General features: G+C 57.6%; 52 protein-coding genes and 1 pseudogene (2 of these 53 running past the window's edge). 32 read left to right on the top strand and 21 right to left on the bottom strand.

Translation table 11 applies throughout. The features are described 5' to 3' along the window. From icmH to ACM6IV_RS13910, 20 genes are all read left to right on the top strand, one after another. A protein-coding gene (icmH, locus tag ACM6IV_RS13815) for a type IVB secretion system protein IcmH/DotU (protein WP_007920301.1) crosses the window boundary here: on the top strand, position 1 shows a 1-nt sliver of it. Its footprint begins 875 nt before the window's first position; only 1 of the gene's 876 nt is visible here; its start codon lies off the left edge, out of view; its stop codon straddles the left edge of the window (only 1 of its three bases is visible, at position 1). A gap of 13 nt (positions 2-14) precedes the next feature. Beyond that, a complete protein-coding gene (tssM, locus tag ACM6IV_RS13820) occupies positions 15-3,554 on the top strand; it encodes a type VI secretion system membrane subunit TssM (protein WP_414870412.1) in 3,540 nt (1,179 codons plus the stop codon). Further along, positions 3,554-4,282, top strand: a complete 729-nt coding sequence (locus ACM6IV_RS13825; protein WP_414870413.1) for a PP2C family protein-serine/threonine phosphatase — start codon at positions 3,554-3,556, stop codon at positions 4,280-4,282. The genes tssM and ACM6IV_RS13825 overlap by 1 nt, the downstream gene beginning before the upstream one ends. Then, entirely contained in the window at positions 4,279-5,280 is a 1,002-nt protein-coding gene (locus ACM6IV_RS13830) for a serine/threonine-protein kinase (RefSeq protein WP_414870414.1), read from the top strand. The genes ACM6IV_RS13825 and ACM6IV_RS13830 overlap by 4 nt, the downstream gene beginning before the upstream one ends. 28 nt (positions 5,281-5,308) lie before the next feature. Next, positions 5,309-7,345, top strand: a complete 2,037-nt coding sequence (locus ACM6IV_RS13835) for a type VI secretion system tip protein VgrG (protein ID WP_414870415.1) — start codon at positions 5,309-5,311, stop codon at positions 7,343-7,345. A gap of 11 nt (positions 7,346-7,356) precedes the next feature. Continuing rightward, on the top strand, positions 7,357-8,385 hold the full coding sequence (locus ACM6IV_RS13840; protein WP_414870416.1) for a sel1 repeat family protein: 1,029 nt from the start codon (positions 7,357-7,359) through the stop codon (positions 8,383-8,385). Next, entirely contained in the window at positions 8,385-11,531 is a 3,147-nt protein-coding gene (locus tag ACM6IV_RS13845) for a hypothetical protein (protein WP_414870417.1), read from the top strand. The genes ACM6IV_RS13840 and ACM6IV_RS13845 overlap by 1 nt, the downstream gene beginning before the upstream one ends. Continuing rightward, complete coding sequence (locus tag ACM6IV_RS13850) at positions 11,528-12,634, top strand: tetratricopeptide repeat protein (RefSeq protein ID WP_414870418.1); 1,107 nt, start codon at positions 11,528-11,530, stop codon at positions 12,632-12,634. The genes ACM6IV_RS13845 and ACM6IV_RS13850 overlap by 4 nt, the downstream gene beginning before the upstream one ends. A gap of 183 nt (positions 12,635-12,817) precedes the next feature. Beyond that, on the top strand, positions 12,818-13,747 hold the full coding sequence (locus ACM6IV_RS13855) for a tetratricopeptide repeat protein (RefSeq protein WP_414870419.1): 930 nt from the start codon (positions 12,818-12,820) through the stop codon (positions 13,745-13,747). Positions 13,748-13,785: 38 nt separating this feature from the next. Then, positions 13,786-14,247: an XAC2610-related protein gene (locus tag ACM6IV_RS13860; protein ID WP_414870420.1), complete on the top strand. Its 462-nt coding sequence runs from the start codon at positions 13,786-13,788 to the stop codon at positions 14,245-14,247. A 20-nt stretch (positions 14,248-14,267) separates the two neighbouring features. After that, positions 14,268-15,635, top strand: coding sequence for a lysozyme inhibitor LprI family protein (locus ACM6IV_RS13865; RefSeq protein ID WP_414870421.1), 1,368 nt, complete (start codon positions 14,268-14,270; stop codon positions 15,633-15,635). Positions 15,636-15,702: 67 nt separating this feature from the next. Beyond that, on the top strand, positions 15,703-17,097 hold the full coding sequence (locus tag ACM6IV_RS13870; RefSeq protein ID WP_414870422.1) for a TIGR01777 family oxidoreductase: 1,395 nt from the start codon (positions 15,703-15,705) through the stop codon (positions 17,095-17,097). A 9-nt stretch (positions 17,098-17,106) separates the two neighbouring features. After that, on the top strand, positions 17,107-19,557 hold the full coding sequence (locus tag ACM6IV_RS13875) for an alpha/beta hydrolase (RefSeq protein WP_414870423.1): 2,451 nt from the start codon (positions 17,107-17,109) through the stop codon (positions 19,555-19,557). Further along, positions 19,554-20,282: a hypothetical protein gene (locus tag ACM6IV_RS13880; protein WP_414870424.1), complete on the top strand. Its 729-nt coding sequence runs from the start codon at positions 19,554-19,556 to the stop codon at positions 20,280-20,282. The genes ACM6IV_RS13875 and ACM6IV_RS13880 overlap by 4 nt, the downstream gene beginning before the upstream one ends. 88 nt (positions 20,283-20,370) lie before the next feature. Beyond that, the gene (locus ACM6IV_RS13885) at positions 20,371-20,826 is read left to right on the top strand and encodes a hypothetical protein (RefSeq protein ID WP_414870756.1); all 456 of its coding nucleotides are present in this window, start codon (positions 20,371-20,373) and stop codon (positions 20,824-20,826) included. A 4-nt stretch (positions 20,827-20,830) separates the two neighbouring features. Next, the gene (locus ACM6IV_RS13890) at positions 20,831-21,376 is read left to right on the top strand and encodes a hypothetical protein (RefSeq protein ID WP_414870425.1); all 546 of its coding nucleotides are present in this window, start codon (positions 20,831-20,833) and stop codon (positions 21,374-21,376) included. Then, positions 21,363-22,211, top strand: a complete 849-nt coding sequence (locus ACM6IV_RS13895; RefSeq protein ID WP_414870426.1) for a tetratricopeptide repeat protein — start codon at positions 21,363-21,365, stop codon at positions 22,209-22,211. Before ACM6IV_RS13890 ends, ACM6IV_RS13895 begins: the two co-directional genes overlap by 14 nt. Beyond that, on the top strand, positions 22,208-22,963 hold the full coding sequence (locus ACM6IV_RS13900) for a lysozyme inhibitor LprI family protein (protein ID WP_414870427.1): 756 nt from the start codon (positions 22,208-22,210) through the stop codon (positions 22,961-22,963). The genes ACM6IV_RS13895 and ACM6IV_RS13900 overlap by 4 nt, the downstream gene beginning before the upstream one ends. A 71-nt stretch (positions 22,964-23,034) precedes the next feature. Next, entirely contained in the window at positions 23,035-24,006 is a 972-nt protein-coding gene (locus ACM6IV_RS13905) for a hypothetical protein (protein ID WP_414870428.1), read from the top strand. Between the two features lie 78 nt (positions 24,007-24,084). After that, positions 24,085-25,173, top strand: a complete 1,089-nt coding sequence (locus tag ACM6IV_RS13910) for a hypothetical protein (protein ID WP_414870429.1) — start codon at positions 24,085-24,087, stop codon at positions 25,171-25,173. A gap of 62 nt (positions 25,174-25,235) precedes the next feature. Here ACM6IV_RS13910 and ACM6IV_RS13915 read toward each other — a convergent pair whose 3' ends face one another. Then, positions 25,236-25,607: a DUF6124 family protein gene (locus tag ACM6IV_RS13915; protein WP_016985802.1), complete on the bottom strand. Its 372-nt coding sequence runs from the start codon at positions 25,605-25,607 to the stop codon at positions 25,236-25,238. Between the two features lie 515 nt (positions 25,608-26,122). Between ACM6IV_RS13915 and ACM6IV_RS13920 the strand changes: the two genes are divergently transcribed. Continuing rightward, the gene (locus tag ACM6IV_RS13920) at positions 26,123-26,506 is read left to right on the top strand and encodes a helicase (protein ID WP_414870430.1); all 384 of its coding nucleotides are present in this window, start codon (positions 26,123-26,125) and stop codon (positions 26,504-26,506) included. Between the two features lie 190 nt (positions 26,507-26,696). After that, entirely contained in the window at positions 26,697-28,058 is a 1,362-nt protein-coding gene (locus tag ACM6IV_RS13925) for a hypothetical protein (RefSeq protein WP_414870431.1), read from the top strand. An 89-nt stretch (positions 28,059-28,147) separates the two neighbouring features. Here ACM6IV_RS13925 and ACM6IV_RS13930 read toward each other — a convergent pair whose 3' ends face one another. From ACM6IV_RS13930 to exbB, 6 genes are all read right to left on the bottom strand, one after another. Further along, positions 28,148-29,548 (bottom strand): aminoacyl-tRNA deacylase and HDOD domain-containing protein, encoded by a 1,401-nt coding sequence (locus tag ACM6IV_RS13930; RefSeq protein WP_414870432.1) that lies wholly within the window; start codon positions 29,546-29,548, stop codon positions 28,148-28,150. 79 nt (positions 29,549-29,627) lie between these two features. Then, positions 29,628-31,703: an ATP-dependent DNA helicase RecG gene (gene recG, locus ACM6IV_RS13935; protein WP_414870433.1), complete on the bottom strand. Its 2,076-nt coding sequence runs from the start codon at positions 31,701-31,703 to the stop codon at positions 29,628-29,630. A gap of 9 nt (positions 31,704-31,712) precedes the next feature. Then, positions 31,713-32,642, bottom strand: coding sequence for a LysR substrate-binding domain-containing protein (locus tag ACM6IV_RS13940; protein WP_414870434.1), 930 nt, complete (start codon positions 32,640-32,642; stop codon positions 31,713-31,715). 264 nt (positions 32,643-32,906) lie between these two features. Next, positions 32,907-33,656: a TonB family protein gene (locus tag ACM6IV_RS13945; protein ID WP_414870435.1), complete on the bottom strand. Its 750-nt coding sequence runs from the start codon at positions 33,654-33,656 to the stop codon at positions 32,907-32,909. Further along, on the bottom strand, positions 33,653-34,081 hold the full coding sequence (exbD, locus tag ACM6IV_RS13950; RefSeq protein WP_007920333.1) for a TonB system transport protein ExbD: 429 nt from the start codon (positions 34,079-34,081) through the stop codon (positions 33,653-33,655). The genes ACM6IV_RS13945 and exbD overlap by 4 nt, the downstream gene beginning before the upstream one ends. A 6-nt stretch (positions 34,082-34,087) precedes the next feature. Then, a complete protein-coding gene (exbB, locus tag ACM6IV_RS13955) occupies positions 34,088-35,047 on the bottom strand; it encodes a tonB-system energizer ExbB (RefSeq protein WP_414870436.1) in 960 nt (319 codons plus the stop codon). 188 nt (positions 35,048-35,235) lie between these two features. Between exbB and ACM6IV_RS13960 the strand changes: the two genes are divergently transcribed. After that, positions 35,236-36,093, top strand: coding sequence for an SDR family oxidoreductase (locus ACM6IV_RS13960; protein WP_414870437.1), 858 nt, complete (start codon positions 35,236-35,238; stop codon positions 36,091-36,093). Positions 36,094-36,233: 140 nt separating this feature from the next. Here ACM6IV_RS13960 and ACM6IV_RS13965 read toward each other — a convergent pair whose 3' ends face one another. The 6 genes from ACM6IV_RS13965 to ACM6IV_RS13990 form a co-directional block, all read right to left on the bottom strand. Next, on the bottom strand, positions 36,234-36,974 hold the full coding sequence (locus ACM6IV_RS13965; protein WP_405122657.1) for a hypothetical protein: 741 nt from the start codon (positions 36,972-36,974) through the stop codon (positions 36,234-36,236). A 69-nt stretch (positions 36,975-37,043) separates the two neighbouring features. After that, positions 37,044-37,424 (bottom strand): RidA family protein, encoded by a 381-nt coding sequence (locus tag ACM6IV_RS13970; protein ID WP_014340863.1) that lies wholly within the window; start codon positions 37,422-37,424, stop codon positions 37,044-37,046. Between the two features lie 24 nt (positions 37,425-37,448). Continuing rightward, positions 37,449-39,554, bottom strand: coding sequence for a bifunctional GTP diphosphokinase/guanosine-3',5'-bis pyrophosphate 3'-pyrophosphohydrolase (spoT, locus tag ACM6IV_RS13975; RefSeq protein ID WP_064589822.1), 2,106 nt, complete (start codon positions 39,552-39,554; stop codon positions 37,449-37,451). A 57-nt stretch (positions 39,555-39,611) separates the two neighbouring features. Continuing rightward, entirely contained in the window at positions 39,612-39,875 is a 264-nt protein-coding gene (rpoZ, locus tag ACM6IV_RS13980; RefSeq protein WP_008030604.1) for a DNA-directed RNA polymerase subunit omega, read from the bottom strand. A gap of 167 nt (positions 39,876-40,042) precedes the next feature. Then, positions 40,043-40,663: a guanylate kinase gene (gmk, locus tag ACM6IV_RS13985; protein WP_008078609.1), complete on the bottom strand. Its 621-nt coding sequence runs from the start codon at positions 40,661-40,663 to the stop codon at positions 40,043-40,045. 13 nt (positions 40,664-40,676) lie between these two features. Continuing rightward, positions 40,677-41,540: a YicC/YloC family endoribonuclease gene (locus ACM6IV_RS13990; protein WP_414870438.1), complete on the bottom strand. Its 864-nt coding sequence runs from the start codon at positions 41,538-41,540 to the stop codon at positions 40,677-40,679. A 270-nt stretch (positions 41,541-41,810) separates the two neighbouring features. Here ACM6IV_RS13990 and rph point away from each other — a divergent pair, with 270 nt between their 5' ends. The 3 genes from rph (at position 41,811) to gltS (ending at position 44,502) form a co-directional block, all read left to right on the top strand. Beyond that, positions 41,811-42,533, top strand: a complete 723-nt coding sequence (gene rph, locus ACM6IV_RS13995; protein ID WP_414870439.1) for a ribonuclease PH — start codon at positions 41,811-41,813, stop codon at positions 42,531-42,533. A 28-nt stretch (positions 42,534-42,561) separates the two neighbouring features. After that, the gene (locus ACM6IV_RS14000; RefSeq protein WP_414870440.1) at positions 42,562-42,930 is read left to right on the top strand and encodes a DUF4870 domain-containing protein; all 369 of its coding nucleotides are present in this window, start codon (positions 42,562-42,564) and stop codon (positions 42,928-42,930) included. Positions 42,931-43,293: 363 nt separating this feature from the next. Beyond that, positions 43,294-44,502: a sodium/glutamate symporter gene (gene gltS, locus ACM6IV_RS14005; RefSeq protein ID WP_414870441.1), complete on the top strand. Its 1,209-nt coding sequence runs from the start codon at positions 43,294-43,296 to the stop codon at positions 44,500-44,502. 80 nt (positions 44,503-44,582) lie between these two features. Here gltS and ACM6IV_RS14010 read toward each other — a convergent pair whose 3' ends face one another. Further along, entirely contained in the window at positions 44,583-45,362 is a 780-nt protein-coding gene (locus ACM6IV_RS14010; protein WP_007920349.1) for an exodeoxyribonuclease III, read from the bottom strand. An 82-nt stretch (positions 45,363-45,444) separates the two neighbouring features. Between ACM6IV_RS14010 and pyrE the strand changes: the two genes are divergently transcribed. After that, positions 45,445-46,089: an orotate phosphoribosyltransferase gene (gene pyrE / locus ACM6IV_RS14015; RefSeq protein ID WP_414870442.1), complete on the top strand. Its 645-nt coding sequence runs from the start codon at positions 45,445-45,447 to the stop codon at positions 46,087-46,089. 168 nt (positions 46,090-46,257) lie between these two features. Here pyrE and argB read toward each other — a convergent pair whose 3' ends face one another. The 4 genes and pseudogenes from argB to coaBC all read right to left on the bottom strand — a co-directional run bounded on the left by argB (position 46,258) and on the right by coaBC (position 50,549). Beyond that, complete coding sequence (argB, locus tag ACM6IV_RS14020; protein WP_007954443.1) at positions 46,258-47,163, bottom strand: acetylglutamate kinase; 906 nt, start codon at positions 47,161-47,163, stop codon at positions 46,258-46,260. A 17-nt stretch (positions 47,164-47,180) separates the two neighbouring features. Next, positions 47,181-48,584: pseudogene (locus tag ACM6IV_RS14025) on the bottom strand (phosphomannomutase/phosphoglucomutase); the annotation flags it as partial. A gap of 295 nt (positions 48,585-48,879) precedes the next feature. Then, entirely contained in the window at positions 48,880-49,335 is a 456-nt protein-coding gene (gene dut / locus ACM6IV_RS14030) for a dUTP diphosphatase (RefSeq protein ID WP_414870443.1), read from the bottom strand. Positions 49,336-49,340: 5 nt separating this feature from the next. Then, the gene (coaBC, locus tag ACM6IV_RS14035) at positions 49,341-50,549 is read right to left on the bottom strand and encodes a bifunctional phosphopantothenoylcysteine decarboxylase/phosphopantothenate--cysteine ligase CoaBC (RefSeq protein WP_414870757.1); all 1,209 of its coding nucleotides are present in this window, start codon (positions 50,547-50,549) and stop codon (positions 49,341-49,343) included. 135 nt (positions 50,550-50,684) lie between these two features. On the opposite strand from coaBC, the gene radC reads away from it, so the two are divergent. Next, positions 50,685-51,359, top strand: coding sequence for a RadC family protein (radC, locus tag ACM6IV_RS14040; protein WP_414870444.1), 675 nt, complete (start codon positions 50,685-50,687; stop codon positions 51,357-51,359). Between the two features lie 133 nt (positions 51,360-51,492). Here the strand turns inward: radC and ACM6IV_RS14045 are convergent, their stop codons facing one another. Then, complete coding sequence (locus ACM6IV_RS14045) at positions 51,493-53,079, bottom strand: ABC transporter substrate-binding protein (protein WP_414870445.1); 1,587 nt, start codon at positions 53,077-53,079, stop codon at positions 51,493-51,495. Positions 53,080-53,527: 448 nt separating this feature from the next. Between ACM6IV_RS14045 and rpmB the strand changes: the two genes are divergently transcribed. Next, the gene (gene rpmB, locus ACM6IV_RS14050) at positions 53,528-53,761 is read left to right on the top strand and encodes a 50S ribosomal protein L28 (RefSeq protein WP_007920377.1); all 234 of its coding nucleotides are present in this window, start codon (positions 53,528-53,530) and stop codon (positions 53,759-53,761) included. An 11-nt stretch (positions 53,762-53,772) separates the two neighbouring features. Continuing rightward, on the top strand, positions 53,773-53,928 hold the full coding sequence (gene rpmG, locus ACM6IV_RS14055; protein ID WP_003177274.1) for a 50S ribosomal protein L33: 156 nt from the start codon (positions 53,773-53,775) through the stop codon (positions 53,926-53,928). Between the two features lie 76 nt (positions 53,929-54,004). On the opposite strand, the gene ACM6IV_RS14060 is transcribed toward rpmG, so the two are convergent. Both ACM6IV_RS14060 and ACM6IV_RS14065 read right to left on the bottom strand, forming a co-directional pair. Then, the gene (locus ACM6IV_RS14060; protein ID WP_414870446.1) at positions 54,005-54,214 is read right to left on the bottom strand and encodes a hypothetical protein; all 210 of its coding nucleotides are present in this window, start codon (positions 54,212-54,214) and stop codon (positions 54,005-54,007) included. Positions 54,215-54,373: 159 nt separating this feature from the next. Next, on the bottom strand, positions 54,374-54,736 hold the full coding sequence (locus ACM6IV_RS14065) for a cupin domain-containing protein (RefSeq protein WP_414870447.1): 363 nt from the start codon (positions 54,734-54,736) through the stop codon (positions 54,374-54,376). A gap of 237 nt (positions 54,737-54,973) precedes the next feature. Here ACM6IV_RS14065 and ACM6IV_RS14070 point away from each other — a divergent pair, with 237 nt between their 5' ends. Together ACM6IV_RS14070 and ACM6IV_RS14075 are read left to right on the top strand one after the other, a co-directional pair. Next, positions 54,974-56,467 carry an aldehyde dehydrogenase gene (locus ACM6IV_RS14070; RefSeq protein ID WP_122596715.1) on the top strand — a complete coding sequence of 498 codons (1,494 nt, stop codon included), beginning with the start codon at positions 54,974-54,976 and terminating at the stop codon, positions 56,465-56,467. Positions 56,468-56,655: 188 nt separating this feature from the next. After that, positions 56,656-57,671, top strand: the 5' portion of a protein-coding gene (locus ACM6IV_RS14075; RefSeq protein WP_414870448.1) for an MFS transporter. It continues 130 nt past the right edge of the window; the window shows 1,016 of its 1,146 coding nt (coding positions 1-1,016); its start codon is at positions 56,656-56,658; the stop codon falls past the right edge of the window.

A 57,671-nucleotide genomic window follows, 5' to 3' on the forward strand; every position in this document is an offset into this window, starting at 1 on the left:
AACAGGGACGTGTGATGAAAAAGTTTTTCAAGAAAGTCGGCGCCTTCCTGCGCCAGACCTGGGTCTGGACCTTGCTGCTGGTGCTGTTCGTGGCGCTGCTGGTGTGGTTCGTCGGCCCGTTGTTGGCGGTCGATGATTACAAGTTCTGGGAGAGTCCGACCTCGCGCTTGCTGACCATCGCCGTGCTGTTCCTGATCTGGGGCCTGACCATGGTCTTCGTCAGCTGGCGCGCGGGTATCCGCAAGAAAGCCGAGGAAGAAAGCGAGGACGGTCAGGACCGCATTCGCCGCGAAGAGCTGATCGACGAAGAACAGAAGGAGTTGAAGGCGCGCTTCAAAGACGCGCTGAAAACCCTGAAGACGTCGAGCCTGTATCGCGGCCGCAGCGAGCGCTGGCGCAGCGACTTGCCGTGGTACCTGCTGATCGGTCCGCAGGCCTCGGGCAAAACCAGCCTGCTGGACTTCTCCGGTCTGGAATTCCCGATCAACAAGATCGACCGCAAACTGACCCGCGACACCCTCGGCACCCGTCACTGCGACTGGTACTTCGCCGACCACGGTGTGCTGATCGACACCGCCGGGCGCTATCTGACCCAGCCTGACGCGGAAGTTGACGGCAGCGCCTGGACCACTTTGCTGGAGCTGCTGCGCAAGCGTCGTCGCGGGCGTCCGTTGAACGGTGTGCTGGTGACCATTCCGGTGGAAACCCTGCTCGGCGGCAGTGAGCAGGACATCGATACCTTGGCGCGCCAAGTGCGTGGTCGTTTGCAGGATGTGCATCAGAAACTGCACGTCGACGTGCCGGTGTATCTGGTTCTGAGCAAGGCTGACAAACTGCTCGGCTTCGACGAGTTCTTCGATCAACTGACCCGCGAAGAAAGCGATCAAGTGCTCGGCACCAGTTTCCGCAAGGATCAGGTCGGCACCGACGTCGCTGTGCTGCGCAACGAGTTCGAAGAACTGCTGCGGCGCCTCAACAGCCAAGTGATCATGCGCATGCACTCCGAGCGCGACACTCAGCGCCGTGGCCGCATCCTCGACTTCCCGCATCAACTGGGGTTGATCGGCGAGCGCCTGTGCCTGTTCGTCGACATGGCGTTCACTGGCAACCGTTATCAGCGTGCCACGCAATTGCGCGGTTTCTACCTGACCAGCGCGCCGCACCTGACCCAGGAAATGGACGCGACCACCGCCGGCATCGGCGCCAGCCTCGGCATGAGCGCCGGCGTGCTGCCGACCTTGCGCAGCGGTCGTTCGCGGTTCATTCATCACTTACTCAGCCAGGTGATTTTCCCCGAGGCCGATCTGGCCGGTCTGGACAAGCGCGAACGCAGCCGCATCCACTGGGGCCAACGTGCGCTGTATGTGGGTGCACTGGCGGCACTGGCACTGTTCGGCATGCTCTGGGCCGGCGGTTTCTCGGCCAACTACGAGCGTCTGGAAAACCTGCGCACACTGGCACAGAACTGGACCCAGCAACGCTCGGCCGTGTCGCCGCGCGATGACGCCATGGGTGTGCTGAAAGTGCTCGACACCAGCTACGCCGCGACCCAGGTGTTCCCGAACAAGGGCGACGTGTCGTACCACGAACGTGGCGGCCTGTATCAGGGCGAAGAGATCAACCCAGTGGTGAAGACCGCCTACGAGCGTGAGCTTGAAGCGCAGTTGCTGCCACGGGTGGCGACCATGCTGGAAGGGCAGATCCGCGCCAACATGAAGGATCGCGACCGCCTGCTCAACAGCCTGCGCGCGTACCTGATGCTGAACATGAAGGACCGTCGCGATGCGGCGTGGCTCAAGGACTGGGTCGCCACTGACTGGTCGACGCGCTACACCGGCAACACCGCGGTGCAGAATGGTCTGAACACCCACCTCGAGCGTTTGCTCAAGCAGCCGTTCATTTATCCGCTGAACGATCAACTGGTGACGCAGGCGCGTCAGGTCCTGCGCAGCGAATCGTTGGCCAACGTGGTGTACCGCATGCTCCGCGAGCAGGCGCGCAACCTGCCGGACTACCGCTTCAGCCAGCACCTCGGCCCGCAAGGCTCGCTGTTTATCGGCACCGAATACGTGATCCCGGGTTTTTACACGCAAACCGGTTATCAGCAGTATTTCTCGGTACAGGGCGCCGCGCTGGTCACCGACATCCTGCGTGACAACTGGGTACTCGGCGAAGGTGCGGGCATCAGCGACATGGACTTGCGTCGCCTGATGGTCGAGCTGGAGCAACTGTACTTCCGCGACTACGCCAACTACTGGAGCGAAGCGGTTGGCCAGGTTGCCCTGCCGCCGATCAGCGACGCCGGTGAAGGCGCCGAACAACTGGCGGGCCTGACCTCGGCCAACTCGCCGGTGCTGGCATTGCTCACCGAAGTGCGCGAGAACACTCGCTTCCAGGCGGCAGCAGATCCAGTCGAAGAAGCTGGTGACGCTGCTGATGCGCTGGCCGGGCAGAAAGGCAAACTGGGTAAGGTTGGCAAACTTGCCGCCGCCGCAGCGGACAAGGCTTCGGCCCTGAACGTGGCGAAGACCCTGCCGGACACCGCGAAGAAGTCGCTGCAACGCCGCTTCGAACCGCTGCATCGTTTGCTCGATGACAACAACGGCCCGGCGGCGGACCTGACGCCAGCGCTGAGCGCGCTCAACGACCTGCAACTGCAACTGGCCGGTCTGGCCCGTTCCAGCACGCCGGAACAAGCCGCGTTCGAAATGGCGAAAACCCGCATGAGCGGCCAGCGTGATGCGCTGACCAACCTGCGCAATGCGTCCGGTCGTCTGCCGCGTCCGCTCAGCGTGTGGTTCAACGTGCTGGCCGAAGACTCGTGGCGTCTGGTGCTTAACGATGCTTACCAATACCTGAACGGTCGTTATCAGAACGAGCTGTACAGCGTGTATGGCAAAACCATCAGCAAGCGTTATCCGTTCAGCGCCAGCAGCACCAGCGACGTAGCGATCAGCGACTTCCGCGAGTTCTTCCGGGCGCAAGGCACCGTCGACCGCTTCTTCGACAGCTACATGCGCCCGTTCGTCAGCGGCGATCCGGGCAACTACCGCATGCGCAGCGTCGACGGTCACAGCCTGCCGGTGTCGAAGATGTATCTGGATCAGATGGCCGCGGCGCTGACGATTCGCCAGAGCTTCTTCTCGATCAACCCGGCCGAGCCAACCGTGCAGTTCAAACTGGAGCCGTACACCCTCGACCCGGCCGTCAGCCGTTCCGAGTTCAAGTTCGGCGACAAGACCATGGAATACCGCCACGGTCCGATCCTGCCAATGTCGTTCAAATGGCCGACCGATGCTGAAGACGGTCGCACCAGTCTGGTCATGGACAAAATGGCCGGTCGCCCGATCGGCATCGAGAAGAACTCCGGCCCATGGTCGCTGTTCCGTCTGTTCGACCTGATGCAGACCGAGTACCTGAGCGGTCGCGACGTGCTGGTGCTGAAAGCAGATGTAGGTGGCCTGCGCGCCAACTACCTGCTGACCAGCCAACGCACGCCGAACCCGTTCGACATGGGCGTGCTGCGCACCTTCCGTATGCCGGTGCAGCTCTGATGCTGGTGGCCAGTGCCTGGCGCAGCGCGGCGCGTACCGACCCGGGCAAGGTGCGGGCGCGCAACGAAGATGCCTTCCTCGACTCGCCGCAGCAGGGGCTGTGGGTGGTCGCGGACGGCATGGGCGGTCATCAGGGTGGCGACATCGCCAGCCAGTTGATCGTCGCCAGCCTGGCTGAACTGCCGCAACACGAGGACTTCGACGACCGCCTCAAAGCCATTCGCCAGTGCCTGCACTGGTTGAACCGACGTTTGGGGCAAGAGTTGACGGTCACCGCCGGGCGCCACGACAGCATCATGGGCAGCACCGTCGTGGCGCTGTTGGTGGAAGGCAATCGCGCGGCCTGCATCTGGGCCGGTGATAGCCGTTGTTACATGTGGCGTGGGCAGCGGCTGTATCAGCTGTCCAAGGACCATTCGCTGCAACAGCAATTGATCGACGAACAGCAAATGAGCGTCGAGCAAGCGGCAGCGCACCCGGCGGCTCAGGCGTTGACCCGAGCTGTTGGTGCGGCCGAAACACTGACCCTGGACGTCCTCGAACTCGAGGTCTATCCGGGCGATGCGTTTTTGCTCTGCAGCGATGGTTTGTATCAGGGCCTGAGCAGCGATGCCCTCGGCAACGCCCTCAGCCTCAGCGCGCCGCACGTGGCGCTGGAACGTTTGTTCGACGGCGCCCTGCGTGGTGCCGCGCGCGACAACCTGACAGCCGTGGTGATCCGCCAATGACCAATATCGAATCACCAATCGATGATGTGCTGATGAGCGAAGAGCAGGCCAACAACCTGACCTACTTCGCCTTCGCCAAGGAAAACAAGGCAGAGCCTTTGCTGGCGCCGACCAAGGCCAGCATCGGTGCACTGCCGGATGTACTCGCCGGTCGCTACCACCTCGAGCGTCTGCTCGGGGCTGGCGGCATGGGCGCCGTTTACCGGGCGCGGGATCTGCTGCACGAACAGTTCGGTGATCCCGATCCTTACATTGCGCTGAAAATCCTCAGCGAAGAATTTGCCGAATCGCCGGACGCCAGTGCCTTGCTCTACAGCGAGTTCGCCCTGACCCGACGCCTGCGCCACGACAACGTCGTGCGTGCGCACACCTTTGAAGTCGACACCGACTGCCAGCGGGCCTTTATCACCATGGAATACATGCGTGGCCTGACCCTGGACAAATTGCTCTGCGAGCGGCCCCTCGGCCTGCCGTGGCAAGAACTGCGCGACATCGTCCTGCCGCTGCTCGACACGCTGGCCTACGCCCACGGTCGCGGCGTGCTGCACGGTGACATGAAACCGAGCAACGTCATGCTCAGCGAAGACGGCTTGCGCCTGTTTGACTTCGGCCTCGGCCAGGCAGAGGAGGGCGTGCTGCCCGGCCTGCCGCACCTGAGCCGCGAGCGCTTCAACGCCTGGACCCCGGGCTACGCCGCCCCCGAACTGCTTGAGGGCCAACCGTTGTCGGCCAGCGCGGACGTGTACGGCGTGGCCTGCGTGATCTACGAACTGGCGGGCGGCAAACACCCGTTCCGCCGCTTGCCCTCGACCCAGGCCCGCGACGAGCACCTGGAGCGGGAGCTGCGCGCCCCAGCGAATCTACCCCAGCACGGCTGGCCAGCGCTGCGAACCGCGCTGAGCTTCGACCCGGCAGAACGCAGCATCACTGCCCAACAATTGCGTGACGCCTTGGGCGCCACTTCGTCCTGGCTGCAACGTCTGCGATTTCGGGCGTAACGGATGACATTCGAACAGGGAGCACTTTATGTTCAACCCAGCTAACGAAACCCACTTCAGCCTCAAGGTCGAAGACTACGTCGGCGACCTGCAAGTACTGTCGTTCACCGGCACCGAAGGCATCAGCCAGCCGTTTCGTTTCGACCTCGAACTGGTCAGCGAAAACCCGGATCTGGACCTCGAACAACTGCTGCACAAGCAAGCGTTTCTGGCGTTCGATCCACAAGGCTCGGGCATCCACGGCCAGATTTACCGAGTCGCCCAAGGCGATGCCGGCAAGCGCCTGACCCGCTACAAAGTGTCGATGGTGCCGCAACTGCAATACCTGCATCACCGCACCAACCAGCGCATTTACCAGCAGATGTCGGCGCCGAAAATCATCGCGCTGATCCTCGATGAACACGGGATCAAGGGCAACGCCTACAGCTTCCAGTTGAGCCAGCCGTGTCCGGATCGCGATTACTGCGTGCAGTACGACGAGACCGACCTGCATTTCGTCCAGCGCCTGTGCGAAGAAGAGGGCATTCACTACCACTTCCAGCACAGCGAAAAAGCCCACCTGCTGGTGTTCGGTGACGACCAGACCGTGTTTCCCGACCTCGGCCAGCCAACCGCGTATGTGCAGGGCAGCGGCATGGTCGCCGAAGAACCGGTGATCAAAGGCTTCAAACTGCGCCTGGAAACCCGCACCAGCCGCACCACACGCCGCGACTACGACTTCGAAAAGCCGCGTCTGCAAATGGAAGCGGCGTACAAACCCGAAGGCGAGAGCACTGAGCCAGATCTGGAAGACTACGACTACCCCGGCCGCTTCATCGACCGCGCCCGTGGCAAGTTCCTCAGCCAACGCGCCCTCGAACGCCACCGCGCCGACTATCGTCAGGCCGAAGGTCGCGGCGACCAGACCAAACTGGTCAGCGGCCACTTCATGGCCATGTCCGACCACCCGCGCAGCGAATGGAACGACCTGTGGCTGCTCACCGAAATCGTCCACGAAGGCAAGCAGCCGCAAGTCCTCGAAGAAGGCGTGACCAGCGACACCACCGACAACAAGGACGACTTCCACCAGGGCTACCGCAACACCTTCCTCGCCACCCCGTGGGACGTGTTCTACCGCCCGGCCCTGGAACATCCGAAACCACGCGTCCTCGGCAGCCAGACCGCCATGGTCACCGGCCCCAAAGGCGAAGAAATCCACTGCGACCAATACGGCCGCATCAAAGTCCAGTTCCACTGGGACCGCGAAGGCCAGGCCGACGACAAAACCAGCTGCTGGCTACGCGTCTCCAGCTCCTGGGCCGGTGACCGCTACGGCGCCATCAGCATCCCGCGCATCGGCATGGAAGTCCTCGTCACCTTCCTCGAAGGCGACCCCGACCAGCCCCTCGTCACCGGCTGCCTGTATCACAAGGAAAACCCGGTGCCGTACGCACTGCCGGCGAACAAGACTCGCAGCGTGTTCAAAACGCTTAGCTCGCCGGGGGGCGGTGGGTACAACGAACTGCGCATTGAAGACAAGAAAGGTGCGGAGCAGATCTACATTCATGCCCAGCGTGACTGGGATGAGAACGTTGAGCATGACCAGAAGATTCGGGTCGGGAATGAACGTCACGACACGGTGGTGAAGAACACCTACACCGAGCTGAAGGCTGAAGAACACCGCACGACGATTTCCGACCGCAAGATCGAAGCGAAGCTGGATGATCATTTGACGGTTGGGCAGAACCAGCATGTGAAGCTCGGGACTGCGCAACTGACCAGCGTGGGCAAAGAGATTCATCTCAAGGCTGGGGACAAGATTGTTATTGAGGCCGGGACAGAGCTGACCATTCTTGGGGGTGGGAGCTTTATCAAGCTGGATGGCGGTGGGGTTACGGTGGTTGGGCCGGTGATCAAGATCAATGCGGGTGGCTCGGCTGGGTCGGGGACTGGCATCGGGATTAAACCGCCGGTGCTGCCGGGGGCGGCGGATAAGGATAAGGCGGGGAGTTTGATGGATCAGGCGTTGGGGAATACTCCACCTGAGAAGGTTAAGCCGAAGGCTTTTTTTGTGTTTTCTGAGTGATGAGTTTCGTGATGACAACAAACAAGTACGTAAGGCAGATGAAGAGGCTTTCCATTGCATTGTTATGCTGGGGGATGACTTCGGGTGCCTTTGCCTCTTCGTCCAGCACCGCCCAATGCCCAAGCAGCAATTTTGGTGAATTCGTCAAAGCCTTTTCATCTGCGCCAGAGATACGGAAAGCCTTTATTGCGTCTCCTGTGAAATATGTTCACGTAACAGCTGATGGGAAAATACCGAAGGTTGTCGAGCGGAGCTTAGGCGTGATTGCCGCCGATGAGTTGAAGGTATTGCTTCCGGAAAATGCTGCCGAATCTGTTCTCACTATTGAAATCAAAGAGCCTAACAGAGTAGTCGTCCGTGATGAGGCGGGCCATTTTTTGAAGATTTTCGTCTTCAAACACAGTGATTGCTGGGCTCTGAGTCGAGTGGAGGACTGGGCAATCGATGCGGTGATGGAAGAGATCACTCAGTCCGAGAAACTAACGCCTGGTGAGCTGGAACTCAAAAAAGGCGTCATATTCGACAGGTTGGTCAACAAGGCGTCTCCCGAATCAGGTATCTATTTATACGCCGCGACATTGGATAGCTATTTAGATGGCGCCCGGAAGGGTTCGGCGCAAGCAGCATTCGCTGCTGCGGGAATCAGTCTTTCTGGACAAGCGCCACGCTTGGAGAATTCCAGAATCCTGGCGTTGTTGATTCAAGCTTCAGAACAAGTCCCGGATGCCGGCTTGACTCTCGCGGATTTTTATTGCGACGAAGGTGAGTATGACGAAAATCACGGTTGTATTAACCCCAAAGAATCAATAGCGACATTGGAGCGTGTCGCCCGCCTAGGTTCGACTAAAGCACTGATTCGTTTAGGCGAAGTGTACGAAGCAGGAGCCCTCGTAGCTGCTGACTTGCCTCGTGCAATGGCGTGTTACCGGAAGATTCAGAAAACCGACCCTAAGACGGCTACCGTTTTGGTTGAGCGCTTGGCAGCCCGAGGCGCCGTCAGCGATAACTCTATTCAATGTTTTGAAGCAGGAAGCTTTTAATGAGCACAGGACTACTTGAGCAAAGGCAGCAATATCGCACTGGTTATGAGTACGGCCCTTACAAGGGCGAGACTGACCATGATAACGATGGCAAAAAGGAAATCGACTGCTCCGGGCTTCTGTATCGAATGCTTAAGGATGCGGGATATACGATCCCTTACCTCACAACATCAGGGTTAAATACCGACACTACTTATTTTGACGTGATCCCGCTTGCGGAAGTACAGCCGGGCGATATTGCACTGTGGATAAACTTTCATGGACACACGGGGGTCATCGAAGACATTTCCGGGTCGCCTGTTCGAGATCGGGGGAATTTCTTCGGTTCGCAGTCTTCAAACGGACCGAAATCTGCCAAATATGGGGCGGGTAGTGGTTACTGGCCAATGCCTGAAAAATTTTTACGCCCGAGGCCCCAATTCAGAGGTGCTCAACCAGCACCCGCACCTAATCCTGCGCCGGCCCCTGCACCGGCAGGCCCAGCTCCGCTGATGAGCTTCCAATATCCATTCCGTAAACCAGATGGCAAGCAGTTCACTGGGGCTGACGAAGTATATAAGGTACTAGAGAGCGAAGTATCTGGTCATTATTTGTTAGGTAGTAACAAATTCTGGCATGGCGGATTACATGTTAGCAATGCAAGCGCTCCCCAATGTGTATTGGATGAACCATTACGGTGTATGGCTGATGGTGAAGTCGTTGCTTATCGCCTAAATAAAGAATATCTAGAATCACCATTTGATGCGGGTGGGAGTTCAAAAAAATTAAAGTATTCGAATTCTTTCTGTCTGGTCCGGCACGATTATAAGTCTGCACCTAATCCAGAAGAAGGGGCGAATAAGGGGAAGCAAAATAAGCTGACATTCTATAGTCTCTATATGCATTTGCTACCGTTTGATCGTTATCCTATACCTCCTGAGGAAGCGCCTAAGCCGAAAGTAACAATGCAGGTCAATGATTTTAAAGCATATGACGAATTGCCAGTGTCATCTAGCATTATGTCTGTGGGTAAGTTAAATAAAGACTCGAAACTTGAAATCTTAGATCAAAGTCCGGTCGCGGGTACAGACCGAATTTATGCTAAAGGTAAAATCATATCTGGAAGTGTGCAGCTAAACTCACAAAAGACACGAGAAGTAGGGAATGAAGTCTGGTTTGCGTACTTAAAGGCCGGCGAACCCTATAAAAACAACGCCGGTGATAGAGTTTGGTTGGAAGAAAAGGTACCAGAGCGAGAGCGGCCAACCTATTGGCAGGGCAAGGTTCATGGGACAGTAGTTAATAAGCTTCCCCTTTTCGGTGCCCCGTCAGATCCTACTAATGGCAAGCCAGCGGGTGCTTCGCTCGGTGCCTTGCAGTTGATGATGAACAGCGTCGTAGCTTTTGATAGTCAAAAAGTTTTGAATTTAGTTGTCGGGCCATCCCTGCAGCGTATGGCCGAATGCACGCTGGTGAGTGGTGGTCCGGTCGCCACAGGAAATGTGCCACCGACATTCTGGGCGTGTGTTGAAAATACTTTGGAAAATAATGTTCTAAAATGGAGTGTAGCTGAACCGGCATCTGTTGACACTGTTTTGAACATAGGAGTTGGAATTAAGGCGGGAGATCCTGTCGGTTACCTTGGGCAAATGGAGAATGTCACTGAAGCTGGGGAGGTTAGTAGTAAGTTTCAAGCCCACATAGAAATTTTTACCGCTGATACAGGTATAGAAGACTTTTTGAATAATGCTGCTGCCTTAAAAGTTGGCAGGCAGTATTTGTATTTAGCCAGAAACTCTCTGGTTAAGTTAAAAGCCCCAGCCTCTGGGGAAGTTTCTCTGAAAGAACTGCATGCTGTAGAATTAAGCAAAGCGCCGATTTATAAAGATACACAAGAGTGGTATGAGATCAATGTAATAGACGAAGGGCAAAGCGTGGCCGGTTTAGTACGTAAGGCTGGCGCCACTCTAATATCGCAGCATGATTGGGCCAAGCTGGGCTTTCAGATAGTGGAGGAGTCAAACGCTGCTGCTGATGGATTTCTCGATCCAAACGATATGCCCGTTTTCTTCAAAAGATTGTTTGAAAAAATCGATAAAGATAATAATCAAGAGATAGACGCATCAGAGTTGGCTGACGCGTTGAAGGATACTGACACACGCTCTCAATGGTCAAAGCTTGTCGCCAAGCATCCAACGGAATGGAAAGATAGAGCTAATCAACCAAAATGGGCTCGGCTGGATGATATTTTAGAACATTCGCCAAAATTAAAGGCTCATGAAAAAGAGAGGATAGATAAATTTATCTTCTGGGATGAGCTATCTGGAAAAGCGTCAGTTGAATCTAGTCTAGTCTGGCACTTTCATCCAATAGAGTTCATAGCTGGGTTTACTTCATCGGCCGCGGAACTGATCTCTTTCGATCAAATGAAGAAAATGTTCCCGGACTCTACCGATCAAAAGCGTGAGGAGGTAAGGGGATTATTTAATAAGTATGCTGATCGATTTGAAATTAATACCGCTCCGAAAATGGCTCAGTTTTTTGCTCAAGTGAAGACCGAGGTTGGTAGCGCCTTGGTAGGTAAGGTAGAAGATCTTTGGTATTCAGCTGAAGCTCTCAGGTCTAAGTTTGGAAGGTATTTCAATACGTATCCTGCGGAAGCTGAACTGTATGGATATAAACGCATTACAATGGCGCAGTATAATGCACTAAGCCCTGCGGCAAAGAGTGCCTATACGATTCGTAAAAATAAAGCATATTCTCAATTCCCAAATGAAGACGAGATCGCGAAGCGTATTTATTGCTGCAACTCAGTTCAAGGTGGATTTGTATTGACTGCAGGTGGCTGTGAAGAAGGTAAGAAGTATAAAGGCAAAGGTTTTATTCAGCTGACGTGGAAATCAAACTATCAGGCGGTAGAGGACCGCTTAAAGCAAAAGATACCTGAGGAAACCATTGAAATGGTTTCTAATCCAGACCAGTTGCTGGATACAAAAATAGGATTATTATCGGCTATGGGGTTTTGGGATGTAAATAATATAAATAATCTAGTCGCGCCAAATACGGACTCTACTAATAAAATTACAGAAGTGGTTAATAAGCATACTGATAGTTATGCGGAGCGCAGGACTAATTTTACAGCGATTTATCAGGAGCTTAATAAATGATTAATTTAAAAAAGATTTGGTGCCTGCAGATTTTTTTATTTATTTTTTTTGCTGGCCAGTCTTCACTTGGTACTGCAAACGACAGTCCTCCTCCTGCAGAAATGGTGAAGAAACAGTTTGATGTTGCTTTGGTTCCTGGATTAAGGTCTCCAAGGCTCCTGCTCGTAAAAAATGACGATGCTGCACTTCCCGATAAACTAGTATTGGTTGCTGAGGTGTCTGGGAAAGACTCGGTTATATTGAGCGCAAAATCGGCGTTGGCGAAAATTAATAATGTTTATTCGCCTAAAAGTTATGACGGCTTCAATGTCTCTGTTGTTAAAGGCGTCGATAAAACTATAGGTGTTGTGGATTCTCAAGGGGAAGTATACACGTTCAAGTCAGACGCTCACGTTGTGGGAGATGTTTTGAATTTGATTACCAAAAAAGAAGACCAAGCGTCGCAGAATTTTAATGTTCAATTTGAATATGATGCTACTCGAAAAAGTGTGGCAGTTAGCCGGGTTGTCTATACGGTTAATAATGAATCGTGCGATAGATCTCTTAAGAGTGCTTATGTTTTACCTCTGAATGTTTTGATTTCTAAATCACTTGAAGATTTCGACGGTGCGACTGCATTTGAATATCTTCAAAAGTTAAATTTGGACATTCAGGCGGGGCGGGTGAAAGGTGAAAAACTCATGTCATCCTTTGTTGTCTCGACGGCAGACCAAGCACTCGTTGCATACAAAAATAATGATAAAAATAAGCTTATAGAATCTATGGGTTATCTTGTTGCGGATGGGGGCAGTAGTGAGTCGTGTGCACCTGAAAGCTACATAGCTGAAGCGTATTTCTATCCTGACAAGGTGGGTTGGTCCAATGATCTCGGATTTTTGTTTGCTGAGGCAGGATATTATTCAGAATCGGTTGAACTACTAAGAAAGGTGATTTCTGAAAACCCAGAGAGAACTGTCGCTTACTTGAATATAGCTGATGCATATTGGGGGTTGAGTCAAAAAGATTTGGCTGCAGAGAACTATAAAAAATATAACTCTATGATGCAGCAGTCGGGAAAAGCCATGAAAATTCCTAAGAGAGTTTTAGAGCGATCGGGCTCTTGAGGCACTAGCCGGGTTAACGCATTGGGTGGACGGGATAATTCGTTTAACCCGGTGGCTTCGGTTTTACTACATGCCAAATAAATCTGTGCCTATCTTTCTTTATTTACTACGCGTCAGCAAGAATAGCATCAGTAGGTAAACAATACGCCGAAGCATGCATCGTTGCACTCGGGGGAACTTATGATGAGACTGGTAGTTTTTTTTGGTTTCGCGTTCTTGGCGGCAGTGGTTAGTGCGAACTCTATCTGTGAGGCTGATCTAAATGGGGATGGAATCTGCGATCCGTATAGTGTTAGCTCACTTGAGGATGACGGTACAATTTCGCGAATCACTATAGATATTGGTGGGGGTAACAAGTCAGTTTCGGGGTTTTTTGAACTTGGAGACGGTGGGTTATCTGTAGGTTATCTACCAGGTGTATTCTCGTTGTTGCTGGATTTTTATACTCGTAATACTGATCTTACGCAGTATAGTTTTAAATGGAGTTCTGCGCGGAAAGACTGGGTTCTCTATAAAAAATCTACTTGGGCGGAGCCTAGTAGAGATGAAAAATATACCTTGGGTGGTGAGAGGGTACCAGGTGAAGCACTATTTCCGCAGAAGTTTAATGTTCAGCGTGTGGCGTGTTGCACCCTGTTTTCTCAGTTCTCCGAAAATGGGCCCAATTTTAGCTATTTGAGTAATGAGGATCAGCTTGCAGAAATCAGGAAAGACTTCAAATATATTCTTGATAAGCTTCCTCAGGGTGAAAAAGGAGAATTATTTTATGGGCTCGATGATAGCGGGAACAAGGTAAGGAGGAGTATTCCTCAAGAGCTGGTGTATGAGCTAACTTTGATAATATCCAATGATAATGTCGGGCCTCTAAATGACTATGCTTATTATTTGTATCGTAGCAAAAACAATGTTTTAGCTGCTTTGCTTTTGAGGGGGATTCATAAAAAGTTTCCGGAGAGAGTCGTTGCAACATTGAATTTGGCAGATGCTTATTGGGATATCGGAATGAAGTTCGACGCATGTCCGCTATATAAGGAATACATCGCTAAAATGACAATGAACGGAAAGGGTGAACGTATTCCGCAGGCAGCGAAATCTCGAGAAAACTGCAATTGAGACGAGCCGCGTTTCACGGGGAGGAGTAGGGCGAGCACATGCAATTCAAAACTCTGGCGGTATCACTGCTCGGCCTGATATGGACGATCCCGGCGTTAGCCGAAACCACCACGTTCAGCCCAACCAAAGGCGTCGACGCGACGCTGGTTCTCGAAGGCTCCAAGCTGAACATCGCGGTTAAAAGCGAAACGCACAGCGAGTCGCGGACAATCGATTTTGAAGCCGAAAACGAACTCCACGTGCAGTTCGACGATTTCAATTTCGACGGCGCCCAGGATTTCGCGATCTGGCAGCTCGATGACGGCATGGGCACTTACCACTACTACCGGGTGTTCATTTACCAAGTCAAAACCGGCGCCTTCGAAGAGTTACAGCCGGACTGCGGCGATGGCTTCGTTAACCTGCGCGTCGACAAAAAACGCAAAGCGTTGCTCAGCACTTACTGGGAAACGAACATCCCAAAGCAATGCATCACCCGATTCACCAAACGCAAAACCTGAATGACTCAAGGATGAACACAGTGAACCGTTTTGTTTTAACCCTGCTGGCCGTACTGCTGCCGGCTTCAGCGGCCTATGCGCAGGACGATTGCAGCCATGTCACCTCAAGCCTGGAAATGGTTCCCTGCTCGGAGGCGGCGAAGAAGGCTGCCGATGCGCAGTTGAATGTCAGTTACAAGCAGTTGATGACGCGGCTTGAGTCTGACTATCGAGCAGATCCGGCATTGGGCGCGCAGTACGCCGCGAAGGTCAAAGAGTCGCAACGTGCGTGGTTGAAGTTGCGCGATGCGAACTGCCCTTTGGAGGCATTCGAAATCGAGACGGGGATGCCGGCGCATGTGTTCGCCGTTAACTCTTGCATCGCCAGGATGAGCCGAGAGCGTTCGGCGTATCTGGACAAGATTGTCCCTGCTTTAGCATCCGACAAGAGCGCTTCGACGGCGCCGGCCAGCGGCGCTTGTCCTTCGGAGGAGTTTCCTGCTTTCCTGACAGCGTTTTCCGCCAATAGCGAATCACAACGCCGTCTTACCGCAATGACGGTTAAGTCGCTGGTGTTGAAACCGGTAGCTGGGAAGGATCGAAGCACCTTTGAGCCTTCGACCTCGGGTGTTAGTGGAACAACGTTCACCTATCCGCTGATGGCTGCAATCACACCCGGCAAGACACCTGGAGTCGAGATCGAAGAGGTCGATGACAGTCACGTCAACGTTGTGGATAAACGGGCGGGTAACAGCAATATCAAGATCTTCAACTTCTCTCGTCAGGCATGTTGGGTGCTTGAGGGGGTTGAGGATTGGTCGATTAGTGAGAAAGACTTGGTAGTGGCGAGCAAGCCCAAGTTGAGTATTGAGGAGAATTTCTGCCGCCAACGTGCCAACGCCTTCGGTAATTTGGGAGGACTGGAGCAGTACCGTCTCACTGCAGAGCTTTTCGAGGCGTCACTGGAAAATGACCTTTGCGCAGCGCGTTCCGGAGATCCGGAATCCAGTTTGAGTGCAGCAAGTTTGAGCCTTTCGGGCATGGCGCCGCAGTTGCCAACGGATAAATTGGAGGCGTTGATCAAAGCTGCAGCGGCTACTTCGCCCGAAGGCGCACTGATGCTCTCGCTCTATTACTGCGACGGCAACACATTGGCTGGAACAGGTTCATGCCAACATCCTGCGTTGGCTGAAGAAGCAATGATCCGGGCTGCGACCATGGGCAGCGTCCACGCGTTGGGTGCTTTAGGCTCCGCTTTCGAGCGGGGGGAACTGGTGACCAAGGATTTGTCCCGTGCTGTGGCCTGTTATGAAATGGGCGCGGCAAAGGGAAGTAAAGGATCGATCAATCGTTTGGATGAGCTAAAGAAAAACTCGACCACACCAATCAAACCCAGCTACTGCTACTGACAACCCCCGAAACCCCAAGCTTTTCCTTTAAACTCCCCACCCCCAAGGAATGCGCTCAGGACACGGAATGCCAGCCCCCTCGAACTCCCTTCGCCCAGCGTTAGTGCTCTGGCTATACGCCGCCGCAATCGTGCACATTCTCGCCGGCCTTACTCTGACCTGGGCCGGTCATTCCGGATTACTCGACGGCTATCTGCACACCCTCGAACTCGCATTCTGGGGCGCCGATGCGGTACCTGCGGCCGGCCACGAACAACAAGTCTGGTGGCTCGCGCTGTTCGGCGCGACGCTGCAAAGTTATTCGCTGTACATGCTCGCGTTGGTGCACTTGGGCAATCGCTTGAAAGCCCCGGCAGTGTGGGTCTGGTTGATCGCCGGCATCCTGTTATGGGCGCCGCAGGACATGTGGCTCTCGGCGCAACAACAGGTCTGGTCGCACCTGTGGCTCGACGGTTTTGCGTTGCTGGTGTTGTTGCCTCCGTTGTTCTGGCTGTATCGGCATGACCGCCGAAAATCCCCTTCAGTAAAGGCACCGAGCCAATCCAACCCGTTTTCCGATGGCGCCTACAAACGAGTGCTAATCACCGGCGGCACCGGTTTTATCGGCGAAGCCTTGGTCAACCTAATGCTCGATGCCGGCCATTCGGTCAGCGTTCTAACGCGCGATCCATTGACCGCGGCCAATCTATTCAACGGTCGCATCCGCTGTGTGCATTCGCTCAGCGAACTTAGCCACGACGAAGCCTTCGACGTAATCATCAATCTCGCCGGCGCACCCGTCGCCGGCCCACGCTGGACTCCCAAGCGTCAGGCGCAACTGCTCGCCAGTCGAGTCGGCACCACCGAAGCGTTGATGACCTGGCTGAAGAACACCAAGCACAAACCAGCCCTATGGATTCAAGCCTCGGCCATCGGTTTCTACGGCGTGCGCGATGCCAGCGAAAGCCTCGACGAACACGCCAGCAAAGGCGACGGTTTCATGGCCGAACTCTGTGCGCGTTGGGAAGCCGCCGCGCAACCGGCCACTGAGTGTGGCGTGCGTCAGGTGGTGCTGCGCCTCGGCGTGGTGTTCGGCCCGGGCGGTGCGTTGACGCCGTTGCTGCTGCCGTTCCGCCTGGGGTTCGGCGGGCGCATGGGCGATGGTCGGCAGATCATGAGTTGGGTGCATCGCGACGATGTGCTTCAGGTGATCGCGCGGGCTTTCAGCGACGACACTCTGCGTGGCACCTACAACATGGTCGCGCCCGAAACGGTCAGTCAGGCCGCGTTCGCCGAGCAGGCCGGCAAGGTCCTCAAGCGTCCGGTGTGGTTCCACGTTCCCGCCGCGCCAGTGCGTGCAATCGCGGGAGAGATGGCGCAGCTGTTCTTCGACGGTCAGCGCGTGGTGCCGCAGCGTTTGACCGAGGCTGGCTACACATTCCGCTATCCAACCCTCGACGCCGCTCTGCGCGATCTGACCTGAGGATCGCTCATGAGCAAGCCGTTGATGTACCTGCTAGCCGGCAACGGCAGCGCTGCCGATTGGTGGGATGACGCGCTGCCGCACTTTCAGCGCTACGACGTGGTGCCGCTGGAGTTGCCGGGCTTCGGCGCCAATCCGCTGCCACCCTGCGAGGATCTGGCGGACTACGCGCAGACATTGCTGGCGATGACACAGCAGGGCAACGCGATCATGGCGGTCGGAGTCAATGCGTTGCTGGTGCTGCACGCGTTGCAACGTCGGCCCGGACACTTTTCACGCAGTGTTTTACTGGCGCCGGTCGGAGCATTTTTGTGGCAGCGGCGGTTACCGGCACTGATGTCGCCACTGCCGATTCGCAAGACCATCCACCGGCTGCTGTCGAACAAACCCACGCTGTTCGCGCGCAAGTTTTCCAACCAGACCTGGACGCCCGAGCAGTACCAGCGCATGGGCGCCGGCTATGCGCGCTGCCGTGCGTTTGTGCCGCATTGGGATCTGATTCGCGCCGATACCGCGTTGCCACTGCTGGAGTGGATCACCGATCCGGTCGAGTTGGTTTGGGGCGATCAGGACGCGGTGCTCGGCATCGAGCAAGCGGCGGCATGGTCGGCGATTCTCGCCCGCGCCGATCTGACCATCAGCCTCAAACCCGGTTGGGGTCATTACCCGTGGATCGACTCGCCCGCCGAATTCGCGCAGTGGCTGGAGTCGGGCGAGCGCGGGTTTGTCGCGCACACCAAGGGTGGTCGTTTGCGTCTGGCTGAACTGGCGCGGCAAGCGGTGCCGGCGGCGCTGACGCTCAACGATTGCAGCGATCCGCGTCTGCCGGCATTTCTCGCCGCCCAACCTGATGTGACCTGGGCGGTGCGCTCCTCCAGTTACGGCGAGGATCAGGCCGATTCGGCGAATGCTGGTTTGAGCACGACCTATCTGCGCGAGCCGTCCGCCAATGTGCCGAAACGCATTGCCGAACTGACGGCCGAAGGTGTCGAGGAAGTGGTGGTGCAGCGCTTCATCACCCCGGTAGTTTCCGGGATCGCGTTCGTGCGACATCTCTCGGTAGAACTGGAGTGGGTTGAAGGCCATCTCGAATCGCTTGCCGACGGTCACGTCAGCCCCTCGCGAGCAACGCTTTCGCGGCTCGGTGATGCTTGGCGCAGCGGCACGTTCACGTCGGCCCATGGCTTGACCGAAGACCTGCTCTGGCGCTTTCTGCAAGACGTGTTGCGCGTGTTCCACTACGTGCCCGGCGACGTCGAATGGGCCTGGGATGGCTCGCAACTGTGGCTGCTGCAATATCGGCCAATCAGCGATTACGGCTGGCGCCGGCACCTCACAGCCGCCAACATCGCCGAGATCCTGCCGCCGCAACCGAGCGCACTGGTTGAGTACGCCCAGCGTCGCGCCGCCGTAAGTATCCCGGCGATCATGGCGCGTTGGGATGCGCGGGTGTTGCAGGACAACGAGCCGTTCACCGCCGTGTTCGGCGGCGCGTCCTACATCAACAATGACCTGTTTCTCGCAAGGCTGGCCGACTGGGGCATCAGCGCCGCTAACTACGCCGGTGAAGTCGGTGGCGCGACTCCGCATTTGCCATGGCAACCGCTGAAGATGCTGCGTTCGTTGCCGCTGTTTTTGCGTATGCAACGCAAGGCTCGCGGCCATTTGCTGAACCTTGAAAACGGCTTGCAGCGCTTTGATCGGGAACTGGCCGAACTCGTCGCCCAAGCTGCCGATGGCCAACAACTCGCGGACTGGTTCACCCGGTTTTACGTGTTCGTGGTGCAAGGCAATCTGTGCATCGCCACGGCGCTGGCCAGCAGCGGCGGTGATTGGCTGGGCCGCCCGCCGACCGCTTACGACAATCTTGAAAACAGTCCGCATCGATTGCCGTGGGAAACTGATCCGGCCACCCCTCGACCCGCGTCGAGTGAGCTGCCATTACAACCATTCCCGCAATGGCCAGGTCTGATCCGCCTCGCGCATTCGACCGGCCTGCCGGGCCTGCGCGGTTACTACCTGCAAGTACGCGAGTGGTATCGCGACAACCTCATGCGCATCTTCTTCCGTCTGCACCACGCCATGCCGCTGGCGGATCGCGAGCACTGGTTCGCACCGCATCCGGATGTGCGCACCCGCGATGGCAGCTTCTGGCAGGACGGTCGCGAAGGTGCTGAGCAGGCCACCGGGTTCATGATTTATCCGGGGCAGGTGCGGGGCATCCTCGGCGAGGACATCTTGCTCGAAGACACCCTCGATCCGGGGCGGCACGCGCACTACCAAACAGCGCGGGCAGTGATTGCGCGGATGGGTGGGCGCTTGTCGCATGGCTCGACGTTGTTGCGGGAGTTGCGCAAGCCGTCGGCGGTGATGCCGCAGGTGGATCCGGCGTGGTTGGGCTGTGAGGTGTTGTATCGCGATGGTGAGTTGCAATTGATCAATTCGAAGGATGCGAAGTGAAACTACGATACCTCCGCGAATTGATCTTTGGTCTGGTCGTGCTTTTACAGATGGGTTATGTGACCGCCGCAGCTGCTGTGTTGGTCGGTAACGAACCCGGTCAGTCGCCGGTTGCCCAAGGCCCGACCGAGACAGTTGTCGACATGGGGTCGTGTCGGTTTTCCATGCCATTGCTGCAGGACCAATGGCTGAAGTTCAACGACTTCTATTCGATTTTTGTCGCGGCCAAACAGCTGCCAAAACCGTCCAGCGCTCCCAGCCTGTGGCAAGCTCAAACCTCGAGTGGTGCCGACTGGCACTTCGAGAAACACGGTGACCTGAGCCAGCCGTGGTTTGGTTTGATGTGTGAAAACTCGGAGAACTTTTCGCTTCTCACCGACTGGAAACCCCCGGAAGACGATGCGTTTGCGGTGCAAATACTGCGTGACGACAACGACCGCAGGTGCCCGGCGACCCTTACCGAAAAGGGCTGGGTGCCCAACTCGCTGGCCGGTCGTGCGAGCAACTACACCTTTGAACAATGGGGCGGGGAGAACTCTTCGGGATTCATCTTCGGTTTCCACGACAAGTCACGACGGCACATTACCCGCGTCGCTTTTTGCCTGCTGAGGGGCAAAGACGTGCTGATTGGCTCGGCGGAATCGGGTTCATCCACCCCATTGGCGATCAGCAACGAAGGATTCGAGCAAATCAGGAAAGCGGTGCGCGGCATTGCCTTCGAATGAACACCCCCACAATGACTTGCGTCGATGGAGTTACAGCGTGAAAGGATTTTCGGTTCTTCTCGGCAGCCTGTTGTTGGCTGCCGCATCCATGACATTCGCGGCCGATCCAACCTTCAAGGATTACACCGTCACGCCAGTTTTCACCGGCCCCAACCATAAGCTGGTGCCGCAAGAAAACAGCAGTCCAATGATGGATCAGGCACGGGTGCAAGCCCTGAAAGGCAAGGTCAACTTCGCCGGCCATTACATCCTGCACAGGCTCGGCTGTGGCGGCAGCGCCATTTGCGGCGAAGTGCTGGATGCTCAGACTGGGGAAGTCGTTGGCGGTCTGCCCAATGCTTACGATGGCAGCACCTTCGGCATGGCCTATCAGCCCGACAGCCGCATGATCATCGTGTCCGGCATCACGCTCGACGGTGAAGAATATGCGCAGGGGAATGCGTTGGAAAGTGGTAATCGGGAGCGTTACTACGAGTTTGTGAACAATGAGTTTCGGCTGCTGAGCATGACCGATGTGGAATCGTCGCCGATGGATGAGGAGTGAGTGGATGAACCGTCTTCTCGCGGGCAGCCTTTCGCTGCTGCTTTCTCTGCCAGCCTTCGCCGCGCCTTCGGACGCCTTTACCCAACGCGATGTCATGCAGTGCGGCGGTGTTGAAGTGGTGTTGGTGTCGTCCTGCCGATCGGTGACGGTGGATGGTGCGCAAACCCATGTCATCCCGGTCTGTTCCGACCAGACCATCAACATCGGTAGCAAGGTGCTTCGACGCGATATCAGCAAAGTTTTACAACTCACTTCCGACGGTGCGAAGACGAAAATGTTGAGCAATGTTGTTGTGGTGATGGATTGTGTGGAAGGCACCAAGGGCAGTCTTGTTTCGATAGGCGGCTATGGCGGTTGTGGTGCCTGCGCGGAGTGGCATGGGTATTACTCGACAGCAGGGCGATTGGAGCAATACAGCTTCGATAGTAACCAACGCTCTTTTGGCTCGAAGGGATCTCGGGAAGAGCTGATCAAGGCCTATGGCGTTACGAAAAGACAGCTAGTGTCAGAAAGCCCAGCGGTGAAAAGGATCGTCTATGGCCAGCCTTAAGTGGGTGTTGATGATCGGCAGCTTTCTTGCCGCCACAAGTGCCTTTGCCGAGGATCCGCCAATAGTCGGTATCGATGGGCACACCGTGACGTTTAGAGCGACAAAATGGACGATGCCCGGTGTGGATTCGGCGACGGCATGGTTCACCGCCAACGGCAAAACCTTCCCGCTCTTCAGTGCCGATGTTGGCGCCGATGGACATCCGGACTGGCTCAGTCCTGACAAGAAAACCTTATTGCTCGACCCGGTGGTCTTCGGCATCGTGTCGGACGAGAATCAAGAAGAAAAACTCGTGTCGCAACAGCATTGCGATGTGATCTCCATGGACACCGGTTGCGTGCTGGCCGAGCGTTCCCCTCGTTTTTGTCTCGGCAAATGGGTGGGTAATCAGTGGTTTTCGGAGGATGGCGAAGTCCTCACACCTAGCCTGGAAACGAAGTCCCCGAAGGAGTGGTTGAAATATATCTCGACCATCAAAGCTGCGCAGTCCCGCGCAGAGTCCATCGAATCGAACCTGAACTTTCTAAGTCCAGAGTCCTACATGGCGTGCCATCCCCCGGCGCAAAATGTCCAGGCGTACAACGACCTGGGTTTTTATCTGGCCGAGGGCGGTAGAGATGAGCTGGCGCTGAAGTTTTATCGCGGCGTTGAGGCCGTTGGTAAACGCACGGTGCTGATGTTGAACATCGCCGATTCACTCTGGCGCCTGGATCGCAAAGATGAAGCGCAGCGCTATTACAGCCAGTACCGCGACGCGATGAGCGCCGATGGCAAGGCGCAGAAAATTCCGCACAGAGTGATTGAGCGAACTGCACATCAGGGAATGAAAAATTGAACAGGATTGTCCGTTTTATCGCATTGCCTCTTGGAACGCTGTGCGCATTAATCGCGCATGCCGAGGACACCTGCAAAGTCATCAACGTGAGCTGGCAATACGATGAGTGCTTGGAGGCCGACCGTAAGAATGCCGACGCACGACTCAATGCCAGCTACAAAAAACTGATGTCGCGGTTTGAGTCCAGCCCCGAACCGGAACTGACCAAGACAAATATGGCCGCTGCCAAAGAGTCGCAGCGTGCCTGGATCAAATTGCGTGACACCACCTGCCCCCTCGAAACCACGGCTGTCGCACCCGGTTCGCAGGCTTATTCCCAAGTACTCAATAAGTGCATCACCAGAATGAGTCTGGAGCGTGCCGCCTACCTGGATGCGATTGCGCCTGACGGCCCGAGTGAAGTGGTCGATGTGGCCAAGGTTTCTGCATCGGCCTCGCAACGTTTCGGCGATGTGGTAGCTCGCTACGTCACTACGTTTGGCAGCCCTTGCCTCGATGTCCAGACTCTCGCGCCCGATGGCAATTGGCGAGTGCTGGCGTCCAAGCGGTTCTGCAGTTTCGAGGGCAAGTCGTTTTGGGATGGCTATGCCAGTGCGGTGTTTGAGGATCATGCGTTCGCTACTGACGGTTTACACCTGACGCTCAGCTTGTTCGAGCTTCGTGGGGAGGGAGAGAAGCGCCTCGCTTGTGTGATTCCGATTCGAAATGAGCAAATCAAAGAGCTGAAATGCGGCGCACCTGAGTCATCGTGAAACCCTCAGCCTAAACATTTGAAGATTGATCAACAGGGAAGTGAGTGGAATTGGCCAGGCTCTTAAGTTGTATGAGTGCGCTCGGATTCATGGTTGCCTTGTTGGCTCAGCCGGCATTAGCAAGTGACCCACAAACCATCGGTGAGCTGCATCCGCCGGTAGTTGCCTCGCTCGGCGATCAAAAAATCACGGTGTTCTTTTTGAAGAACAACCTCAAAGGTCAAGTGAGGGAAGGGCATGTTCCTTACGCCGAGATCTTCTACACCACCATGAATGCGGTGAAGCCTTCGCTGAATTATGTGTGGAAAGTCGAAGGTGAGCAGATCGCCTCGGTGTTCTTCTTCGAGCGCAAATTCCCGGAGCAAGCGGGGAAGTCCATGTTTGTTCTGACAAAACAAAAAGTCTCGCACAGTCAATTCGAAGGTGATTCCTATTCGGTGCTGGAATTGCCACTGGTGAAGGACGGTGATCAGTTGGCTTTGCGGTTTTTTAGCGGCGACCCGCCAGATCCCGAGCTTGAGAACTGCTTGGACGGTCTGAATCTGGAAGACGATGTTGCGGTCGAGTGTGCTTACAAAGATGCGGCGAGCATTAAGAAACGCCTAGCGGAACTGGATGCGAAGATGATTGCGGATTCAAAACGGGATCCGGGCAATCGCCAGCAGCCAATCAAAACCGATGGTGACACGGCCAATGCCACTTGCCCTTCGACTGACTTTTCCGAGTTTCTCACCGCTTTCTCCGAGCGCGCTGACGTGCAGAAAACTTTCGTCCAGCAGCCGCTGAAGATGGTCACGACTGTAGCCGGCGATCCCGAGCCCGGGATGGAAAAGCGCAGCCTCAGCGGCGATCAGCTCAAGTTTCCAATCATTCCGGATCAAGCAAAGCGAGAGGCCCAGGGCCTGACGTTGACCGTCAAGGAACAGCGGGGTGACAAGGCGATCGCGATCCTGCAGAAGCCAGATACCGACTACGTCTTCGAGTATCGGTTTGTCCGTGGACAATGCTGGCAGTTGGAAGAAGTGATGGATTACTCGCTTTAAGACGCAGAAATCTGCGGTGAGGAAAGTTTAATCAGCCCCGTAAATCATAAGCAGGGAGGCAAGTTGAAAAGATTAGTCTTGATCGCGTTATTGCTGTGTTCTTTCTCTGTGGCGGCGGGGCCAATGTTCCCGTCCCTCAAGTCCTGCATGGACGCTGACAGCAATTGCGCATTGGCGCTGAGAGACAACGTTCTTGTGGACGCAAAATCCGGACAGCGTCTCTCAGAGGAGGCGGAATCAGCCGGGGCAATGAGTAGTTTCTGGCTGTATCGAGATGGCGAGCGTTACATCCTGGCGAACGAAAATTACTCCCAGGCAAAGTCGCGCCGTTGGTTGGTTTTTACCTACAACAGCGGGACAGTAGTTCTCGACGGCGCCTATATCTTCTCGATAGACATTAATCCGAATACCGGACCCTACTGGCACGGCTACGACTGTCGAGGTGATGCCAAACCGTTCGCCGTGCCAACGAAAGAACCCTTCAGTGACGTTGCCTTGGAGGCGTTGTGCGGTGGTGCTGAAGGCTGGGTCGTCTCAGGGAAGGATAAGGTCGTGCCCGTATCCGCCAAGGGGCTGGCCGTCAGTGTGCCTGTTTATCACGCCCGCATCCGTGACGGTTCAGCGACGTACCTGTTTACTGAAAGCGATGTTCCGGATCTTTCGAAACTGGTGTGTTTGTCCAATTGCGCCGATGTCACTCAAACAGCAGAACGCGTTTCGCAAGAAACAGCGCCATTGCAGGGCGGACGGGAGGGGACGTTGTGCTCGGATAACGAAGATATTTACTTCAGTTGCCCGCTGCAGGGTGGCAAGACGGTTTCCATTTGTGCGCGAGGGAACAGCAAACCCACGGTCGGTTCTGTTCAGTACCGTTACGGCGTGCCGGGCAAAATAGAAATGAGCTATCCGAAGACGGCTTTGCCGCCCAAGGGCAAATTCTTTGTTGTGGATGCGTCGGAAGGCAGCGTGAACCTGAACATCATCAAGTTCAAAAGCGGTGTTTACACCTACCTCGTTAATCAGGCGTTCGTCAGTTATCTCTCTGTACTCAAGGGCGACAAGGTCGTATTTCGACAGTCCTGTAATGCGGGTGGTGATGCGTACATCCACCGCGCAGCGATTTTCGGGTTGGAGACACGTCCAAAAAGTGCGGAGGATTTTCGCTAGTCGTTGTTGTTGAGGATCAGAAAAGGGGACTTAACGTCCCCTTTTTTCATCCGCAAATCTCGCTACGGCTTGGCCGCCACGCTTCGCACTTCTATCTGGTCGAGTGTCCCTTCCACCATCAATCTCACGCCGTCCGCCATTCTGCTCAGGGCGAGTGCAACCGAGCGGCGGGAGCCGTGGAGGTCGTCGGCGAGGTCGCAGGCGATGACGCTGATGGACAGGAGGTCTTCGGAGGCGTTGGCCATGAGGGCTTCGGCGTCGGTGCCGGGGGAGAGTTTGAAAAGGCCGTTCTCACGTTTGGGGTGTGGTTCGACGGCTGGTTTGAAATGGTGGTCGAGGGCGCGCTCGGCGGCTTCGTGGAATTTCTTTGATTCCAGAGATTCGTAGGGCGAAATATCCGGGTTTTCTGGGGGATTGGGTGTTGGTTTGATCATAGGTATTTTCCGAGTTATGGAGCCAACACCGTTTCGCTTGCTTCGAAAGGGTGGCAGCTGTGTATAGGTGTGCAAGACCGGACTCGGAAACCGGCAGACCCGAAGGCCTCCCATACACAGCCGCCATAACAGTTCGCGAGCATAGGAAAACACTCGGCGAATAGCCATAACTGAATGCATGACGAGTCTGGACTTGCACGTCCGAGTCACCGATTTTGCGGCGACCCACAGAGCCTATCCCCACCGCACCAACTCGCCTAGTTCATGGACAGCCCCGTACTTTGCAGGAAATTTCCCATAGATTCGCGGGGCGGAAGATCAAAAGATCGCAGGCTTCGCCAGCTCCTACAGGGATGTGTTTCAACAGGTGTAGGACGTTGCTCACGGAATTGTGACTTGGCGGTCATCGTGCGGGAAATAGTCAGCATCCTCTTCCAACAGCGTCAGATACTGGCGTTATCGTCCGAATCCCTTACACTGCCCCGGCCGTTCATTTTCCTTTTGAGGCTGTGCGCATGAAATTTCGTTTTCTTCTGTGGATGATGGGTTTGTTGATGGGTAAGGCCAGCCGGACAAACCCTGCGTTCCAGCAACAGTTGGGTGACAAGGATCTGGTGTTTCAGTTGCAGACGCTGGATGGGAAAGTGGCGCGGCATTTCGTGGTCAAGGATCAGCGCATCACCAGCAAGTCTGGCGTGGTGGCAGAGCCGGCGTTTGCGATTGCGTTTAAAGATGCCGGTTATGGCTTTGCCACGATGCAGGCAAAGAACAAGCAGTTGGCGTTTATGCAGGGGATTCAGGACAAGTCGATTCAGCTCAAGGGCAACCCGGCGCTGGTGATGTGGTTTCAGGGTTTGATGAAGTACTTGAAGCCGAGGAAGTCCAAGCCAAAACCGTGATACCTGGTTGGCATGTCCAGGCTGTTTTCAAAGCCTAGGGCGGGTAATTGCGTTACTCGTAAACCCCTCTTCAAAACTCTTAAGTACTCGAACACACCTGTCAGGTCTGACAGGTGTGTTCGAGTACTTGTTGGTGCAGTGTGGAGCAGTGTCCATTGGTGGGCGCATGGAAACCACAGGGAGTTCGATCATGAAGAGCATTGAAACGCTATCTGCCGAAGGAAAGCCTGACCTGAATTTTGGTGACCAGGGCGTGGTGAGTTTTCCGCGTCCCGAAATTTCAGCGATGACACCTGATGCGGTCCTGGAATTAACTGACAACAAGCTGTTGGTTGCCATGGTGGAACTTGGTGTGGGTGGCAACCTTGTGTTAATGCGCCTGAATGAAGATGGAGCACTCGACAATAGTTTTGGCGAGCGCAAACTGGGCTTTGTTGAAGTCAAGTTCGACGATGGATTTCAAGTGACGGTTTCTGGCCTGACTGCGCTGGTGGACGGTGGGTGGTTAGTCTTTGGCCTGTACATGGTTTTCGTAGGCGACGACATCTCAGAGACCGGGTTGTTTGTTGTGCGTCAATCTGCAGACGGCAAGCTTGATGAGTCTTTTGCTGAGCGCGGTATCCTTTTAATCAATCGTCGGGATATTGGTTACCCCAACGATAAGAGCGTGACACTCGGCTCTCCTTCTCAATTGGATAGCCGTAACCATAGAAGTGCTAGCCTTGGCGCCAATACCTTTGCTGCCGAGCAAGCCGACGGCAAGATCTTTTTGCTAACCCGCGTTTCGGTGGGTGGGCGGCAGGCACGAAGTCTTGTCTTGAGTTTCAATGCGGATGGTTCGAAAAATAGCTCTTTCAATGGTGGTTCTGCGAGGGTGGAGCTACCGGGCGTTACTCATGGGTCCAATTCAGGTGGGGCGATTGCACTTCAAACGGACGGGAAAGTGCTAGTCGGAGGGTCTTACTCTGACGATAGTCTTAATGTTCTTGGAGCCTATGTGACGCGCCTTGGCCCAGATGGTCAGGTGGATGCCGGGTTCAACAATGGCATCGCGGTGACCATTCCTCATGCTGGTTATATTCAGGTGCACGACCTGAAGATCCGATCGGAAGACGGCGCAATCGTTGGAATAGGGGAAGGTGCTCGCGGGGTGCGTAGCGGGTTGATCTTCATGTTGAACCCTAGTGGTTCATTCAATCGCGTATTCAATGGTGGCAACCCACTGTTTTCTCTGTTGGTGCCGCACGGTCTCGGGTGGGGAAGCTGCACTTTTCAAGAAGATGGTTCGATTGTTGTGTTAGGCAATACCGGCAATGGCCTGCTGACGGAGGAGCTCAGAACGATAACGGCGCGCTACCTCGCAACAGGTGAACTGGATACCAAATATGGTAATGGCCAAGGCTATGTCATATTCGAGGATGAGTATTGGTGTAATAGTGCCTACGACATGGTGCTGATGCGGGATAAACGTATCGTCATGTGCGGTAGTTCATATAAAGAGGCTGAGCCTTTTCCTGTCGCAACGAAGGGCTGGGTTGCACGTTACGTGTGAGGCGGGTCTTGGCTGAGATGCATTTATCGCGAGCAGGCTCGCTCCCACAGGGCTTTTGGTGATCCTTGGGGGAGCGGGCCTGTTTTGTTTTAGGCCTGGCTGAACTGCGAGGCCAGTTCGCGCAGCAGGACTTCGGCTTCGAGGACTTTGCTGACCACGTCGTTGGCCTTCTCGCGGGTCAGACCCACACGCTCCAGCAGCGCATCCGGAATGTCTTCATCCGGTCCGGAGCCAATCCCGCGACTGCGCAGCAGGCGCACGGCCAGGCAGACGAGGTTCGGATATTCGGCGTAGGCGCCGTCGTAGCTTGGGTCGTGCTGAAAGCGCAGGGCGGTGGCCAGTTCATCGGGCATGTCCCAGTAGCGCATCAGCCACGAGCCGATCTGTTCGCGGCTGATACCGAGCAGGTGTTGCTCGATGTAGCTGTGGCACAGGTGCGGGTTGACCTCCAGGTGGCGGCAGATCAGCGAGAAGTGCGGCGGGAACACGTGGGCCAGCAGCAGGTAGCCGAAGTTGTGCAGCAGACCGGCGAGATACGTCAGGCCGGCTTCCGGGCGCTGAGCGCGCGGCATGGCGCGGGTCAGGCCTTCGATGACGGCGGCGGTGTAGATCGATTGCTGCCAGTACGGCGTGGTGTGTTGCGGGTGGTCTTTGGGCAGGCTCAGGGTCTTGCCGAGGGCCAGGCCCAGCGCGAGGTTGATCACCAGATCGAAGCCCAGTACGCGGACGATCGCGTCTTCCACCGAACGGATCTTGCCCGGCGAGGCGTAGTACGGCGACGCCGCCCAGCTCACCACTTGTGCGGCCAGCGCCGGATCGGTTTCGACCACGCCGGTGATGTCGTCGATGGTGGCGTTGGGGTCGACGCGCAGCTTGATGATTTTTTGCGCGGTTTCGGCCAGCGGCGGGATCTCGATGGTTGCTTCCAGACGTTGCTGAATGCGCCGCGCGGTGAACGCTTGCACGGCCTGGGTGATTTCCTCGCGGTCATCGTCCGGGCGGTCGAGGTTCGGGCGGATGCTGCTCAGGGCTTCGCCGAAGTTGGCGGCGCTGGCCTTGGTCAGCATGCTCTTGAAATCTTCGCTGGCGATTTCCAGCAGCAGGCCCGGCTCGCCGGAGTTGATCAGCAGCTTCGGTTCACGCAGCAGGCTTTCTTCGTAGAGGCACGGCGAACTGGTCAGCGCCGGCAGACCCGGCAGCAGGCTCAGGCTGTGTTTGCCGAGCATTTTTTCCAGACGCTCGGTGGAGACGGCGGTCAGGCGTCGGCCGGTCAGTTCGGCGAGACGGTTAAGGTCCAGCAACTGGCTCTGCGGAAACAGCACCATCAGCGCGCCCACGGCGTCGTCGAGCAACACGGCTTGTACCTTGCGCGAGGCGTTGAGGCCGTGGTGGTCGAGCACTTCTTCGTAGGCGATCCCCAGCTTGCCTAGCAGCAGCCGAATGACAGACGGCGCGTGCGGGGATTCGGGGGCGAGAGCGGCTTCGGTCATGGTCTGTATCCGTTTTTGAAACAATGGCAGGAGTATAACCAGCTTGGTCAGAACGATCTGTCAGAAACTGCGACGGTGCTCACACTTGGCCGTATTGCTGCCCATGACGCAGCCAGCGGTCGAGCAACGGGCTGACGTGAGTCGGCCAGCGTTCCAGCAAGGCTTGCGCGGCGTCGCGCACGGCGGGCAGGAGGTCGGCGTCGCGCATCAGGTCGGCGACTTTGAATTGCAGCAGACCAGTCTGGCGGGTGCCGAGCATTTCACCGGGACCGCGCAGTTCGAGGTCTTTTTCGGCGATGACGAAACCGTCGTTGGTTTCGCGCATGATGCCCAGGCGCTGGCGGCCGATCTGCGACAACGGCGGATGGTAGAGCAGCACGCAATGGCTGACCGCGCTGCCCCGGCCAACGCGGCCGCGCAACTGGTGCAGTTGCGCGAGGCCAAGACGCTCGGGGTTTTCGATGATCATCAGGCTGGCGTTGGGCACGTCAACGCCGACTTCGATCACCGTGGTCGCGACTAGCAGTTGCAGGTTGCCGGCCTTGAATTCGGCCATGACGGCGGCCTTCTCGACGGGTTTCATGCGCCCGTGAATCAGCCCGACTTTCAGTTCGCCGAGGGCTAGAGTGAGGTCTTCGAAGGTGGTTTCGGCGGCCTGACAGGTCAGCTCTTCGGATTCTTCAATCAAGGTGCAGACCCAATAGGCCTGACGTCCTTCGGCGCAGGCGCTGCGCACCCGCTCAATCACTTCAACGCGGCGCGTATCGGTGACCAGCACGGTGTTGACCGGGGTGCGGCCGGGCGGCAGTTCGTCGAGGATCGAGGTGTCGAGGTCGGCGTAGGCGCTCATCGCCAGTGTCCGCGGGATCGGCGTGGCGGTCATGATCAGTTGATGCGGGCACATGCGCCCGCCGACGCCTTTCTGCCGCAGCGCCAGACGCTGCTGCACGCCGAAGCGGTGCTGTTCGTCGATGATCACCAGTGCGAGATTCTTGAACTGCACTTCGTCCTGGAACAGCGCGTGGGTGCCGACCACCATCGGCGTGCCGCTGGCGATCTGTTCCAGCGCGGCGACGCGGTTCTTGCCCTTGAGCTTGCCGGCCAGCCACGCGACGTCAATGCCCAACGGTTCGAGCCAGCGCTTGAAGGTGATGAAGTGCTGTTCGGCGAGGATCTCGGTCGGCGCCATCAGCGCAACCTGATAACCGGCCTCCAGCGCTTGCAGCGCAGCGAGGGCGGCGACTACGGTTTTACCGGCGCCCACGTCGCCCTGAATCAGCCGCAGCATCGGTTCGTGCTGGCTGAGGTCGTAGGCGATTTCATTGCCGACGCGCTGTTGCGCACCGGTCGGGTTGAAGCCGAGGTTGGCCAGGTATTTCGGCGGCAGCTTTTTCGCTTTCGGCATGGCTGGCGCGCGCAGCGAACGCATGCTTTCGCGCAGACGTTGTTGCGACAGTTGATGGGTCAGCAGCTCTTCGAAGGCCAGACGATGCTGGGCCCAATGATGACCGAGGGCGAGTTCGTCGACGTCGGCATCGGCGGGCGGGTTGTGCAGGTAGCGGATCGCATCGGCCAGCGGTGCTAGTTGATAGTCGCGGGCGAGCTCGGTCGGCAGCCAGTCGGGCAGGGTGCTTGGCTTGAGCAGCGTCAGGGTTTGCATGCACAACTGGCGCAGGCGCTGCTGGGTCAGGCCTTCGGTGAGCGGGTAGACCGGGGTCAGGGTTTCATCCACTGGCGGCGGTTCGTCGCCGGTGATCGCGCGGTATTCCGGGTGGTAGATTTCCAGTCCTGACGCGCCGGGCCGGGCTTCGCCGTAACAGCGAACCCGCGTGCCGCGCTTGAGGCCTTCTTTCTGCGCATTGCTGAAATGGTAGAAGCGCAGACTGAGGCCGCCGGTGCCGTCCTGCAGGCGTACGACGAGGCTGCGCCGGCGGCCCATGACCACATCGGCGCCGCTGACGGTGCCTTCGACCACGGCGTCCTGTCCCGGCCGCAATGCGCCGATCGGCACCACGCGGGTGCGATCCTGATAACGCAGCGGCAGGTGAAACAGCACGTCCTGCAGATTCTCCAGGCCGACCTTGGCCAGTTTCTCGGCCATGGCTTCGCCGACACCCTTGAGTGCCGTCACCGACACTTGCGACAGCTCCGTCATGACGCTCGCTTAACCGGCTGTAACCGATGCCGCTGGCTTGGCCACCGAACACAGGCGAATGGAGTCGGCGAGGATCTCGATGGCTTTCGGCCGTGGGAAGCTCGCGCGCCAGGCAATGGCCACGGTGCGGAACGGCACCGGCGGCGACAGCGGACGCACTTCGATCACGCCCGGGGCGTAGTGATGGCTATCGACGGCCGACAACGGCAGGATCGAAATGCCCAGACCGGACGCGACCATGTGGCGAATGGTTTCCAGCGAGCTGGATTCGACCGTGGTGTGCTTGGCGCCGTCGTTGCCCTTGGTCAGGGTCGGGCAGGCTTCCAGCACTTGATCGCGGAAGCAGTGGCCTTCGCCGAGCAGCAGCAGGCTCTTGTCGTTGAGCAGGCCGGCGTCGATGGATTCCTTCTTGGTCCACGGGTGCTGGGCCGGCATCAAGACGTAGAACGGCTCGTCGTACAGCGGCAAGGTCAGCACATCGGCTTCGTTGAACGGCAGGGCGATGATGATCGCGTCGAGCTCGCCGTTGCGCAGTTTGTCGCGCAGCACGTGGGTGAAGTTTTCTTCGATGTACAACGGCATCTGCGGGGCGACCCGGTGCAGTTGTGGAATCAGGTGCGGGAACAGGTACGGGCCGACGGTGTAGATCGCGCCGACTTTCAGCGGGGCGGTCAGCTGGTTCTTGCCGGCTTGGGCCAGTTCGCGGATGCCCTGGGCCTGCTCGAGGACTTTCTGCGCCTGGGCGACGATACCTTCGCCGACCGGTGTCAGGCGCACGGCGCTTTTGCTGCGCTCGAAAATCAGCACACCGAGTTCGTCTTCAAGTTTCTTCACGCCCACCGACAGGGTCGGCTGGCTGACGTGACAGCGCTCGGCGGCGTGGCCGAAGTGCTGCTCTTGGGCGAGGGTAACGATGTAGCGTAATTCTGTGAGGGTCATAGCAAGCGTCCATGAAGATGCGGGCCAAGCATACCGGCTGCAATCGATAGACGCACGTTATCAGACTGAGTGTGGAATGCGACACAGGGCAATGTCGCTTTGCCGCAGGCAGATATGCAAAAGGCACCTTTCGGTGCCTTTATCTCGATCTAACGCTCAACACATAACCCTGTGGGAGCGGGCTTGCTCGCGAAGAGGCCGCGTCAGTCAGCATTACATTGACTGACACACCGCATTCGCGAGCAAGCCCGCTCTCACATTGAATCAGCGGCGTCTCTCGAGGGAATAAACAAACGGCGCAACAATTTCGATCGAGCCATTGGTCAACATGTCTGCCGGTGGCTTGGGCAGCGGTTGTGCGCGGCGGATCATTTCCAGGGTGGCCCGATCCAGATCAGCGTTGCCTGAGCGGCCCACCAGTTCAAACGACAACACATTACCTTCGGCATCCACCACGAAGCGCAGACGATTCAAGCCTTCCTTGCCCCGCGACTGTGCACTTTGCGGGTACTTTTTGTACTTGGCCAAATGCGCGAGCAGGGTGCCTTGCCAACTGGCCTTCGCTGCCAGCTGTGCGGGCGACGGACCCGGCGCAGGCTGGGCGGATTTTTCCGTCGGCGCCTGGGTTGGTTGAGTGTCGGCCGGTTTTTCCTCGGAAGGTTTTTCCTTCACAGACTCAGGCTTTTTCTCGACCGGTTTGGGCGGCTGCGGTTTCGGCTTTGGCTTGGGTTTGGGCTTCGGTACGGCAATTTCTGCCTTGGGTGCTTCAGCCAGTTTCGGAATCGGCAACTCTTCCACCGGAGCCGGTGGCTGCGGCGGTGTGACGACTTTCGGCGGAGCCGGCGGTGGCGGGGCCGGAACCGGGGCCAGCTCGACCATCATTGCCTGCGGTGGCAATTCGATGGGCGGGCGGGCGGTCCAGTTCAGCGCCAGCGCGATGGCCAGCGCATGCACGCCCAGCACCACGGCCAGGCTACCGCTGTAACGCGTCAGCTTATGGCGCGTCGTGATCATTTCTTGGCTGCCGTCTCAAGTCCGACCAGACCGACCTTCAGGTAGCCGGCCGAGCGCAATTTATCCATCACGCTCATCAGGTCGCCGTAGTCCACGCCTTTATCGGCCTGGAAGAAGATGGTGGTGTCTTTCTTGCCCTGGGTCTTGGCGTCGAGCACGGCGCCAAGGGTTTCGGCTTTCACTTCGTCGTCGCCGATGTACAGGCGCTGGTCAGCCTTGACGCTGAGGAACACCGGTTTCTCTGGCCGCGGCGCCGGTTTGGCGGTCGAGGCCGGCAGGTCGACTTTGATGTCCACGGTGGCCAATGGAGCGGCAACCATGAAGATGATTAATAGCACCAGCATCACGTCGATGAACGGCGTGACGTTGATTTCGTGGTTCTCGGCCAGATCGTCGTCTGCGCCTTCTTTCAAATGCAGGCCCATGGCCGATTACCCCACTTTCACCATGTGCGGTTGCGAGCTGCGCTCAGGCTGGTGATCGAGGTCACGGCTGACCAGCAGCAGCACTTCTGCCGAGGCATCGGAAACCTGCGCCTTGTAACCGGCGATGGAGCGGGCGAAGACGTTGTAGATGACAACGGCTGGAATCGCTGCAACCAGACCCAGAGCGGTGGCCAGCAGCGCTTCGGCAATGCCGGGTGCCACGACGGCAAGGTTGGTGGTCTGGGTTTTGGCGATGCCGATGAAGGAGTTCATGATGCCCCACACGGTGCCGAACAGGCCTACGAACGGCGCGGTGGAGCCGATGGTGGCGAGGACGCCGGTGCCGCTGCTCATGTTGCGACCGCAGGCTGCCACCAGACGCTCGAGACGGAAACTGACGCGTTCCTTGATGCCTTCTTTCTCGCGGCTGTTGACCGACAGGCGCATCTCTTCGAGGGCGTCGTGCACCAGCAGGTTGGCGAGGGTGCCTTCCTTCGCCGCCGTGGTGCTGGCTTCTTTAAGGGTGGTGGCCTTCTTCAGGGCGGCGATTTCGCCACGCAGACGACGTTTGGCGCCCATCAGCTCGAAGCCTTTGGCGATCCAGATGGTCCAGGTGATGATCGAGGCGATTGCCAGACCGATCATCACGATTTTCACGATGATGTCGGCGTTCTGGTACATGCCCCACGGCGACAGGTCGTGGGCCATGCCCAGGGAGTTGTCGGCTTCGAGTACTTCGGGGGCATCAGCAGCATCGACAGCCTGTACCGGAGCGGTGGCAGCAGGAGCGGCGGCTGGCGCGTCTGCAGCAGGTGCGTGCTGTTCGGTAGCGGCCGGTGTGGCGGGTGCCTGGGCGTCGGCGAAAGCGGCGGTCGGTGCCAGCATCAGGCTGAGCAACAGAGCCGTCACCGCGCTCCAGGCGCGAGGTCGTTTGGTTGGCGAAGCGGGGATTTGATTACGTGTCATGCTGGCCGGACCTGAGATAGAAAAACGTTGATGCTCTTCCAGGCCTCGTAAGGCCGAGAACAAAAGTGGTGTGCATTATTGCAAGTAATTCTTGTTAACAAAAGTAATAGAGTATCTTTTTTTCCTTCATTGCTAGCCGTTCGTCCTTTGCCGGCGCTAGTCTGTGTCTTTCCGATAGGAGTTTTTTGATGTCCGCGCCTTCTGTTTTGATTGCCGGTTGTGGTGATGTCGGCAGTCGTCTGGCAAAACAAATGCTGGCGGCTGGCTGGGAAGTTCATGGCTTGCGCCGGGATGTTTCGAAGCTGCCTGAAGGTGTGATCGGCGTCGCCGGCGATCTGTTCAGCGAAGAGTGCCCGGCGACCTGGCCGGTGGGTGCCGTGGACTATCTGGTGTATTGCGCTGCAGCTACCGATCACGATGAGGCGGGTTATCGCGCGGCTTATGTGCAGGGTTTGCAGAATGTACTGAGTTGGCTCGACGACTATGGGCAGGTGCCTGAGCGGCTGATCTTCGTGTCCAGCAGCAGCGTTTATGGGCAGCAGGATGGCGAGTGGGTCGATGAGAGCTCAGAGACCGTCGCTGCCGGTTATTCCGGGCGGTTGATGCTGGAGGCTGAGCAGGTCGCGCTCAATAGCGGCATTGCGGCGAGCATTCTGCGTCTGACCGGCATTTATGGCCCGGGCCGCGAGTGGCTACTCACTCAAGTACGTCGCGGCTATCGCGTTGCGGTTGATCCGCCGCTGTATGGCAACCGGATTCATGCTGACGACGCGGCAGGGTTGCTGGCGTTCCTGTTGGAGAAAGAACGGCAGGGCGTGAAGCTGGAGGATTTCTACATCGGCGTCGACGACGCGCCGGCACCCTTGGCCGAGGTGGTGGGCTGGTTGCGTGAGTATCTGGGCGTTACCGAATGGTCGGAAGACGCCAGCGTTCGGCGCACCGGCAGCAAGCGTTGCAGCAATGCCCGGGCTAAAGCGTTGGGCTGGACGCCAATGTACCCAAGCTACCGCGAAGGCTACGCCGCGATCCTCGAAGGTAAATGTTGACTTCCTGATACCCCAAAACAACTGTAGGAGTGAGCCTGCTCGCGATAGCAGTCTGACATTCAACACTTATGCTGACTGTCAGACTGCTATCGCGAGCAGGCTCACTCCTACAGGGGGATCTCAGCGAGTTGAGGTCCGGGTTACTGCTTCTCCAGCAACCACTTGCGCTCACCAGCGGTGAACTGCGGTTGTTCATCCGCCAACGCAGCATTCACCGCCTGGAGAATTTCCAGCTCTTTGCCCTTGCGCACAAAGATCCAGTTATTGCCCTGACCATTCTGCTGCAACCACATGCTGTCATTGCCGTTGCTCATCGAGGCGCAATCGCCCGCCAGGCATAACGCATAACGGTCGGCACCCGGTAAGCCGGAGACCTGGCCATCCGCCTGGAATTTCACGGTGCTGCCTTCGCCCTGGCCGTTGGTGATTTTCCAGTCGCCGCCCAGATAGGCCGAATACAGCGCACGTTCGAAGCTGGCGCCGATCGGTGCGCCCTCCGGCACGGGAATCTGTGCACGGTCGAAAACCTGCTCGGGTTCGTTCTCGCTGGCGGCTTGCTGCAGTTGCCCGCCATCACGTTTCAGCTCACTGGCGGAGCTGCCATAGAAGTCGACCTTCCAGGCGCCGGATTTTTCACCCAGCAGCCGTCCTTCTACGTTCTCAAAACCGTTGGTGTAGCGGGCCTGACCGGCCTTGGTGTTGACGTCCCACTCAAGGTTCGGGCCGTAAGCCTGAAGCGCTTCGCGCAGGGGGCCGCCCTTGGCTGCGGCATCGATCGCCACCTGGTTGATCCAGGTGCCGCTGATGTCACGGTCGGCAGGGTTGCTGGCGCAGCCGCCGAGGAAAATGGCGAACAGCGGGAGAGCTAGCGCTTTGCGCATGGTGGAATCCTTTCAAAACCTTTTCTTGCTGAGCAGTCGGCGCGGCGTTTGAGGGCCGCGCCGTGCGCATCACTCGATGACCAGAATGGCATCCATTTCAACCTGCGCACCCTTTGGCAGGGCAGCCACGCCAATGGCGGCGCGGGCCGGGTATGGCTGGTCGAAGTACTTGCCCATGATCTCGTTGACCTTGGCGAAGTGGCTCAGGTCGGTGAGGAAGATGTTCAGTTTGACGATGTCCTTGAACGAACCGCCGGCGGCTTCGGCCACTGCTTTGAGGTTCTCGAACACCTGGACGGTCTGGGCTTCGAAGCCTTCAACCAGTTCCATGGTTTTTGGGTCCAGAGGAATCTGACCCGACATGTAAACGGTGTTGCCTGCCTTGATCGCCTGGGAGTAAGTACCGATGGCGGCCGGGGCCTTGTCGCTGGTGATAACAGTCTTGGTCATGTATGACTCCTTGTTAGGGTTGCGTTATGCACGCATGCGGGTGATGCGAATCACCCCGGTCAAGGCGCGCAGCTTCTTGATCACGCGGGCCAGGTGCACACGGTCGTGGACGCTGACCACCAACTGGACCACGCTGATGCGACCATCGCGTTCGTCCATGCTGATTTTCTCGATATTGCCGTCGGCTGCGTTGACGCTGCTGGCGAGCAGGGCGATCAGGCCGCGCTGGTGTTCCAGCTCGACACGCAGTTCGACGTTGAATTCGCCGGTGACATCCTTGGCCCAGGAGAGCTGGATGCATTTTTCCGGGTTGTGCCTGATTTCGCTGATGTTGCGGCAGTTGTCCAGGTGCACGACCATGCCTTTGCCCGCCGACAGGTGTCCGACAATCGGGTCGCCCGGGATCGGCGTGCAGCACTTGGCGTAGCTGAGCACCAGACCTTCGGTGCCGCGAATCGCCAGCGGGCCTTCCGGGCTTGGCAACTGTTCGCCTTCGCCGAGCAGGCGGCGGGCGACCACGTAGGCCATGCGGTTGCCCAGGCCAATGTCTTCGAGCAGGTCTTCGATCAGTTCGAGGCGGTACTCGGTGAGCATCGCCTTGACGCGTTCGGCCGGGATCTTCTCCAGCGCACTGTCGAAACCGTTGAGCACTTTGTTCAGCAGGCGTTCGCCAAGGCTGATGGATTCCGAGCGACGTTGCAGCTTCAGTGCGTGACGGATGTGCGTGCGCGCCTTGCCGGTGACCACGAAATTCAGCCACGCCGGGTTAGGTCGGGCGCCGGGCGCGCTGACGATCTCGACCGTGGAGCCGCTTTGCAGCGGTTCGGACAGCGGTGCGAGACGACGGTTGATCCGGCAGGCGATGCAGCTGTTGCCGACGTCGGTGTGTACCGCGTAGGCAAAGTCGACCGCCGTGGAGCCTTTCGGCAACTCCATGATCCGGCCTTTGGGCGTGAACACGTAGACCTCGTCCGGGAACAGGTCGATCTTCACACTCTCGATGAATTCCAGCGAGTTGCCGGCACGTTGCTGCATTTCCAGCACGCCTTTGACCCACTGACGGGCGCGGGCATGGGTGCCTTTCGGCTGCTCGTCGCCGCTGGATTTGTATAGCCAATGGGCGGCAATGCCGTTGTTGGCCATCTCTTCCATTTCGCGGGTGCGGATCTGGATCTCGATCGGCACGCCGTGCATGCCGAACAGCGTGGTGTGCAGCGACTGATAGCCGTTGGCCTTGGGGATCGCGATGTAATCCTTGAAGCGTCCCGGCAACGGTTTGTACAAATTATGTACAGCCCCCAGCACGCGGTAGCAGGTATCGACCTTGTCGACGATGATCCGGAACGCGTAAACGTCCATGATCTCGTTGAAAGCCCGACGCTTGCCGCGCATTTTCTTGTAGATGCCGTAGAGGTGTTTCTGCCGACCGCTGACCTCGCCCTGGATGCCGTCGATGGCGAGGCAATGGCCGAGGGATTCTTCGATCTTGTTGACGATTTCCTTGCGGTTGCCCCGGGCGCGCTTGACCGCCTGGTAGATCCGCGCGGAACGCATCGGGTGCATGGCCTTGAAGCCGAGGTCCTCGAATTCGATGCGGATCGCATGCATGCCCAGGCGGTTGGCGATGGGCGCGTAGATCTCGAGGGTCTCTTTGGCGATCCGGCGGCGTTTTTCGCCGGACAGTACTTCCAGCGTGCGCATGTTGTGCAGACGGTCGGCGAGCTTGACCAGGATCACGCGGATGTCGCGCGCCATGGCCATGGCCATTTTCTGAAAGTTTTCGGCCTGGGCTTCGGCCTTGGTCTCGAAATTCATCTGGGTCAGTTTGCTGACCCCATCGACCAGTTCGGCCACGGTTTCGCCGAACTGCGCTTGCAGCGCTTCTTTGGCGATACCGGTGTCTTCGATCACGTCATGCAGCATCGCGGCCATCAGGCTTTGATGGTCCATGTGCATGTCGGCAAGAATATTGGCCACGGCAAGAGGATGCGTGACATACGCCTCGCCGCTGCGACGGCGCTGACCGTCATGGGCTTGTTCGGCGTAGAAATACGCTCGGCGGACCAGGTTGACCTGGTCGTTGCCGAGGTAGGTCGATAAGCGATCGGCGAGGGCGTCTATGCTCGGCATGATAAATCCTGCCACAAGCTGTGATCCCGCGCCGTGCTACGTCGACCAGGCATAGGCTTAGACGGCCTCGTTGGACTCGTCCTCGAACGCTGCGAACAGCGGCTCATCCTGGACGATTTCCTGCTCGGCGATGAACTCGTAGCTCATCAGGCCTTCAGCGATTTCACGCAGGGCGACAACAGTCGGCTTGTCGTTTTCCCACTGGACCAGTGGCTCTTTGCCGCCGGTGGCCAGTTGACGGGCACGCTTGGTAGAGAGCATGACCAGCTCAAAGCGGTTTTCCACGTGTTCTAGGCAGTCTTCAACGGTTACGCGGGCCATGGTATTCCTCGGAGCGAATGCAATATGCGCGCTGCCCGGTTGGGCGAGCGGACTCAACAGTTTAAAAAATCACCAGCGATTAGGGAAGCGCTGATTTTTTGACCAAGCCCTTCAACGCGCTGCAAGCACCAATGTAAAGCGCTTGCAGCTGTTTTGGGAAGTGCTGATTAGCCAAGCAACTCGGCCAGCAATTTGCCAAAACGTACCTGCTGGCGTTTCTGCTGGAGTTGATTGGCGCGGAAAATCGCCTTCAGATCGTCCAGCGCGTGAGCAAAATCGTCGTTGATGATCAGGTAGTCGTACTCGACATAGTGACTCATCTCGCTGACCGCTTCGCGCATCCGGCCGTCAATGATCTCGTCGCTGTCCTGGCCGCGATTGGTCAGGCGCTGGTGCAGGGCTTGAAGCGAAGGCGGCAGGATAAAGATCGAGCGTGCCTGCGGCATCAGCTTGCGCACTTGCTCTGCGCCTTGCCAGTCGATTTCCAGAATCAGGTCGTGACCTTCGTCCAGCGTTTGCTGCAGGCGGCTTTGCGAGGTGCCGTAGAAGTTGCCGAAGACTTCGGCGCGTTCGAGGAAGTCGCCATGCTCGCCCATCTTCACGAACTCTTCGCGGGTCACGAAGTGATAGTTCACGCCGTCCACTTCACCCGGACGCATGGCGCGGGTGGTGTGAGAAACCGAAACGCGAATTTCCGGTATGGCGTCGGTCAACGCCTTGACCAGACTGCTCTTGCCCGCGCCCGATGGGGCGGAAATGATGTACAGGGTGCCGGTGCTGTGGGTCATGTCGGGGTAGCCTTTACTCAATATTCTGCACTTGTTCGCGCATCTGCTCGATCAACACCTTGAGGTTGACGGCGGCTTGGGTGCTGCGCGGGTCGAAGGCTTTGGAGCCCAGTGTGTTGGCTTCGCGGTTGAGTTCCTGCATCAGGAAATCGAGACGGCGTCCGGCCGCGCCGCCGGATTTGAGCACCCTACGCACTTCGATGATGTGGGTGCTCAGGCGATCCAGTTCTTCGGCCACGTCGCTCTTTTGCGCGAGGATGACCATTTCCTGTTCAAGACGCTGCGGGTCCAGCTCGGCCTTCATGTCGGCGAAGCGGTCGAGGACTTTCTGGCGCTGGGTGGCGAGCATCTGCGGCACCAGTTCACGCAGGGTCACGACGTCTTCTTCAATGGAGGTCAGACGCTCGTTGATCAGGCGTGCCAGCTCCGCGCCTTCGCGCTCGCGGCCAGCCTTCAATTCTTTCAAGCCTTGATTGAACAGCGCTAGTGCGTCGGCATTCAGCGCCTGCGGGTCGGTCGCATCGCCCACCAGTACGCCGGGCCAGGCCAGCACTTCCAGCGGGTTGAGTGCGGCAGGGTTTTTGATCAGGCCGGCAACGGTCTCGGCCGCAGCGACCAGCTGCGCGGCGCGCTCGCGATCGACTTGCAGGGTTTTGCCGGTGCTCTCTTCGGTGAAACGCAGGGTGCATTCCAGTTTGCCCCGGGACAGGCCCTGACGTAGCGCTTCGCGCACCGCGCCTTCGAGGTCGCGAAAAGACTCGGGCAAACGCAGGTGGGGTTCAAGGTAGCGGCTATTGACCGAGCGCAGTTCCCAGCTCAGGGTGCCCTGTGCGCCGGCTTTTTCGACGCGGGCGAAGGCGGTCATGCTGTGCACCATGGCGGTGACCTCGCAATGCAGATCGGCGCAGCAGGGATGTTCCGCAGGCTCGATATCAATGAATTTAAGCCGACTGGCAGCAAAGGCGCAGGATTGTAGCGCAGTGCGGCGAATGCGCCCAAACACACGGTGTGACAAAGGGCTGCAGCCCGTCGGTAACAGGTGTTTCAGGGCCTTCGGTCGTCGCGCGGATGTTTTAACGAGTGCCCAGGCGCGGTGCAGCGCTCTATAATGCTCGGCAGTTTTCCGTCCCCAGTACAGGTATTCCCTATGAAACGTCCAAGTGGTCGCGCTGCCGATCAGCTCCGCTCGATCCGCATTACCCGCAACTACACCAAACACGCCGAGGGATCCGTACTGGTCGAATTCGGTGATACCAAAGTCATCTGCACCGTCAGCGTCGAGAACGGTGTGCCGCGCTTCCTCAAAGGCCAGGGCCAGGGTTGGTTGACTGCCGAGTACGGCATGCTCCCGCGCGCCACCGGCGAGCGTAATCAGCGTGAAGCGAGCCGCGGCAAGCAGGGTGGCCGCACCCTGGAAATCCAGCGTCTGATCGGTCGTTCCCTGCGCGCTGCGCTGGACATGTCCAAGCTGGGCGACGTGACCCTGTACGTCGACTGCGACGTGATCCAGGCTGACGGCGGCACCCGCACGGCTTCCATTACCGGTGCCATGGTTGCACTGGTCGATGCCCTGAAAGTGATCAAGAAGCGTGGTGGCTTGAAGGCCGGTGATCCGCTCAAGCAAATGATCGCTGCCGTATCGGTCGGCATGTATCAGGGCGAGGCTGTGCTGGATCTGGACTATCTTGAAGACTCCGCCGCCGAGACTGACCTCAACGTGGTGATGACCAGTACCGGTGGTTTCATCGAAGTGCAGGGCACGGCCGAAGGCGCACCATTCCAGCCTGAGGACTTGAACGCCATGCTGGAACTGGCCAAACAAGGCATGAACGAAATCTTCGAACTGCAAAAGGCTGCGCTGGCCGACTGAGCAGGTTTTTGACCGCAAGGAGGACGCGATGAGTGACGAGCAAGAGCTACTGCCAAAGCCGAGCCAAGAGGTTCGCCAATGGGCCATGTTTTGTCACTTGTCCGCCTTGTTGGGGATCTGGATTCCGTTCGGTAATTTGATCGGGCCGTTGATTCTGTGGCAGATGAAGCGCGAAACCGACCCGTTTATCGACGCTCAAGGCAAGGAGGCGCTGAATTTTCAGATCACCGTTGCCATCGCATCGTTGATTTGTTTCCTGTTGATGGTATTGATCATCGGGTTCTTGCTGCTGGGAATATTGGCGATCGGCGCGCTTGTTTTGACGATCATTGCCGGGGTGAAGGCCAATGAAGGTTTTCCATACCGTTATCCGTTCACTTGGCGGTTGATCAAATAAACAACGCAAAGTTTTTAAAAGTGCCCTGACATGTCAGGGCATTTTTTTTGTGCAGCAAAATCTGGCTTTGCGGTATGTAGGAATAATCTGACTGCGATGAGTAGTAAGTAACAGATTATATCGCTGGTCTGATTACACTTTTCGTCACAACTGCACTGCTTTGGTAATGATGTATATCCTTGGAATCACAGTGCGGGATTGTTAAAGTTGCCCGGCTAATATTTCTCTTGAAATATTAAGATATATTCAAGCCATCGAAGGCTCTTGAATTCCACAGTAATCATTGTTGAGACAGTCAGCCGGTTCATGAGGTAAATGCAGGTGCACAGTTTGCCTCTGAATATATAGCCAAGAATAATCCCAATGATTCAGCTCGATTTTTACGGAACACTTGTGGCCGCTTCCTTAGTTCTTCTACTCGGACGCGGGTTAGTCAGGCGTGTTGGTTTCATGCGCAGTTACAATATCCCCGAACCTGTAGCAGGTGGCCTGGTAGTTGCCCTGATCTTATTGCTGCTACGAGCATTCGATATTGAAGTTCGCTTTGATACTTCCCTTCAGACACCTTTGATGCTGGCTTTTTTTGCCACTATTGGTTTGAGCGCAGACTTTGCCAGCCTGAAGAAAGGTGGCCGGATAGTAGGAATATTTCTGCTGGCGGTTACCGGGCTGCTGGTGGTGCAGAATGCGATGGGTATTGGCCTGGCAAAAATGCTCGGACTCGACCCTTTGATGGGGTTGCTGACCGGCTCGATCACCCTGGCGGGTGGTCACGGTACCGGTGCTGCGTGGGGCACCGTATTCAGTGAGAAGTATGGTCTGGCCTCTGCTTCCGAATTGGCGATGGCCTCTGCGACGTTTGGTCTGGTACTGGGTGGTTTGATCGGCGGGCCGGTCGCGCGTTTGCTCATCAAGCGAGTGAAGGTGCCCAGCGGCCAGCAACTGGATGCGCCACGATTGCCAAAAGGTTTTGAGCAGCCGAACAAGGAGCGCTCGATCACGCCATTTTCGTTCGTCGAAACTCTGGCGCTGATTGCAGTCAGCCTGTTGGCGGGCAATCTGTTGAATGGCCTGCTGCAAGGGACTGCATTCGAGTTGCCGACGTTCGTGTGTGTCCTGTTTGTAGGCGTGGTGCTGCGCAACGGTCTTTCCGCGTTGGGCTTGTATCAGGTGTTTGAGCGTGAAGTCTCGGTGCTGGGCAATGTCAGCCTTTCGCTGTTTCTGGCGATCGCCCTGATGTCGCTCAAGTTGTGGGATCTGGCCGCGCTCGCGTTGCCGATCTTCATCATTCTTGCGATGCAGGCCATGATCATGGCGCTGTTCGCGATTTTCGTGACATTCCGGGTGATGGGCTGCAACTATGATGCTGCCGTGCTGGCGGCGGGGCATTGCGGTTTTGGCCTAGGCGCCACGCCGACTGCCATTGCCAACATGCAGGCCGTGACGCAGCGCTACGGCCCCTCGCAGATCGCGTTTCTGGTGGTGCCGATGGTCGGAGCGTTCTTCATCGACATTATCAATGTCATCGTGATCAAGCTGTATTTGGCCTTACCGTTCTTCGCGGCAGTCTGAATTCGATCCTGTCTGGAAGTGACGCATAAAAAATGCCCGTATCTTGCGATATGGGCATTTTTTGTACTGCGAAACGACGCTTAGATGGTCAGCGTCCAGTCGTAGTCGACGATCAGCGGCGCATGCTGCGAGAACCGTGGCTGACGTGGCAGGCGCGCACTGCGCACGAAGCGTCGCAGGCCCGGGGTCAGGATCTGGTAATCGAAACGCCAGCCCAGATTGAGCATCTCGGCCTGTTCGTTATCCGGCCACCAGCTGTACTGGTCGCCTTCACGGCTGACTTCGCGCAAAGCGTCGACGTAACCCATGTTGCCGACAATCTCGTCCATCCAGGCGCGTTCTGGCGCCAGGAAGCCCGGGGATTGCTGGCTGTCGCGCCAGTTCTTGATGTCGAGCTTCTGCTGCGCCACGTACAGCGAGCCACAATAAATGTACTCGCGACGTTTGCGCCGCTGCTTGTCCAGGTACTTGCCGAAGTCGTCCATGAGCTTGAACTTCTGGTTCAAGTCTTCATCGCCGTTCATCCCCGAAGGAAGCAGCAAGGTGGCAATACTGACTTTGTCGAAATCTGCTTGCAGGTAGCGCCCGTAGCGGTCGGCCGTCTCGAAACCGAGACCGCTGATGACAGCCTTCGGTTGCAACCGCGAATACAAAGCCACGCCACCTTGGGCAGGGACTTCAGCATCGCAGGCATAAAGGAAGTAGCCATCCAGTTGGAAGGCTGGGTCATCCAGTTCAAAGGCGGAGGCACGGGTGTCCTGCAGGCAGATGACGTCGGCATTCTGTGCTTGCAGCCAACTGAGCAAACCACGCTCGACTGCAGCCTGAATACCATTGACGTTCACACTGATGATCCGCATAAATGGCCCCAAAAATCGCGTGCGTGTATGATACACGGCGTCAAGCTAATTAGCTAAATCCGTGGTATTTGGGGTTTTTTTCATGCAAGCGTATCAGCGCGATTTCATTCGTTTTGCCATCGATCGCGGCGTTTTGCGCTTCGGTGAGTTCACCCTGAAGTCCGGGCGCACCAGTCCTTACTTCTTCAACGCCGGCCTGTTCAACTCGGGTTCGGCCCTGGCGCAGTTGGGGCGTTTCTACGCGGCAGCCATTGCCGAAAGCGGCATTCCCTTCGACGTTCTGTTTGGTCCGGCCTACAAAGGCATCCCGCTGGCGGCGACCACAGCCGTCGCGCTGGCCGAGCACCACAATCGTGACCTGCCATGGTGCTTCAACCGCAAGGAGGCCAAGGCCCACGGCGAAGGCGGCAGCCTGGTTGGCGCACCGTTGACCGGCGATGTGCTGATCATCGACGACGTGATCACTGCCGGTACGGCCATCCGCGAAGTGATGCAGATCATCGCGTCGCAGGACGGCGCCAGGGCGGCCGGCGTGCTGATCGCCCTGAACCGTCAGGAGCGTGGCAACGGTGAGTTGTCGGCCATCCAGGAAGTAGAGCGCGACTTCGGCATTCCGGTGATCAGCATTGTTTCGCTGAACCAGGTGCTGGAATTCCTTGCCGATGATCCGCAGCTCAAGCAACACCTGCCAGCCGTGGAAGCCTACCGCGCGCAGTTCGGCGTTTAACCGCAGAGCACTGTGGGAGCGAGCCTGCTCGCGACGAGGCCTTCACATTCAACATTGATGTGATGCAAACACCGCGTTCGTGAACAGGCTCGCTCCCACAGGGATTGCAGGGCAAAAAAAGACCCCGCTCAGCCAGACTGAGCGGGGTCTTTTTGTTTGCGTTACTGCTTACGGACGCTTGCGGTTGCTGATCAGCGTACCCACACCGGTGTCGGTGAAGATTTCCAGCAGAATCGCATTGGGTACACGACCATCGATGATCAACGAACTGCCAACGCCGCCCTGAACCGCTTCCAGGGCGCAACGAATCTTCGGCAGCATGCCGCCATAGATCGTGCCGTCGGCGATCAGATCGTCGACCTGCTGCGTGCTCAGACCGGTCAACACGGTGCCCGATTTGTCCATCAGGCCAGCGATGTTGGTCAGCAGCATCAGTTTCTCGGCTTTCAGCGCTTCGGCGACTTTACCCGCCACCAGATCCGCGTTGATGTTGTACGACTCGCCGTTTTCACCCACACCGATCGGTGCGATCACCGGAATGAAATTGCCTTTGACCAGCAGGTTCAGCAGTTCGGTGTTGATCCCGACGACTTCGCCAACGTGACCGATGTCGATGATTTCCGGCTGGGTCATCTCCGGGGTCTGGCGAGTGACGGTGAGCTTCTTCGCACGAATCAGCCCGGCGTCTTTACCGGTCAGGCCGATAGCGCTGCCGCCATGACGGTTGATCAGGTTGACGATGCTTTTGTTGACCTGGCCGCCGAGGACCATTTCCACCACGTCCATGGTTGCCGCGTCGGTGACGCGCATGCCATCGACGAAGTGGCTTTCGATCGACAGACGCTTGAGCAGATCACCGATCTGCGGGCCGCCACCGTGCACGACCACCGGATTGATACCCACGGCTTTCATCAGCACGATGTCGCGCGCGAAGCCGGTTTTCAGCTCCTCGCTTTCCATCGCGTTGCCGCCGTATTTGATTACCAGGGTCTTGCCGACATAACGTCGGATGTAAGGCAGTGCTTCGGACAAGACCTTGGCAGTGTTGGCGGCGGCATCGCGTTCGAGGGTCATTCAGGGCTCCGGGTGGATCAGAACGGTAGTTGGAGATCAGGTGCAACGCGTTTCAATTGGGTGTGGAACACATCCTTGATACGCGCAAGTTCTGCCTCGTCATCGGCCTCGAAGCGCAGCACCAGCACCGGTGTGGTGTTGGACGCGCGTACCAGGCCCCAGCCTTTGGCGTAGTCGACTCGCACGCCGTCAATGGTGGTCAGGTCAGCGCCTGCGCCCCACTGCGCGTCGTGCAGTGCATCAATGATGCTGAATTTGCTCTCTTCGGTCACATGGATATTGATTTCCGGCGTAGAAATATCGTTCGGGAAGGTCGCAAACAGCTCTTCCGCAGTGGATTTTTCCTTGCTGAGGATCTCCAGCAGGCGTGCGGCGCTGTAGATGCCATCGTCGAAACCGAACCAACGTTCCTTGAAGAAGATGTGCCCGCTCATTTCACCGGCCAGTAACGCACCGGATTGTTTCATTTTCTTTTTGATCAACGAGTGACCGGTCTTCCACATTAGCGGCCGACCGCCGTATTCCTTGATCAGCGGCACCAGGCGGCGGGTGCATTTGACGTCGAAGATGATTTCCGCGTCCGGGTTGCGCGCCACCACGTCACGTGCGAACAGCATCAGCAGACGATCGGGGTAAACGATGCTGCCAGTATTGGTCACCACACCGACACGGTCGCCGTCGCCGTCGAACGCCAGGCCGATATCGGCGTTGGTTTCCTTGACCTTGGCAATCAGGTCGACGAGGTTCTCAGGCTTGCCCGGATCCGGGTGATGGTTCGGGAAGTTGCCGTCGACTTCGCAGAACAGCGGGATGACTTCGCAATTCAGTGCTTCGATCAAATGCGGTGCGATCACGCCGGCCGCGCCGTTGCCGCAGTCGACCACGACTTTCAGGCGACGGGCCAGTTTGATGTCCTGGACGATTTCGGTGTTGTAGCGGTCGAGAATTTCAACTTGGGTGACGCTGCCCGCGCCGCTGCTCAAGTTGTTGCTCTTGAGGCGCTCATGCAGGGCCTGGATCTGTTCGTTGGCGAGGGTGTCGCCGGCGATGACGATCTTGAAACCGTTGTAGTTCGACGGGTTGTGGCTGCCGGTGAGCATCACCCCGGACTTGCCGGCCAGCACGTTGGCGGCGTAGTACAACGCCGGCGTCGGCACCAGACCCACATCGCTGACGTGGCAGCCGCTTTCAGCAATGCCGCGGATCAGTTCTGCGACCAGCTCAGGACCGGACAAGCGGCCATCGCGGCCGACGGAAACATTCGGCTCGCCTTGGGCCAGGCTCTGCGAACCGATGGCGCGGCCAATCCAGTACGCGGTTTCGGCATTGAGGAATTCCGGCACGGTGCCGCGAATGTCATAGGCGCGGAAAATGCTGTCGGGCAGCTTCGGGGCAATCTTGGCTGGGGTGCTCATCTGCGGAAATGCTCCATCTCGAAAGTGGTGGGACAGACCGACGAATCGTTCGACGGCAGGCTCAAACTGAAGGGTATGACGGCGTTTTCCACAGAGAGTTCGTGGTATGAAAGGGCCATGATGCCTCGGCGGGCGTGGCGTTCGGCCGGCAAAACCTTGATTTACGGTGTTAAACCTGCTGCTGAAAATGCACAAATTTCCCCTGTAGGAGCTGCCGCAGGTTGCGATCTTTTGACTTTGATTTTTACAAGCAAGATCAAAGGGTCGCAGCCTGCGGCAGCTGCTACAGGGTGTTATCCGGTTATTTGGTGCCGGTGTGGCCGAAGCCGCCGGTGCCGCGTTCGGTTTCGACGAACTCTTCAACCATTTCAAAGTGCGCCTGCACCACCGGCACCAGCACCAGCTGTGCCAGACGCTCGCCGACGGTCATGGTGAAATCGGTCTGACCACGGTTCCAGCACGACACCATCAGCGGGCCCTGGTAATCCGAGTCGATCAGGCCGACGAGGTTGCCCAGCACGATACCGTACTTATGGCCCATGCCCGAGCGCGGCAGGATCAGCGCGGCGAGGTTCGGATCGCCGATATACACCGACAGACCGGTGGGGATCAGCACGGTTTCACCCGGTTTGATCACGATGTCCTGATCCAGCATGGCGCGCAGGTCGAGGCCGGCGGAACCCGGGGTGGCGTATTGCGGCAGCGGAAAATCGGTGCCGATGCGTGGGTCGAGGATCTTGGCTTGCAAAGCGTGCATGTAAATTAAACCTGGTTCAGACGTTCGGCGATAAAAGTGACCAGTTGGCGAGCGATCTTGCTCTTGCTGGTCTGGGCGAAAACCGTGGCGTGCAGCGCACGGTCAATTACGCTGCAGGCGTTTTCTTCGCTGTTGAAACCGATGCTCGGATTGGCGACGTCGTTGGCGACGATCAAGTCGAGATTCTTGTCCTTCAGCTTGCGCGCAGCGTAGTCGAGCAGATGTTCGGTTTCGGCGGCGAAGCCGACACTGAACGGACGGTCGGGACGGGTCGCGATGGTGGCCAGGATGTCCGGGTTACGCACCATTTGCAGGACGAAGCCGTCGCCGCTCGTAGGATCTTTCTTGAGTTTTTGCGGGGCAACGACTTCCGGACGGTAGTCCGCGACCGCTGCCGAGGCGATGAGCACATCGCACGGAATGGCCGACTCACAGGCCGCGAGCATGTCCCGGGCACTGACCACATCGATGCGTGTAACGCGATCCGGCGTCGGCAGATGTACCGGGCCGCTGATCAGCGTGACGCGAGCGCCGGCTTCCACGGCCGCTTCGGCAAGGGCGAAGCCCATTTTTCCGGAGCTGTGGTTGGTGATGTAGCGCACCGGGTCGATGTTTTCCTGGGTCGGGCCGGCGGTGATGACAACATGCTTGCCAGTCAGCGCCTGACGCTGGAAGCAGTCCGCCGCGCACTGTGCGAGGTCGGTGGCTTCCATCATGCGGCCCATGCCGACGTCGCCGCAGGCCTGGCTGCCCGAGGCCGGGCCGAAAGCCTTCAGGCCTCGGCTTTCCAGAAGTTGCAGGTTGGCCTGGGTCGCCGGATCGCGCCACATCGCCTGATTCATTGCCGGCGCGACAGCCACAACGGCGTCAGTAGCGAGAACCAGAGTGGTCAGCAAATCGTTGGCGATGCCTTGGGCCAGGCGGGCGATCAGGTCGGCGGTGGCTGGAGCGATCAACACCAGATCGGCCCACTTGGCCAGTTCGATGTGGCCCATCGCGGCTTCGGCAGCCGGGTCGAGCAAGTCGAGGTGGACCGGGTGGCCGGACAGCGCTTGCATGGTCAGTGGGGTGATGAACTCGGCGCCGCCATGGGTCATGACCACGCGTACTTCAGCGCCCTGGTCGATCAGGCGACGAACCAGGTCGGCGCTCTTGTAGGCCGCGATGCCGCCGCCGACGCCCAGAACGATGCGTTTCCGATACAGCCGCTGCATAGGTCTGCCTTTCATTTCGTGGGTGACATACGTGGCGAACCCCCCTCCCCAGGATGAATTCGCCCGCAAAAAAGATGGGCTACGATATCACAGCGACCGCTACGGAACAGCGGCGCCCACAGACAGGGAAGTGCTATGAGTATTCGCGATTGGCCTGCGGCGGAACGGCCGCGGGAGAAGCTACTTGAACAGGGCTCGGGAAGCCTTTCCGATGCCGAATTGCTGGCAATTTTTCTGCGCACCGGGGTCTCCGGCAAAAGCGCGGTGGATCTGGCGCGACATCTTCTGAATCAGTTCGGCAGCCTGCGTGTCCTGCTCGAAGCTGACCTTGCAGCGTTCAGTCGGGAACTGGGCCTGGGGCCGGCAAAATACGCCCAGCTGCAAGCGGTGCTGGAAATGGCGCGGCGACATTTGGCCGAGCGAATGCGCAAGAAGCCGGCGCTGGAGAATCCCCAGGTGGTGCGCGATTACCTCAAAGCCATGCTGCGCCATGAGCCACATGAAGTGTTCGGCTGTCTGTTTCTCGACTCGAAACATCAGGTGCTGAATTTCGAGGCGCTGTTTCGCGGCTCGATCGACAACACCAGCGTGCATCCGCGAGAAGTCGTGAAACGCGCTTTGGCGAACAACGCGGCGGCGGTGATCCTGTGCCACAACCACCCGTCGGGCAACACTGACCCCAGCCAGGCTGATCGGCTGCTGACCAAGCGATTGCAGAAAGCCTTGGAGCTGATTGATGTGCGCGTGCTTGACCACTTCATCATTGGTGACGGTGAACCGCTGTCGATGGCGGAGTGTGGCTGGATGTAACTCTCAAGAACAAACCCTGAACCCTTGTGGGAGCGAGCCTGCTCGCGATGGCGTCATTTCAGTCAACTTATTTGGTGGCTGGAAGATTGCTATCGCGAGCAGGCTCACTCCTACAAGTTATGTGTAAGTCAGGTTATTTCAGGTTGACCCTGGAGTAGTCCTGCCGCCCGAACGGGCTTACCGAATACCCCTGAACATCCTTGCGCGTCAGCGCGTAAGCAGTCGGATGCGCCAGCGGCAGCCACAACGCCTGCTGCTGAATCTGCGTCTGCGCCTGCTCATACAGCTTAGTGCGCACGCCTTGCTCGCTGGTGGTCTTGCCGGCGCTGATCAGCTTGTCCAGATCGGCGTTGCAGTAGCGGGCGAAGTTGGTGCCGGACTTGACCGCAGCGCAGGAAAATTGCGGTGTGAGGAAGTTGTCCGGATCGCCGTTATCGCCGGCCCAGCCCATGAACAGCAGATCATGCTCGCCCGCTTTGGCACGACGAATCAGTTCGCCCCATTCGATCACGCGGATTTCTGCCTGAATGCCGATTTCCGCCAGATCCGATTGCAACAACTGCGCACCGAGGCTTGGATTCGGGTTGAGCAGGCTGCCCGAAGGGCGCGTCCAGATGGTGGTCTGGAAGCCGTCTTTTAAGCCGGCCTTGGCCATCAACGTCTTGGCTTTGGCCACGTCGTGCGGGTAACCCGGCAGGTTTTTCGCGTAACTCCAGGTGTTCGGTGGGTAAGGGCCATTGGCCGCTTCGGCAGTGTCTTCGAACACCGCCTTGATGTAGTTGGCCTTGTCGAAGGCGAGGTTGATGGCCTGGCGCACTTCCGGCTTGTCCAGCGGCGGGTGCTGGCTGTTGATGCCGACGAAAGCAGTCATGAATGCGTCAGTCTTTTCGACTTTCAGCGTCGGTTCTTTCAGCGCGGCTTGTACGTCGAGTGGCTTCGGTGACAGGGCGATCTGACATTCGTTACGCCGCAGCTTTTGCAGGCGCACGTTGGCGTCCGGCGTAATGGCGAAGATCAACGGATCCACCGAAGGCTTGCCGCCGAAATAATCCGGGTTGGCCTTGTAGCGTATCGCCGCGTCTTTCTGGAAACGGTTGAACACGAACGGGCCGGTGCCGATCGGCTGGCTGTTGAGCTTGTCCGTGGCATTGGCTTTCATCAGTTTGTCGGCGTATTCGGCAGAGTAGATCGAGGCGAAGCCCATACTCAGGGTTGCCAGGAACGTCGAATCCGGGTGATCAAGGGTGAACCGCACGGTCAGCGGATCAAGCGCATCGATCTTCTTGATCAGCGCTGGCAACTGCATTGATTGCGCGTGCGGGAAGCCGCTCTGGGCGACCTTGTGCCACGGGTTGGCCGGGTCGAGCATGCGGTCGAAGCTGAATTTGACGTCTTCGGCGCTCAGCTCACGGCTCGGCTTGAAGTAATCAGTCGTATGAAACTTCACCTGCGGGTGTAGCTTGAAAACATACGTCAGGCCATCGGTGCTGACTTCCCAGCTGTCGGCCAGGCTTGGCACGACTTTGCCGCTGGCGGTGTCGAAATCCACCAGACGGTTCATCAGCACGTCGGCCGAGGCGTTGGTGGTGGTCAGCGAGTTGTACTGCACCACGTCGAACCCTTCAGGGCTGGCCTCGGTGCAGACGCTCAGCGCGGCGGCCTGGGCCAGGGGACTCAGCAGGAGCGGGGCGAGCAACAGGGGTAGGGCAGCGAGGCGCATGGTCGGTTTCCTTTTACAGATCGAAGGCCCATCTGCAAGTGCAGTCTGGAAAAGGCCTACCCTAGAGGTCTGGATTACAAATGACTATCCCCTTTTTGCATTTTCCGGGCACAGTGATGACGGTTTTTTACAGTGCGAGGCTCCGCGAAAAGTCTGAATCGCCTGCGAGGGTGATTTTCTGCGACGAGTGGTAAAAATCGATGCCGGCCTTTATCCAAAGCGTTCGCGGGGCAAAAAAGCGCCTTTTTGCCGATTGATTGCACACCGATTGTTGTTGCTCGGAAGTCTTTCTGGTATAAAGCAGCGCTCTTTTCTAGGGGCCCGGTTCCTTCACTGTAGGTGTAGCCGGTAAGACCTCTAAAGAAACGCGGCGCCTGGCGCCAAATGACTGAGAGATTAAGCGGCCAACCCATGCCGGGTTGGGCATGTGGTTTTAGAGGGCTGAGGCATGTCGAGAGTATGTCAAGTTACCGGTAAGGGTCCGGTGACTGGGAATAACATTTCCCACGCAAACAACAAAACCCGTCGTCGTTTCCTGCCGAACCTGCAGCATCACCGCTTCTGGGTTGAAGAAGAGAAACGTTTTGTGCGTCTGCGCGTATCTGCCAAAGGCATGCGTATCATCGACAAGCGTGGCATCACTGTCGTGCTCGCCGAACTTCGCCGCGATGGCAAGATTTAAGGGAGCTAATCATGCGTGAATTGATTCGTTTGATCTCGAGCGCCGGTACTGGTCACTTCTACACTACCGACAAGAACAAGCGTACTACCCCGGACAAAATCGAGATCAAGAAATATGATCCGGTTGTTCGCAAGCACGTGATCTACAAGGAAGGCAAAATCAAGTAATTGATTTTTCCGGACTTACGAAAAAGGCCCGTATCTCACGATACGGGCCTTTTTTGTTGCCTTGAAGCCTGTTCGATCAACCACAGATCAGTTCAATGATCTCGTTTTTTTCGTTGACCAGGACTCTGATGCGGTCCGCATCAGTGCGCAGGTTGTACATGCCGTCCGGCACCTCAAGGCGGTGCTTTGTGACCCCGGCTGCGTTGCGCACAGCGAGCAGGTTGTCAGTAGTAGCAACATCGTTGAGGAAGAATTTAGCGTTGTTGAGATTGCATTGGCTGGACATTGTGCCTCCTTGCGTTGGTTTGAGTTGAGGCACCTATTCATCGAATCAGACTAACCTCCTGGTTTGACTGATCTTTTCTCGATTCCTAAGCGCCCAGCCGAAGTTTCACTCAAACCTGCTGGATATGTCTTACCCAGCTTCGTCACCGTGTGTGTCGGATCAGCTTTTCTGTTCGAAGATCACATAGATCTTGCGGCAAGCCTCCAGCACTTCCCAGGTGCCGCGAAACCCCGCCGGAATCACAAAGCGGTCGCCAACGCGTAACGTCTTGGCATTGCCATCGCTGTCACGCAGCACCGAAACCCCCTGCAGAATTTCGCAGTATTCATGCTCGGTGTAATTCACCGTCCACTGACCCACCGCACCTTCCCACACGCCGACGCCCATCTGCCCACAAGGGCTGTCGTATTGATGAAACACCGCTTGTTCAGGATCACCCTTGAGCACTTTGGCCGCGTCCGGGCGATAGCGTTCGGCTTCGCTACTGGTCAGGCTGATGTCGACGACGTTCTGGATGTTCATTGTTGTTTTCTCCCGTGATGACGGCGCGTTGACTGGAATGGGCCGAAGTCTATGTTTATTAAAATGAACACCGCAAGGCCGTATAACCGGCTTATGTCAAATATATTGAAACAACCCCGGTGGCTGGTTTAGGGTGGCGGGTGCCATGGGCCGAAATGCAGGCTGGCCGGGCAGAATTTTTGAGGACGCTGGCGACGATCGCGCGGCGCTCGTATTGAACAAGAGGAGGACACTCAAATGACCACCCTGACTCGTGCCGACTGGGAACAACGCGCCCGCGACCTGAAAATCGAAGGCCGCGCCTACCTCAATGGCGAATACACCGACGCCGTCTCCGGCGAGACCTTCGAGTGCATCAGCCCGGTCGATGGCCGTCTGCTCGGCAAGATTGCCAGCTGTGACGCCGCCGACGCCCAGCGCGCCGTGGAAAACGCCCGCGCTACGTTCAATTCCGGCGTCTGGTCGCGCCTGGCGCCGACCAAACGCAAAGCCACCATGATCCGTTTTGCCGGCCTGCTCAAGCAGCACGCCGAAGAACTGGCCCTGCTCGAAACCCTCGACATGGGCAAGCCGATCAGCGATTCGCTGTACATCGACGTTCCGGGCGCGGCGCAGGCGCTGAGCTGGAGCGGTGAAGCGATCGACAAGATCTACGACGAAGTGGCGGCCACACCGCACGACCAACTGGGTCTGGTGACCCGCGAGCCAGTGGGCGTGGTCGGTGCCATCGTGCCGTGGAACTTCCCTTTGATGATGGCGTGCTGGAAACTCGGCCCGGCGCTGTCGACCGGTAACTCGGTGATCCTCAAACCGTCGGAAAAATCCCCGCTGACCGCCATCCGCATCGCTGCCCTGGCCGTTGAGGCCGGTATTCCGAAAGGCGTGCTCAACGTGCTGCCGGGCTACGGTCACACCGTCGGCAAGGCGCTGGCGCTGCACAACGATGTCGACACACTGGTGTTCACCGGTTCGACCAAGATCGCCAAGCAATTGATGATCTACTCCGGCGAATCGAACATGAAGCGTGTCTGGCTGGAAGCTGGCGGCAAGAGCCCGAACATCGTCTTTGCCGATGCTCCTGACCTGCAAGCCGCCGCCGAGTCCGCCGCGAGCGCCATCGCCTTCAACCAGGGCGAAGTCTGCACCGCCGGTTCGCGTCTGCTGGTCGAGCGTTCGATCAAGGATAAATTCCTGCCGATGGTGATCGAGGCGCTGAAAACCTGGAAGCCGGGCAATCCGCTGGATCCGGCGACCAACGTCGGCGCGTTGGTGGATACCCAGCAGATGAACACGGTGCTGTCGTACATCGAATCCGGTCACACCGATGGCGCCAAACTGGTGGCTGGCGGTAAACGCATTCTGCAGGAAACCGGTGGCACTTACGTTGAACCGACGATTTTCGACGGCGTGAGCAACGCGATGAAGATCGCTCAGGAAGAGATCTTCGGCCCGGTACTGTCGGTCATTGCTTTCGATACGGCTGAAGAAGCCATTCAGATCGCCAACGACACGCCGTACGGCCTGGCCGCCGCCGTGTGGACCCAGGACATCTCCAAAGCGCACCTGACCGCCAAGGCACTGCGTGCCGGCAGCGTGTGGGTCAACCAGTACGATGGTGGTGACATGACTGCGCCGTTCGGCGGCTTCAAGCAGTCGGGTAATGGCCGCGATAAATCGCTGCATGCGTTCGACAAGTACACCGAGCTGAAAGCGACGTGGATCAAGCTGTAAGCCGCTGAGGGGAACCTGATTCAATCAGGCTCCCAAACCAGACAGAGATCCCCTGTGGGAGCGAGCTTGCTCGCGAAGGCGGTGTATCAGTCAGCCCATGTGCTGAATGTGAAACCGCTTTCGCGAGCAAGCTCGCTCCCACAGTGGTTTTGTGGTGCACATAATAATTATCCACAGGAGCGTGGAACATGCGGTGGGCGACGTATTTCGCCGTGTTGGCGTCTGTCCTGAGTGTCGGCCTGGCCCTGGGGGTCAGCATGCCGTTGGTGTCGTTGCGCCTGGAGAGTTGGGGCTATGGCTCCTTCGCCATTGGTGTGATGGCGGCGATGCCGGCGATTGGCGTGTTGTTGGGCGCGAAGATTTCCAGCCATCTGGCGGCGCGCTTCGGTACGGCAAATCTGATGCGCCTGTGCCTGTGGGCGGGGGCGTTATCGATCGGTCTGTTGGCGCTGCTGCCGAGCTACCCGATATGGCTGGTGTTACGGCTGATGATCGGGGTGATCCTGACCATCGTGTTCATTCTCGGCGAGAGCTGGATCAATCAACTGGTGGTCGAGAACTGGCGCGGGCGATTGGTGGCGCTGTATGGCAGCAGCTATGCGTTGAGCCAACTGTCGGGTCCGTTGCTGTTGGGCGCGCTGGGCACCGAGCAGGATTACGGCTTCTGGGTCGGCGTTGCGTTGCTGTTGCTGGCGCCATTGCTGTTGCTGGGCCGCAGCGGTGCGCCGAGCAGTGAGGCCAACAGCGTAACGTTCCGCGAATTGTGGGGCTTTGCCCGTGAGTTGCCGGCGATTGCCTGGGCGGTGTCGTTGTTCGCCGCATTCGAGGCGATGATCCTGACGCTGTTGCCGGTGTATTGCCTGCAACAGGGCTTCACTGCCGAGATCGCGCTGGCGATGGTCAGTACCGTGGTGGTGGGCGATGCGCTGCTGCAATTGCCGATTGGCGCGTTGGCGGATTACCTGTCGCGACGCACACTGTTCACCGGGTGCGCAGTGATCCTGATGCTGTCGAGCCTGGCGATTCCAATGTTGATCGACACGCTGTTGATCTGGCCGCTGTGGGTGCTGTTCGGTGCCAGCGCCGGCGGGCTGTTTACCCTGTCACTGATCCTGATCGGCGAGCGTTATCGCGACGATGCGCTGGTGCGCGCCAATGCCCATATTGCGCAGCTGTGGGGGGTTGGCTGTCTGATCGGGCCTTT

The sequence above is a fragment of the Pseudomonas sp. IT-347P genome (genome assembly GCF_949768005.1).
Classification (GTDB): Bacteria; Pseudomonadota; Gammaproteobacteria; order Pseudomonadales; family Pseudomonadaceae; genus Aquipseudomonas.

Coding starts and splice junctions, on each gene's coding strand:
- tssM (WP_414870412.1), top strand. CDS start 15: ATGAAAAAGTTTTTCAAGAAAGTCGGCGCCTTCCTGCGCCAGACCTGG.
- ACM6IV_RS13825 (WP_414870413.1), top strand. CDS start 3,554: ATGCTGGTGGCCAGTGCCTGGCGCAGCGCGGCGCGTACCGACCCGGGC.
- ACM6IV_RS13830 (WP_414870414.1), top strand. CDS start 4,279: ATGACCAATATCGAATCACCAATCGATGATGTGCTGATGAGCGAAGAG.
- ACM6IV_RS13835 (WP_414870415.1), top strand. CDS start 5,309: ATGTTCAACCCAGCTAACGAAACCCACTTCAGCCTCAAGGTCGAAGAC.
- ACM6IV_RS13840 (WP_414870416.1), top strand. CDS start 7,357: ATGACAACAAACAAGTACGTAAGGCAGATGAAGAGGCTTTCCATTGCA.
- ACM6IV_RS13845 (WP_414870417.1), top strand. CDS start 8,385: ATGAGCACAGGACTACTTGAGCAAAGGCAGCAATATCGCACTGGTTAT.
- ACM6IV_RS13850 (WP_414870418.1), top strand. CDS start 11,528: ATGATTAATTTAAAAAAGATTTGGTGCCTGCAGATTTTTTTATTTATT.
- ACM6IV_RS13855 (WP_414870419.1), top strand. CDS start 12,818: ATGAGACTGGTAGTTTTTTTTGGTTTCGCGTTCTTGGCGGCAGTGGTT.
- ACM6IV_RS13860 (WP_414870420.1), top strand. CDS start 13,786: ATGCAATTCAAAACTCTGGCGGTATCACTGCTCGGCCTGATATGGACG.
- ACM6IV_RS13870 (WP_414870422.1), top strand. CDS start 15,703: ATGCCAGCCCCCTCGAACTCCCTTCGCCCAGCGTTAGTGCTCTGGCTA.
- ACM6IV_RS13875 (WP_414870423.1), top strand. CDS start 17,107: ATGAGCAAGCCGTTGATGTACCTGCTAGCCGGCAACGGCAGCGCTGCC.
- ACM6IV_RS13885 (WP_414870756.1), top strand. CDS start 20,371: ATGACATTCGCGGCCGATCCAACCTTCAAGGATTACACCGTCACGCCA.
- ACM6IV_RS13890 (WP_414870425.1), top strand. CDS start 20,831: ATGAACCGTCTTCTCGCGGGCAGCCTTTCGCTGCTGCTTTCTCTGCCA.
- ACM6IV_RS13895 (WP_414870426.1), top strand. CDS start 21,363: ATGGCCAGCCTTAAGTGGGTGTTGATGATCGGCAGCTTTCTTGCCGCC.
- ACM6IV_RS13905 (WP_414870428.1), top strand. CDS start 23,035: ATGAGTGCGCTCGGATTCATGGTTGCCTTGTTGGCTCAGCCGGCATTA.
- ACM6IV_RS13915 (WP_016985802.1), bottom strand. CDS start 25,607: ATGATCAAACCAACACCCAATCCCCCAGAAAACCCGGATATTTCGCCC.
- ACM6IV_RS13920 (WP_414870430.1), top strand. CDS start 26,123: ATGAAATTTCGTTTTCTTCTGTGGATGATGGGTTTGTTGATGGGTAAG.
- ACM6IV_RS13925 (WP_414870431.1), top strand. CDS start 26,697: ATGAAGAGCATTGAAACGCTATCTGCCGAAGGAAAGCCTGACCTGAAT.
- ACM6IV_RS13930 (WP_414870432.1), bottom strand. CDS start 29,548: ATGACCGAAGCCGCTCTCGCCCCCGAATCCCCGCACGCGCCGTCTGTC.
- recG (WP_414870433.1), bottom strand. CDS start 31,703: ATGACGGAGCTGTCGCAAGTGTCGGTGACGGCACTCAAGGGTGTCGGC.
- ACM6IV_RS13940 (WP_414870434.1), bottom strand. CDS start 32,642: ATGACCCTCACAGAATTACGCTACATCGTTACCCTCGCCCAAGAGCAG.
- ACM6IV_RS13945 (WP_414870435.1), bottom strand. CDS start 33,656: ATGATCACGACGCGCCATAAGCTGACGCGTTACAGCGGTAGCCTGGCC.
- exbD (WP_007920333.1), bottom strand. CDS start 34,081: ATGGGCCTGCATTTGAAAGAAGGCGCAGACGACGATCTGGCCGAGAAC.
- exbB (WP_414870436.1), bottom strand. CDS start 35,047: ATGACACGTAATCAAATCCCCGCTTCGCCAACCAAACGACCTCGCGCC.
- ACM6IV_RS13960 (WP_414870437.1), top strand. CDS start 35,236: ATGTCCGCGCCTTCTGTTTTGATTGCCGGTTGTGGTGATGTCGGCAGT.
- ACM6IV_RS13965 (WP_405122657.1), bottom strand. CDS start 36,974: ATGCGCAAAGCGCTAGCTCTCCCGCTGTTCGCCATTTTCCTCGGCGGC.
- ACM6IV_RS13970 (WP_014340863.1), bottom strand. CDS start 37,424: ATGACCAAGACTGTTATCACCAGCGACAAGGCCCCGGCCGCCATCGGT.
- spoT (WP_064589822.1), bottom strand. CDS start 39,554: ATGCCGAGCATAGACGCCCTCGCCGATCGCTTATCGACCTACCTCGGC.
- rpoZ (WP_008030604.1), bottom strand. CDS start 39,875: ATGGCCCGCGTAACCGTTGAAGACTGCCTAGAACACGTGGAAAACCGC.
- gmk (WP_008078609.1), bottom strand. CDS start 40,663: ATGACCCACAGCACCGGCACCCTGTACATCATTTCCGCCCCATCGGGC.
- ACM6IV_RS13990 (WP_414870438.1), bottom strand. CDS start 41,540: ATGGTGCACAGCATGACCGCCTTCGCCCGCGTCGAAAAAGCCGGCGCA.
- rph (WP_414870439.1), top strand. CDS start 41,811: ATGAAACGTCCAAGTGGTCGCGCTGCCGATCAGCTCCGCTCGATCCGC.
- ACM6IV_RS14000 (WP_414870440.1), top strand. CDS start 42,562: ATGAGTGACGAGCAAGAGCTACTGCCAAAGCCGAGCCAAGAGGTTCGC.
- gltS (WP_414870441.1), top strand. CDS start 43,294: ATGATTCAGCTCGATTTTTACGGAACACTTGTGGCCGCTTCCTTAGTT.
- ACM6IV_RS14010 (WP_007920349.1), bottom strand. CDS start 45,362: ATGCGGATCATCAGTGTGAACGTCAATGGTATTCAGGCTGCAGTCGAG.
- pyrE (WP_414870442.1), top strand. CDS start 45,445: ATGCAAGCGTATCAGCGCGATTTCATTCGTTTTGCCATCGATCGCGGC.
- argB (WP_007954443.1), bottom strand. CDS start 47,163: ATGACCCTCGAACGCGATGCCGCCGCCAACACTGCCAAGGTCTTGTCC.
- dut (WP_414870443.1), bottom strand. CDS start 49,335: ATGCACGCTTTGCAAGCCAAGATCCTCGACCCACGCATCGGCACCGAT.
- coaBC (WP_414870757.1), bottom strand. CDS start 50,549: ATGCAGCGGCTGTATCGGAAACGCATCGTTCTGGGCGTCGGCGGCGGC.
- radC (WP_414870444.1), top strand. CDS start 50,685: ATGAGTATTCGCGATTGGCCTGCGGCGGAACGGCCGCGGGAGAAGCTA.
- ACM6IV_RS14045 (WP_414870445.1), bottom strand. CDS start 53,079: ATGCGCCTCGCTGCCCTACCCCTGTTGCTCGCCCCGCTCCTGCTGAGT.
- rpmB (WP_007920377.1), top strand. CDS start 53,528: ATGTCGAGAGTATGTCAAGTTACCGGTAAGGGTCCGGTGACTGGGAAT.
- rpmG (WP_003177274.1), top strand. CDS start 53,773: ATGCGTGAATTGATTCGTTTGATCTCGAGCGCCGGTACTGGTCACTTC.
- ACM6IV_RS14060 (WP_414870446.1), bottom strand. CDS start 54,214: ATGTCCAGCCAATGCAATCTCAACAACGCTAAATTCTTCCTCAACGAT.
- ACM6IV_RS14065 (WP_414870447.1), bottom strand. CDS start 54,736: ATGAACATCCAGAACGTCGTCGACATCAGCCTGACCAGTAGCGAAGCC.
- ACM6IV_RS14070 (WP_122596715.1), top strand. CDS start 54,974: ATGACCACCCTGACTCGTGCCGACTGGGAACAACGCGCCCGCGACCTG.